We start from the raw sequence: 56,797 nt of genomic DNA on the forward strand, positions 1-56,797 counted from the left end.
CGCCGGCGGGGACGCGGCGGGCGGGGTGCCGGGCGGCGGGGGCACCAGTGGCGGAGTGGCGGGCGGCGGCGGAGCGTAACCGCCGCTGCCGTAACCGCTATTGCCATAGCCCCCGCTGCCGTAACCACCGCCATAGCCGCCGCCGTAGCCCCCGGCCCCGGAGCCGTCCCCGTAGTCCCCGGGCCCCTGGGCGTCGTAACCCCCGGGCTGGCCGTCGTAACCCCCGTCGTAGCCGCCATAGCCGCCGTACGCCGGGGCGCCCCCGAGGCCCGCGGTGCCCTCCTCCACGCCCCGCCGCGCCAGCACGAGCAGGGCGATCAGCCCCGCGATCGCCTCGAAGAAGCCGGTGAGCACGCTGAGCACGCCCACCGTCGGCAGATCGCTGAGGTGGTCCACGTAGTCCAGCTTGATGTAGAGCGATGCCTCGCTGATCCCCATGGCCGTCACCAGCGCCGCCGCCACCATCCCCAGCGGACGCGCCAGCGGGGCGCGCGCGAGCGCGGTGGCCGCTCCGGCCAGGCACAGCGCCACCGCCGCCCACGCGATCCAGGCACCGGGCGCCGAGAGCAGGGTGGGCAGCGTGTGCTTGCCCGTGAGCAGGTACTTGTAGATCTCCCAGCCGCGCTCCTGGGCCCAGTAGATCTGCCAGGCGGCGATGACGACCCCGAGCGCGCCCAGGAACAGCGCGCCGACGACCGCCGCCCCGGGCGCGGGGCGGCCCGGCGGCCGCTCGGCGGGCGAGACCGGCCGGCCGGGCGCGGCGGCGAGGTCGGCGGGGCGGCGTGCCGCGGCCACGACGGCCAGCAGCAGCCCCGCGAGCACCACCTGCGCCCAGGCGCTGGCGTTCGCCCGGGTCTTGAGGTCGCCGGGGATGCCCTGGAGCCAGTCGGAGTTCAGGTTCCACAGGCTGGGCAGGCGCACCGCGACGGTCACCACCGCGACCGCGCCGAGCGCGCCCGCGGCGGACGGTGAGCGCAGGGCGGTGATTCCGACGACCGCGTAGACCAGCAGCAGCGCGAGGTCGAGCAGGGAGGAGCCGAAGATCCCTCCGGTGGCCCGGAACGGCAGCCCGGCCCAGGTCCACCACAGATGGTTCGCCTCATCGGCCTTGTCCAGGTCGTGGATGATCCATCCCAGCGAGATCAGCCCGAGAACCGCGCAGACGAGCGCCCCGAAGACGCGCGCTCCGCTGTTGAGTATCCGTCCCTGCCCCATAGCCGTAGGTCTCCCCCGCCGCACACCCCGGGCAACCGTCGCGGCCCGAAGAAAAATACCGATCGTGGAAGAAAAATGCGGATCGTGACCGTCCGGAGACCACCGGGAGACACGTCGGCCGAGCCCCCGAAGTGGTGCGACCGGCCGGGGCTGCGTCTCGCGCCCCGGCCGGTCCACGGCACCCGCACGGCCGTACGCAGTTCAGCCTGACGCGTCCGTATATCGGTGTTGCGACAGATGAGTTGCCTGTGTGTTAACGCGTTTCCTGCCCATAGTCCATGCTTTGTCCCCCATGGGGGATCTCTGTCAAGCACGCCCGGACCTCGATCTGCCAAATCTTCGCTCAAGGTTCGAACGAGCGGCACATCCACCCTCGCCGGACCCTTGACTGAGCCGTTCCCCGATTGCGACAGTCCGCTCAACCCGACACGCATGCACCACCCTGGCGAGCGGGCGGCGACATGACGCGCATAGACAGCGCGAGTTGACGGTGTGACACCAGTGCGGGGGGACGCTACGCGATGACGAGTCCATCCCAGACCGGCGTGGTCGAGAAGACCGCACCGGGCGGCATGGAGAGCGAGGCGCCGACCGGTCTGGCGCCCCGCCAGCTGATGTGGCGGCGCTTCAGACGCGACCGCACCGGCGTGATCTCCGCGTGCGTGGTGCTCTTCTTCTTCGCCGTCGCCGTGCTGGCGCCGGTGATCTCGTGGCTGTACGGCAAGGATCCGTACACCACCTACGGCCTTGACCGGCCCGAGCTGCTGGACCCCCTCACCGGCTATCCGATGAAGCCCAACGGCGGCATCGACGGCGAGTTCTGGTTCGGCATCGAGCCCAAGCTGGGCCGCGATGTGCTGACCCAGCTCGTCTACGGCATCCGCACCTCGCTGCTGATCGGGCTGGCCGCGACCGTGCTGTCCACGCTCACCGGCATCGTGATCGGCGTGGTGGCGGGCTATACGGGCGGCCGCACCGACTACTTCCTCGGCCGTCTCATCGATCTGCTGCTGTCCTTTCCGCAGCAGCTGTTCTTCGTCGCCTTCATGCCGGTGGTCACCGCGCTGTTCGTCAGCCCGCAGAAGGAGACACCCACCTATTTCCGGGTGACGGCCCTGGTGATGGTGTTGTGGCTGCTGGGCTGGATGCAGCTGGCCCGGCTGCTGCGCGGCCAGGTGCTGTCCCTGAGGGAGCGTGAGTTCGTCGAGGCGGCCAGGGTGACCGGCGCCTCGCCGTGGCGGATCGTCCGCAAGGAGCTGCTGCCCAACCTCGTCACGCCCATCCTGGTGCAGTCCACGCTGATGCTGCCGAACTTCGTGACGACGGAGGCGGCGCTGTCCTTCCTCGGCGTCGGCGTGGTGGAGCCGACCCCCGACTGGGGCCGGATGTTCGCCAAGGGCGCGAACTTCTACGAGGGCGACATCACCTACATGTTCTTCCCCGGCATCGCCATGGTGGTCTTCGTGGTCGCCTTCAACCTGCTCGGGGACTCGGTCCGGGACGCGATGGACCCGAAGACCACGCGGTGACCGGGGGCCGGCTGGCCCAAGGCAGTGAACGGCAAGCTTCCGTCCGATGAGGCAGGTGCAGTGGCAACGTGAACACCGAAGAACCGTCCAAGAACAGTCGCAGAGCCCGTACCTACGCCGTCGCCCTGGCCGCGGGGGCCCTGGCGCTCGCGGGGTGCAGCAGCGGTGGCGGCGGCTCGAATCCCAAGGATTCGAACGAGCCCAAGATGGAGTCCCAGGACATCACCCTCGGCACCGCCGCCGACTCCACCGGACCGGCCAAGGACCTGCCGGGCGCCAAGAAGGGCGGCACCGTCACGGTGCTCCAGCGGGACGCCTTCGAGCATCTGGACCCGGGGCAGATCTATGTCAGCGATGAGCTGATCATGCAGACGCTCTACAACCGGACGCTGACGAACTACCAGTTCGACGACAAGACGGGCAAGGCCAAGCTGGTCGGCGACCTCGCCACCGACACCGGCAAGTCCTCCGACGGCGGCCGCACCTGGACGTACACCCTCAAGGACGGGCTGAAGTTCGAGGACGGCTCGCCCATCACCTCCAAGGACGTCCGCCAGGCCGTCGAGCGGCTCTACGCGCCGTACCAGACCAACGGGCCGACCTATCTCCAGCAGTGGCTCTCCGGGGAGGGCCAGAAGTACCGCAAGGCGCTTCCGGACGGCCCCTACAAGGGCAAGCACCTGCCCAAGTCGGTGCTGGACACCCCGGACGACAAGACCGTCGTCTTCCACTTCGACCAGCCGCGCGCCGAGGTGCCGTTCGCGGTCGCCATGCCCAACATCGGCGCGGTGCCCCCGGCCAAGGACACCAAGGAGAAGTACGACAAGGCCCCGCTGGCCTCCGGTCCGTACAAGATCCAGAACTTTAAGCCGGGCAAGGGCATCCAGTTCGTCAAGAACGACAAGTGGGATCCCAAGACCGACCCGATACGCCATCAGTACGTCGAGAAGTTCGACGTCTCCTTCGGCCACCAGTGGGTGGACTCCACCCGTCGGCTCCAGGCGAACAAGGGCGCCGACCGGAACGGGATGACGTGGACCAACGCGGTCGACCCGTCGCAGATCTCCACGGTCCTCAAGGACAAGGAGGCGATGTCACGGTCGCTGACCGAAACGCAGCCCTATGTGGATGTCGTTTCGATCAACACCGATCGAGTCAAGGACAAGAAGGTGCGCGAGGCGATCGCCTGGGCCTTCCCCAGCGGTCAGTACCTCCAGCAGTTCGGCGGTCCGAAGGCCGGTGAGATCGGCGGCGGGCTGGTCGGCCCCACGCTCAAGGGCTACGACCCCAAGTTCGACCCGTTCCAGAAGAAGAAGTACCCCGGCGGCAACGCCAAGAAGGCCAGGGAGCTGCTGAAGGAGGCGGGCAAGGAGAACTACGAGCTCGTCTACGCCTACGGCAACGGCGACACCCACCAGGACGCCTCGGTGGTCGTCGAGCAGGCCCTGGAGCGGGCCGGATTCAAGGTGCAGAAGAAGGAGATCGACCAGTCGACCTATTACACCCAGATCGGAAAGGTCAAGAACAAGTTCGACCTGTACCGGTCCTCGTGGGGTGCCGACTGGCCGTCCGCCTCGACCGTGGTCCCGCCGGTGTACGGCGGCGAGAACGTCTACGACGACTCCGCGAACTACTCGCACCTCAACGTCCCGTCGGTCAACGACGAGATCGGCAGGGTCACGAAGGTCAGCGACCTCAGCCGGGCCACCTCGGAGTGGATCAAGCTCAGCGAGAAGATCCTGACCGATGAGGTCCCCGCCGTCCCGACCTTCTACAACCGGCTGTTCACCCTCTGGGGCTCAGGGCTGGGCGGAGTGAAGTTCAACTCGGTCTACGGCGCCGTGGACCCGACGGCCGTCTTCATCAAGTAGCCGCCTTCTCCCCCGCAGTCGCGGCCGCACCCAGGCAGCGCAGAACCCGGCCGCGTCCGCCCCGGCGGACGCGGCCGGGACCCGCCCATAGGAAGATCACCGACGTCATGTTGAGATTTCTCGCCCGCCGGTCCCTCGGCGCGATCGTGATCCTGGTCCTGATCAGCGCGATCACGTTCTTCCTCTTCTTCGCCCTGCCCGCCGAACCGGCCCGGCTCGCCTGCGGCAAGAACTGCGATCCCACGTCGCTCGCCATGATCAACAAGAATCTGGGCCTGGATCAGCCGGTGCCGGTCCAGTACTGGAAGTTCATGGTGGGGATCGTCGCCGGGCGGGACTTCGCCGTGGGGCACTGTGCCGCGCCCTGCTTCGGCTACTCCTTCGTCAGCCAGGAGCCGGTCTGGAGCACCATCGTCGACCGCTTCCCGACCACCCTCTCGCTCGCCATCGGCGGCGCCGCCGTCTTCCTGGTCTGCGGGATCGGCATCGGCATGATCGCGGCCTGGCGGCGCGGCACCTGGATCGACAAGTTCTTCAGCTCGCTGTCGCTGCTCGGCGCCTCGATGCAGATCTACTTCGTCGGGGTGCTCGCCCTGGCCTGGTTCGTCAGCGGGCTGGGGATCATGGACCAGCCCGCCTACTACCCCTTCACGGAGAATCCGGCGAAGTGGTTCAGCGGGATGCTGCTGCCCTGGGTGGTGCTCTCGCTGATCTTCATGGCCAACTACAGCCGGATGACCCGCTCCCAGATGGTCGAGCAGCTACAGGAGGACCATGTCCGCACGGCGAGAGCCAAGGGGCTCTCCAGCCGTACGGTCTTCTTCCGCTACGCCTGGCGCGGCGCCATCGCCCCCATCGTCACCATCTTCGGCATCGACCTCGGATCGCTCCTCGGCGGGGCCATGGTCACCGAATACACCTTCACCCTGCACGGCATCGGACGGCTGGCGGTGGAGTCCGTCCAGCTGACCGATCTGCCGATGCTGATGGGCGTGATGCTGGTCAGCTCCGCGGCCATCGTGGTGTTCAACATCCTGGTCGACGCCGCCTACGCCTTCATCGACCCGCGCGTGCGCCTCGCCTGACTGACCCGGAGCTGCCGAGATGACCACACTCACCAAGCCCGACGACGGCGCGACGCCGCCACCGGCCCCCGGCGACGGCGCCTTCCTGTCCGTACGCGACCTGTACGTCCGGTTCTCCACCGAGGACGGGATCGTCAAGGCCGTGGACGGCCTCTCCTTCGACCTCGAACGCGGCCGGACGCTCGGCATCGTGGGCGAGTCCGGCTCCGGGAAGTCCGTCACCAACCTCACCGTGCTGGGCCTGCACGACCCGCGCACCACCGCCGTCAGCGGCGAGATACTGCTGGACGGGCAGGAGCTGACCGGGGCGCCCGAGCGCACCCTGGAGCGGCTGCGCGGCAACACCATGGCGATGATCTTCCAGGACCCACTGACCGCCTTGTCGCCGTACTACACGGTGGGCCGCCAGATAGCCGAGCCGTACCGCAAGCACACCGGCGCCTCCAAGAGCGAGGCCCGCTCCCGGGCGATCGAGATGCTTCAGAAGGTCGGCATCCCCAACCCGCGGCTGCGGGTGGACGACTATCCGCACCAGTTCTCCGGCGGGATGCGGCAGCGCGCGATGATCGCGATGTCGCTGGTCTGCGACCCCGATCTGCTGATCGCCGACGAGCCGACCACCGCCCTCGACGTCACCGTCCAGGCCCAGATCCTGGATCTGCTGAAGGACCTCCAGCAGGAGTTCGGCTCCGCGATCATCCTCATCACCCATGACCTGGGCGTGGTGGCCAACACCGCCGACGATCTGCTGGTGATGTACGCGGGCCGGGCCGTGGAGCGCGGTACGGTCCGCGAGGTGCTGCGGGCGCCCCAGCACCCGTACACCTGGGGGCTGCTGGGCTCCATGCCGCGGCTGACCTCCGCCGTGGACGAGCCGCTGAGCCCCATACCCGGCTCCCCGCCGAGCCTGCTCAACCCCCCGCCGGGCTGCCCGTTCCATCCGCGGTGCCGCTACACCGACCAGGTGGGGGGCGACCGCTGCGCCACCGAGCGGCCCGCGCTCCCGGACGGCCGCGGCGCCGCCTGCCATCTGAGCGCCGAGCGGAAACAGACCCTCTTCACCGAGCAGATCAAGCCCCGGCTGGGCTAGGGACCAGGGCTTAGGAGCGCTGACGCATGAGCATCGAGTCGGGGACACCCGAACCCCTCCTGGTCACCGAGCGGCTGACCAAACACTTCCCGATCATGGGCGGCTTTCCGTTCAAGCGGAAGGTCGGGGCCGTGCAGGCGGTGGACGGGGTCGATCTGACCGTGCACGCCGGGGAGAGCTTCGGGCTGGTCGGCGAGTCCGGCTGCGGCAAGTCCACCACGGGCCGGCTGCTGACCCGGCTGCTGGAACCCACCAGCGGCAGGATCACCTACCGGGGCCGGGACATCACCCACGCGGGCCGCAAGGAACTCGCCCCGATCCGCTCCGAGATCCAGATGATCTTCCAGGATCCGTACTCCTCACTGAACCCCCGGCAGACCGTCGGCACCATCATCTCCGGCCCCATGGAGATCAACGGCATCGATCCGCCGGGCGGCCGCGAGGCCCGGGTGCGCGAACTGCTGGAGATCGTGGGCCTCAACCCCGAGCACTACAACCGCTTCCCGCACGAGTTCTCGGGCGGCCAGCGCCAGCGCATCGGGGTGGCCCGCGCGCTCGCCCTGGAGCCCAAGCTGATCGTCGCCGACGAGCCGGTCTCGGCGCTGGACGTCTCCATCCAGGCGCAGGTCGTCAATCTGCTCCAGAAGCTCCAGCGGGAGTTGGGCATCGCCTTCCTGTTCATCGCCCATGACCTCGCCGTGGTACGCCACTTCTCGCAGCGCGTCGCCGTGATGTACCTGGGCAAGGTGGTCGAGGTGGGCGACCGCGAGTCCATCTACCGCCGCCCCCGCCACCCGTACACCCACGCACTGCTGTCCGCGGTGCCGGACGCGGCGGTGGTGATGGCCGAGGCCGCCTCGGACGCCTCGGACGCCTCCAATGCCGTGGAGACCACCCGCCGCGAGCGCATCCGGCTCGCCGGGGACGTCCCCTCCCCCATCAACCCGCCCTCCGGCTGCCGCTTCCGCACCCGCTGCTGGAAGGCCCAGGACATCTGCGCGCGGGAGGAACCGCCGCTCATCCGCCTGGACGGCAACCGCGAGGGCCATCTGTCCGCCTGCCACTTCCCGGAGGACCCGACGCTCGAGGCCCGCGAGGAGGACGTGGTGCTGGATCCGGCGCTGATCGCGGCGGAGTCGGAGGCCGTGCCGCGCAAGGAGCCGTAAGGACCGGCCTCGCCAAGACCTCACAGGCCCTCAGAACCGCGAGAAGGAGTGCACCCGCCCGACGGCGGTGAACCCGCGGCGGCCGTACCAGCGCAGCGGCCAGTCGTCCTGGTCGGCGACGAGGAACCGCAGCGCGCAGCCCGCGGCGGCCGCCCGGCGCAGCGCACCGGCCAGGACGGAGTCGGCGTAGCCGCGGCGCAGATAGGGCTCGGCGGTCGCCACCTCCTCGATCTGGGCGACTCCGGCGGCGGGCTCGAGATACAGATCGGCCCAGGAGGCGATCTCGCCGCTGTCGTCGTGGGCGGCGAGGAAGAGCACCTCCTCGGCCCCGGCCCGGCGGGCGGTGCGGCGCTCCACGAGGTCGTGCACGGTCTTCTCGTCCGCGTCCGGCATCCACCGCCACTGCTGCGCCGTCACCGCCCGCCGCAGCAGCCCGTGCGGTTCCGGCCCCAGTTCCCGCTCCACCACATCGGCCGTCCCGGCCTCCGGCACCGGCCCGGTGTGGACCATCAGCACCTCGGTGACATGGGTGTACCCGGCCTGTTCGAGCGCGGGCACGGAGATCAGGCCCAGGGCCTCGTCATGGACCGTGATCCGGCGGTGCGGCAGGAAGGCCATGACCTCATCGGCGAGCTCGGGCAGCCCCTCGGGGTCGGCGGGCCCGGTGATATGGAGCTGATTGTGCTCATGGGAGCGTTCGTACTCCCGGTGCAGCACCAGGAAACCGCCCGGCACCTCCCGCACTTCACCGGCTTGTCGGCGGGCGAAGGAGATCCGGAAGTCGATGATGCGCTGAAGGTCGTTCCGCGGGTCGTTCTGTGACACGTCGCGATCATAAGCGAACTCGCACAATGCCACGGATTTCGATAACTGGTAAACGCGGATAACCCATCGGGTAAAAGGAATTAAGCGATCCACTACCTTCTGATGGAAATTGTCAACTCTTGATAGTTCTGCGCCGGATATTTACTGTCTAGCGCATGCCGGAACAGTGACCCCACTGCGTCCGGCCCCCAACGAGAGGGAGGTGTTCGCCATGCGCAAGCTGATCCTCACCGGAGCGCTCTTCGCCCGGCTCACTCGTAAGGACCGTCTCACGCTGCCCTACGCGTACTACTAAACCGGCGCGGGTGAGCGCAGGCGGTGGCCGCGGCGGCGATGCCGCGGCCACCGCCGTCGGCCACGATCCGAGGGGACGTCCAAGTCCATGACCGCCGCTCCTTACCGCACCGATCTGCCGGGCCCCTCCGGGGACAAGTACCTGGGCAATCTGCACGCCTTCTCCTCCGATCCGCTGGGCTTTCTGACCGACTGTTCGCGCCGCTACGGCGACGTGGTGCGGCTCGGCGAGAACAACGTGCTGCTGACCGACCCCGGCGATGTGGAGAAGATGCTGGTCGACCGGGACTCCCTGTTCTCCAAGGCCAGCGCGGACACCCGGCGCGGCTCGCGGCGGCAGGGCTTTCCGCACTCCACCATGAACAGCGACGGCGACCGGTGGAAGGCCAAACGGCACCGGCTGCAACCGGCGTTCGGGCGGTCGCTGTCCACCAGGGCGGCCGAAATCGTCGACACCCAGGGCGAGAAGCTGCTGCGCACCTGGCGGCCCGGCCAGGCCCGTACGCTCCAGGACGACATCGCCGTGGTGACGCTGCGGCTGGTCACCCAGCTGATGTTCGGGGACGAGTTCAGCGACCGGGACACCGCCGAAGTGGCCCGGCTGGTGGCGCCCATCATGGACCTGTCCACCTCGCCGGTCCTGCTGCCCGAGTGGGTGCCGACCCCACGCAAGCTGCGCATCCGCCGCTCGATGGCCCGGATCGACCGCACCCTGCGCGCCCTGGCCGCCTCCCCCGCCGCGAACGACCCGGAGCGCGCCCCCGTGCTGCACGCCCTCGTCCACGGCACCCCCGCCCCCTCACCGGAGGAGCTCCGGGACGAGCTGGCCACCTTGATCATGGCGGGTTTCGAGACCACCAATGACGCGGTGGTCTGGACGAGCGTCCTGCTGGCCCGGCACCCCCGGATCGCCGAGCGGGTCCGGGCCGAGGCCGACGCCGCCTTCGCCACCACCCCCGCCGGGCTCTCCCGGATGGAGGCCCTGCCCTACACCCACGCCGTCGTCCGCGAGGCGCTGCGCCTCTACCCCCCGGTCTGGCTGACCAGCCGGGACGCGCGGCAGGACCTCGACTTCGGCGGCTATCTCATCCCCGCCGGGACCACCGTCACCGTCAGCCAGTGGGTGGCCCACCGCGATCCGCGCTTCTGGGAGGATGCCGGGGCGTTCCGCCCCGAGCGCTGGCTGGGCGGCGGCCCCTCCTCGGTGCCGCGCGGCTCGTACTTCCCCTTCGGGCTCGGCCCCCGCGTGTGTGTGGGAGCCGCCGTGGCCACCACCGAGACCGTCCACCTGGTCGCCGACATCTGGCGCCGCTTCCGGCTGGAGCTGACCACCCCGGACCGCGTCCACCCCCGCCCGGCCCTCGCCCTCCAGCCGGTCGGCGCAAAGGTGGTCCCGCGCCCCTGGTGACCCTCCGCAGGTCTGAAGGCCGGCTGACACGACCTCACGTACCCCACATCATGTTGGACAGGGCCACGAACAGCACAAAGGCGATCCCCACGCCCTGCGCGGCCTTGCCCCAGCCGGGGATGGGTTCGCCCCGCTTGACCGCCGAGCGCTGGGCGGAGAAGGCGAACGCCAGCGCGATGAGGGCGAGGGGGCCGAGCACGATGGACAGCCAGTCGACTTGCACGGGGGTCATGGCGGAACTCCCTTGACTTCACCTCGGCTACGGGCGGCCCATCCTCCTCGGGACCGCCCGGGACCCCTCCCGAGGAGCGATGTCCCCGCCTCCGCCGCGCGCCCGAACGGCTCGTTCCTAGGCGACCGTGAGCACGATCTTGCCCTGGATATGTCCCCGGGCGGCGCGTTCGTGCGCGGCCCGGGCATCCGCGAGCGGAAACGTGCTGTCCACCGCGACGCGAACCGTGCCCGCGTCGAGCAGGCGTCCCAGTTCGGCGAGTTGCGCGCCGTGCGAGCGGACCTGGGTGGACGTGACCGTGACGCCCAGCCTCGCGTTCTCCTCGTCGTCGAACTCGCCGAAGTAGACCGGGTAGAGGGACCCGCCGCGCTTCAGGGTGCGCAGGAAGCGCCTGCTGTCGGGGCCCCCGACGGTGTCCAGGACGAGATCGACGTCATGGGCGACCTCCTCGGGCCGCTCCTTGGTGTAGTCGATGAACTCGTCGGCGCCGAGCTCGCGCAGGAACGTCTCATGGGCGCCGGAGGCCACGGCGATGACCCGCGCCCCCTTCCACTTGGCCAGCTGGAGCGCGAGGTGCCCCACGCCACCGGCGGCGCCGTTGATGAGCACCGTGGTCCCGCTGTCGAGCGCCATCGGGCGGTGCGGGGCCTTCTGGAACGGCGAGGGATGGTCGTGTCCGAGCTCGATCAAGAACTGCCACGCCGTCAGCCCGGACATGGGCAGACCGGCCGCGTGCACATGATCGACGGCAGTCGGCTTGCGGGCGAGGTCGGACGCCGGCGCGGTGACGTACTCGGCGTACGCGCTGCCCTGGAGAGCGGTGGGAAAGCGCAGCAGGCCGATCACCTCGTCCCCGGCCGCGAAGCCGGTGACATCGGCGGCGACGGCCGCCACTTCGCCCGAGACGTCGGTCCCCGGAATCAGGGGGAGATGGAACGGGGGCTTGAGCTCGGGAGGCACATTGGGCATTCCCTCGCGCGCGTACCAGTCGGGAGGGTTGATCCCGACCGCGCGCACGCGGACGAGCACCTCACCCGGCCCCGGTTCGGGGACCGGTGCCTCCTCGTAACGCAGCACCTCGGGGCCGCCGAAGTCATGCAGCCGGATCGCCCTCATCGTATGTGTCGACATCATTTTCTCCCGCCCCTGCCAGGGGATACGCTGATCGGATCAGTGGTCCAGATATATCCGTACCACTGATCCGAATATATGGACCACCGATCCGGTAGTCAAATGGACCACCGATCCGGATAGTCAAGAGGGGCAGATGCGGGCCGACGCCAGGAAGAACCGTGACCACCTGCTCGCAGTCGCGGGCGCCGTCATCGCCGAGCAGGGCGTCGACGCGTCGCTGCGCGACATCGCACGCAAGGCCGGTGTGGGGCTCGCGACGCTGCTCCGTCACTTTCCGACGCGCGAGGCGCTGCTCGAGGCCCTGCTCCACACGAGCTTCGAGCAGCTGACGGCAAGGGCGGACGCACTCGAGACATCGGGCTCGCCCGAGGACGCGCTGGTGTCGTGGCTGCGCGACTGCGTCGCGTGGACAACCGAGTACCGGGGCGTGACCGTGCTGATGGCAGCCGCCATCGAGGACACCGAATCCGCGCTCCACGCTTCGTGCGTCACCCTCCGCGCGGCCGGTACGCGGCTGCTCACCCGCGCCCAGGACGCGGGCACGGCACGGACGGACATCGATGGCACCGATCTGTTCGCGCTGATCGCGGCGCTCGCATGGCTCGGCGACCAGCCCTCGCTCGCGCCGCGCGCCGATCATCTCTTCGACGTCGTCGCGAGCGCGATCCTGGCGAAGTGACGTTCCCCTGGGCCGGTCTCGCCACGGTCGGCGCAGGTCGACGCAGGTCGGCGCAGGTCAGCGCCGATCGGCCCAGGTCAGCGTAGGTCGGCGCAGGTCAGCGCAGGTCGCGGAAGAACGTCCGTACGTCGCCCACCAGCAGCTCCGGGACCTCCATCGCCGCGAAGTGGCCGCCCGTCCCGAACTCCGACCAGTGGGTGATCGCATGCCATGGCTCGGCGAGGCGGCGGATCGCGGTGTCGCCCGCGAAGACCGCGACGCCGGTGGGGACCCCGGAGCGCTCCGGGGGCGCGCCCCAGGCCGAGGCGGCCTCCTTGTAGAGGCGGGCGGAGGGGCCCGCCGTGTTGGTGAACCAGTACAGGGAGACGTTCGTCAGGACCGCGTCACGGTCGAGCGCCTCGGGCTTGTCGCCGTGGGCGGCGAACCAGTCCACGTTCCAGGCCAGTTGGCCGACGGGCGAGTCGGCGAGGCCGTAGGACAGGGTCTGGGGGCGGGTGCCCTGGATGGCGGCGTAGCCCGAGAGTTCGCGGTGCCAGCGTTCGAGCCCGGTGAGGCGTGAGCGCTCGGCCGGGGTCAGCTCCTCCGGACCGGCCGCGTCGGACGACCCCGCGGTCACCAGGGCGTTGACATGGACGCCGACGACCCGGGTCGGCGCCACCCGGGCCACCTCGGGGGAGATCAGCGAGCCGAAGTCGCCGCCCTGTGTGCCGTAGCGCTCGTACCCCAGGCGCCGCATCAGCTCCGTCCACGCGGTGGCGATGCGGCGGATGCCCCAGCCGGGCTCGCGGGGCGGGGCGGAGAAGGCGAAGCCGGGGAGGGACGGGATGACGACGTGGAAGGCGTCGGCCGGATCCCCGCCGTGTCCGCGCGGATCGGCCAGCGGGCCGATGACCTCGGTGAACTCCGCGACCGAACCCGGCCAGCCATGCGTGATCAGCAGCGGCAGGGCATCGGGCTCGGGAGAGCGGACCTGGAGGAAGTGCACCCGCTGCCCGTCGATCTCGGTCGTGAACTGCGGAAACGCGTTCAGCCGCGCCTCCTGCGCCCGCCAGTCGAACCCGGTGGCCCAGTACCCGGCCAGCTCACGGACATGGTCGAGCGACGCCCCGTCGGACCAGCCGCCACCCGGGAGCCGCTCCGGCCAGCGGGTGCGCTCCAGGCGTCGGCGCAGATCGTCGAGGTCGGCTTCGGGGACGGCGATGCGGAAGGGACGGATCTCCATGCGCCGCACGGTAGGCGCGGTCGCGGACGGGGAGTGTCCGCGACGCCCGGCGGGCGGCAGTTCGTCCGCCTCACGAGGACATCCACCTCACAAGGACATCCGCCTCGCAAGGACATCCGCCTCGCAAGGACAGGGGTAACGCCGTGCGGCGCCCGCGCCCTCCGAGGCAGGCGGGAAGCGATGAAATCTTCGGTAACAAGGCTTGAAGGGGAGCCTGTTGATACGGGAAAGTGTTCGAGAAAGCGCTTGCCGAGCGAGGGACGTACCGCTCGGCTCGCGCTTCACCAAACCTCCCTCGCCCCGGCCCCGCCACCCCGGACAGCGGTCATCAGCGTGCGCCGCCGCCCCAGCGGATGTCAGATGGGCCTAGGTGATGTCCGGCTGATCTTGCCGCCCGCGGCGGGCTGTTCCCCTCCCCGAAACCAGGGGTGCCGCCCCTGGCCCCCGGGGGAGGGGGAAAGATCCGCCGGATGCCCCATAAGGCCGATCTTGGACCGGATCGTCGGGAGGCGCCATGCGTCGCGGAGCCCCGTATTCCCTGCGTGCCCGTTCCCTGCGTGCCCGGCATCTCCTACCCGCCCGGCGTTTCCCACGCGCCCGGCATTCCGCGCGCGCCGTCGTCCTGATCGTGACCGCCGCGACCACCGCGACCACCATGACCGCCTGCGGCGGCGGGAGCGGCGACGCCGACGCCGGTGTCGTCCGCTCCTCCTGGGGCGATCCCCCCAATCCGCTGGAGCCCGCCAACACCAATGACGTCCAGGGCGGCAAGGTCCTCGACATGATCTTCCGGGGGCTCAAGCGCTACGACCCGAGGACCGGCGAGGCCAAGAACGCGCTTGCGGAACGGATCGAGAGCTCCGACCAGCGCAACTACACCATCACCCTCAAAAAGGGCCGACGGTTCGCCAACGGGGAGAAGGTCACCGCCGCGTCCTTCGTGAACGCGTGGAACTACGGCGCCCGGATCGACCACAAGCAGCGCAACGCCTACTTCTTCGAGTACATCGAGGGCTATGACAAGGTCCACCCCGCCTCCGGCGGCGCCCCCACCGCCAAGACCCTCTCCGGGCTGCGGGTCAGGAACGACCGGACCTTCACCGTCCGGCTCACCCAGAAGTTCTCCACCTGGCCCAAGACGCTCGGCTACAACGCCTATGTGCCGCTGCCCCGGGCGTTCTTCACGGACCACGCCGCCTGGCTGAGGAAGCCCATCGGCAACGGCCCGTACCAGGTACGGTCGTACGCCAAGGGTTCGGTGATGAAGCTGCGGGCCTGGGACGGCTACCGCGGCCCGGACAAGGCCCGTAACAAGGGCGTCGACCTACGCGTCTACACGGACAGCAACACCGCCTACACCGATCTCCAGGCGGGCAATCTCGATCTGGTCGACGATGTCCCGGCGCAGCAGCTGAAGTTCGTCCGCTCCGATCTCGGCAACCGCTACATCAACCAGCCCGCCGGGATCATCCAGACCCTCACCTTCCCGATGTACGACCGCGTCTGGAGCGGCCCGGCCAGGGCCAAGGTCCGCCGGGGCATCTCGATGGCCATCAACCGCGCGCAGATCACCGAGCGGATCTTCCAGGGCACCCGCACCCCCGCGACCGACTGGACGTCCCCGGTGCTGCGCCGCCAGGGCGGCTATCAGCCGGGGCTGTGCGGGGACGCCTGCCGCTACGACCCGGTCCGGGCGCGCAAGCTGATCAAGGCGGGCGGCGGGCTGCCCGGCGGCCGGATGACGATCACGTACAACGCCGACACCGGCTCCCACAAGGACTGGGTGGACGCGGTCTGCAACAGCGTCAACACCGTGCTGCGGAACGACCGGGCCTGTGTCGGCAAACCGGTCGGCACCTTCGCCGACTACCGCAACAAGATGGCGGGGAAGAAGATGACCGGGCCGTTCCGGGCCGGCTGGCAGATGGACTATCCACTGATCCAGAACTTCCTCCAGCCGCTGTACTACACCGGCGCCTCCTCCAACGACGGCCACTTCAGCGACACCGGCTTCGACCGGCTGGTCAACCAGGCCAACGCCGCCTCCGCCGACGGCCGGGCCATCGCCGGTTTCCGGGACGCGGAGAAGATCCTCGCCGAGCAGATGCCCGCGATCCCGCTGTGGTACCAGAACGGCAGCGCGGGCTATTCGCGACGGCTCAGCGAGGTGGCGCTCAATCAGTTCAGCGTGCCGGTCTACTCACAGATCAGGGTCGGCTGAGCCATGGGCCGCTATGCGCTGCGGCGACTGCTGCAAATGATCCCGGTCTTCATCGGCTCCACGTTCCTGATCTTCTTCATGGTCTACGCGCTCGGCGACCCGGTGGCCGCGCTCTTCGGCGACAAGGCCCCCGACCCCGCCACCGCCGCCCGGATCCGTGAGGACCTCTATCTGGATGAGCCGCTGTGGCGGCAGTACGCGCACTACATGGGGCAGATCTTCAGCGGCCACTTCGGTACGGCCTTCAACGGGCAGCCGGTGACCGAGCTGATGGCGAGCGCGTTCCCGGTCACCCTCCGGCTCACCCTCGTCGCGGTCGCCTTCGAGATGGCGCTGGGCATCACCCTGGGGGTCCTCAGCGGGCTGCGCCGGGGCCGGGGTCTCGACACCTCGGTGCTGCTGCTCACCCTGGTCGTGGTCTCGGTCCCGACCTTCGTCAGCGGCACGGTGCTCCAGTATCTGTTCGGCGTGAGCTGGGGCTGGGCCAGACCGTCGGTCTCGCCGGAGGCCCCGCTGAACGAGCTGCTGCTGCCCGGGGTGGTGCTGGGGCTGGTGTCGCTCGCGTACACCACCCGTCTCACCCGTACCTCCATCGTGGAGAACGCCCGCGCCGACTACGTACGCACCGCCGTCGCCAAGGGGCTGCCGCGCCACCGGATCGTCACCCGCCATCTGCTGCGCAACTCGCTGATCCCGGTGGTGACGTTCATCGGCACGGACATCGGCGCACTCATGGGCGGGGCGATCGTCACCGAGCGGATCTTCAACATCCATGGCGTGGGCTACCAGCTCTACCAGGGCATCCTGCGCCAGAACTCGCCGACCGTCGTCGGCTTCGTGACCATCCTGGTGATCGTCTTCCTGCTCGCCAATCTGCTCGTCGACCTCCTCTACGCCGTGCTCGACCCGAGGATCCGGTATGCCTGAGCCCTTTGACACGCGCTACGACATGACCGAGGCGATCGCACCGGCCGGCAGCGGCGGCGGTCCGATGGACCTCCCCGTGTCCGGCCCCCAGCCCCTGAAGGGCGGGCCGACCCCGTCGCGGCGCGGCCCCTGGCGACGTCTCCCGCTCCCCTGGCGCGGGGAGCCCGGCCGCCGCTCCGGCGGACCGGCCGCGCCCACCGGGCGGGGGCTGTGGACCGACGCCTGGCACGATCTGCGCCGCAATCCGATCTTCGTCGTCTCCGCGCTGATCATCCTCTTTCTCGTCGTGATCGCGATCTGGCCGCAGCTGATCGCGAGCGGAAACCCGTACCACGGCGACCTGGCCAAGGCACAGGACGGCCCGGCCCCCGGCCACCCGTTCGGCTACGACCTCCAGGGCCGCGATGTCTACACCCGCACGGTCTACGGCGCCCGCGCCTCCATCACGGTCGGCATCTGCGCCACCCTCGGCGCGGCGCTGCTGGGCAGCGTGCTGGGCGGGCTCGCCGGGTACTTCGGCGGCTGGTGGGACGCGCTGCTCTCGCGGATCGCCGATGTCTTCTTCGGCATCCCGATCCTGCTGGGCGGGCTGGTCTTCCTGTCGGTGGTCACCAGCGGCTCGGTCTGGCCGGTGGTGGGCTTCATCGTGCTGCTGGGCTGGCCGCAGATCTCCCGGATCGCGCGCGGCTCGGTGGTGACCGTCAAGGAGCACGACTACGTCCAGGCGGCGCGGGTGCTCGGCGCGAGCAGCGGCCGGACGCTGCTGCGCCATATCGCGCCCAACGCCGTGGCCCCCGTGATCGTCGTCGCGACCATCGCGCTGGGCACCTACATCTCGCTTGAGGCCACGCTGTCGTTCCTCGGCGTGGGGCTCAAACCGCCCACCGTCTCCTGGGGGATCGACATCTCCTCGGCCGCGACCCAGATCCGCAACGCCCCGCACATGCTGCTGTGGCCGGCCGGGGCGCTGTCCATCACGGTGCTCGCGTTCATCATGCTCGGCGACGCGGTGCGCGACGCCCTCGACCCCAAGCTGCGCTAGCCATGGCCGCCCGCCTGCTGGACGTACGGGACCTGCGCGTGGAATTCCGCACCCGGGACGGGGTCGCCGAGGCCGTCGGCGGTGTCTCGTACGCCGTCGACGCCGGTCGGACGCTGGCCGTGCTGGGCGAGTCGGGCTCCGGCAAGTCGGTGACCGCCCAGGCGATCATGGGCATCCTCGACTCCCCGCCCGGCCGGATCACCGGCGGCCAGGTGCTGTTCCAGGGGCGGGACCTGCTGACGATGGGCGCGGAGGAGCGCCGTCGGATCCGGGGCGCCGCGATGGCGATGATCTTCCAGGACGCGCTCTCCGCCCTCAATCCGGTGCTTCCCGTGGGCGCCCAGCTCGCCGAGATGTACGAGGTGCACCGGGGGATGTCCCGCAGGGACGCCCGGCGGCGAGCCGTTGAGCTGATGGACCGGGTGCGCATTCCGGCGGCGGTGCAGCGGGCCGGGGACTATCCGCACCAGTTCTCCGGCGGGATGCGCCAGCGCATCATGATCGCCATGGCGATGGCGCTGGAGCCGGACCTGATCATCGCCGACGAGCCGACGACCGCGCTGGACGTGACCGTCCAAACCCAGGTCATGGAGCTGCTCGCGGAGTTGCGCCGGGAGTACGCGATGGGGCTGGTCCTCATCACCCATGACCTGGGCGTGGTCGCGGACGTGGCCGACGCCATCGCGGTGATGTACGCGGGCCGGATCGTGGAGACCGCGCCGGTACGCGACCTCTACCGCCGCCCCGCCCACCCGTACACCCGCGGACTGCTGGACTCCGTGCCGCGCGTGGACCACGGGGGCGGGCAAGCCCGCCGGGGTCACGGGGATCGTGGGGGTCACGGGAGTCACGGGGGCCACGGAGGTCACCGTGGCGGGAAGCTCTACGCGATCAAGGGCGCGCCGCCCAGTCCGCTCGCCCTGCCGCCCGGCTGCCCCTTCCACCCCCGCTGCCCGCGTGCCCAGGAGGTCTGCCGCGTCGAACGGCCGCCGCTGTACGAGGTGTCGGCGGCGGGCTCGGTCCCGGCGGCCGGCACGTCCCCGGCGGCCTTCGCGGCCTCCGCGTCCGGCGGGCGGACCAGCGCCTGCCACTTCTGGAAGGACGAACTCGATGCCCTCGACGCCGTCAATGCCTGAGACCGGGGCCGCCGAGCCGGTCCTCGAGGTCCGCGAGCTCGCCAAGCACTATCCGCTGACGCGGGGGGCGCTGGTGAAGCGGCGGACCGGCGCGGTCCGGGCGGTCGACACGGTCTCCTTCGTCCTGCGGCGCGGGGAGACCCTCGGCATCGTCGGCGAGTCCGGCTGCGGCAAGTCCACCGTCGCCAAACTGCTGGTCAGCCTGGAACGGCCGACCGCCGGGACGATCCACTACCGGGGCGAGGACATCGCCCGCCTCTCGGGCCGCGCCCTCCGTGCCGTACGCCGCAACATCCAGATGGTCTTCCAGGACCCCTACACCTCGCTCAACCCCCGGATGACGGTGGGCGACATCATCGGGGAGCCCTTCGAGATCCACCCCGAGGCGGCCCCGAAGGGCGACCGGCGCCGGGCGGTCCAGGACCTCCTGGACGTGGTGGGGCTGAACCCGGAACACATCAACCGCTACCCCCACCAGTTCTCCGGCGGCCAGCGCCAGCGCATCGGCATCGCGCGGGGCCTGGCGCTACGACCGGAGATTATCGTCGCGGACGAACCGGTCTCGGCGCTGGACGTCTCCGTCCAGGCCCAGGTGGTCAACCTGATGGAGGCCCTCCAGGACGAGTTCAACCTCTCCTACATCTTCATCGCCCACGACCTGTCGGTGGTCCGCCATATCTCCGACCGGGTCGCCGTGATGTACCTGGGCCGCTTCGCCGAAACGGGCACCGGCCGGGAGATCTACGACCACCCGACGCACCCCTACACCCAGGCGCTGCTGTCGGCCGTCCCGGTCCCGGACCCGGAACCGCGCGGGGCCCGGACCCGCATCCTCCTGACGGGCGACGTCCCCTCCCCCGCCAACCCGCCCTCGGGCTGCCGCTTCCGCACCCGCTGCTGGAAGGCCCAGGACCGCTGCGCGGTGGAGGTGCCGGCGCTGACGGTCCCGCCGGGCCTGGCGGGCCCTGCCGCCCACGCCTCGGCGTGCCACTTCGCGGAGGAGCGCGCGGAGGTCAGGGCATGATGTCGAAGATGCTCCCGCCGGACCCGTACCCCGGACTGCCGCCGTACCCCGGCCCGCCGCCCTGCCCCGGGCGCAGCCGGTGCACCGGATGGGCACGCAGCTGAACGTGCGGGGCGAACGCCCGCACCGCGGCGGCGAGCCGGGTGTGGTCCACCTTCCAGAAGACGATGACCCGGTTGTTCCTGACGACCTGGTACTCGATATGCGGCGCGGCACTCACGGCGGCCTGCGGGCTGATCGTCGAGTCCGGGCCGGGAACGTCCGGCACGCCCTGCCGCAACTTCAGACCTATCCGCCGTATCGGCCTCTTCATGGGCTTTTTCGTGGCCCATACGACGACGGCTTCGATGTCCCGCCACGGCACGAGGGCCGTGAACCGGCGGTAGCGCGTCACGGGGCCGCCCAGGGTGACGCCCGACTCATCGGCCCGGAAGGCCACCAGCCGCTTCCAGCCGACGCCCGAGAAGAGCTGCCAGGGCATGCGGGTGTAGTACGCCTGATAGACCGGTGGGTGAGGGGCAGTCATGCCACGACCCTACGAGGTACGGCGCGGCGCCGTCTCGCGCCTTCGGCGCAATTGAGCATGGGTCGGGGGGTGGGGGCGAAGCGCCGTCGCCGGGCGCCGGGCTGCCGGGAGTGCGCGCCGTGGCGGCGCCCGTGCTCGGGAGCCAGGGCCGTTGCCGGACCGCCGGGGGTGGGGTACCCCTCTGGAAAACGTTTGACAAATTAGTTGCGCGAGATCAAGCACTTTCGAGAGGGGTACCGGGAGGGGTGGGCATCACCCTTCGATGCGGTCGAACTCCCCCGACTTCGCGGCCCGCAGGAACGCTTGGAGCGCGGCGGGGGTCGTGGATATGACGACCTCCGGGTCGTCGCTCTCGCGGAGGTGGGAGGTGCCGACGGAGTCAGCCGCGAGTTCGACGCAGTTGGCTGCGTCGCCGGTGCTGAAGCTGGACTTGCACCACTGAAGGGGAGACATTCGGGCCTTCTCCTAGAGCAGGGGATACAGGATGTGCTGGAGGAGTCCGAGCGAATCTTTCCCGGTCCGGGCCTCCGGCGCGGCTTCGGCGTCGATAGATGGCAGGGCCAGCTCGCTCAGCCGTTGGAAGGACTGCCGGTAGTCGGTGACCGCATCCAGGTCGTCGAGGAACTCCGATCCGCCGAACTGGTCTACGAGCACTGTACTCAACTCCGCCACGCTCGGTTCGATCACCATGAAGGGGTGGCTGAAGGCCGCGCTTCCCTCGTTGTCGATGGGCACGATCTGGATGGTGACGTTGGGCAGCCGCGACAGCTGAATGAGCCGCAGCAGCTGATCGCGCATCACGGCGCGGCCTCCATAAAGGACGCGCAACGCCGCCTCGTGGACGATGGCGTGAAAGCGGGGAGGCCGCTCGCCCGACAGAACCAGCTGGCGCCGCAGCCTGAACTCGATCGCCCGGTCCTGCACTTCGCGTACGGCTTCCGAGAAGCCGCTGCCGTGGACCGCCGTGGCGTATTCCCGTGTCTGGAGGAGCCCGGGAATGAACAGCAGCTCGTAATTGCACAGGGCCTGAGCCCCGGACTCCTGCTCGGCGAGGTCCACATGAGACGCCCCGAGCACCTTGCGGTAGTCACTCCACCAACCGCGTCCGGACTCCTGCCCCATCGCCTGCAAGGCGGCCAAGAAGGTTGCAGTTGTACCCTCCACTGCGTGCGCGAGCATGCCGAGCCGTTCGGGCGACAGACTCGTGCGCCCCGCCTCGACGTTGCTCAGATGCGGACTGTGCATCTCCATCAGGCGCGCCGCTTCCCCGACCGTCAGCCCGGCTCGCTCGCGCAGCTTGCGCACTTCCGCGCCGAACCGGCGCTGCCGGTAGGTGGGATTCGCTCTCAGCCCCATGTGAACTCCCCTCTCCGGGAGGCGAGTGTTGCGTACCGTGCCTGGACGCGTCCACTCCGCTATCACACCTCAGGCCACAGGTTGTAGTTGTAATCCCCTAGCCGCTACCTTACGTATGGCGCCAGTCACAATAGGCACTCAACCGGAGGCTGCCCCATGCGCACGCCCGAAGAGCCCTGGTCCTACGGCCTGTTCATCCCCCACGACCCACGCGCCGTGGGCGTCGCACGGGCCACTATCCGCCACGTCCTCAGGGCGGCCCGGCTCGACTGCATCATCGACAGGGCCGAACTGCTCGTGTCGGAGCTGGTCACCAACGCGTACCGGAACACCACCACCGACGCGTACGTCAGCATGGACTGGGAGCCGACGCCACCCGACTTCCGGGTCACCGTGTGGGACTCCGGCTGCGGGCTGCCGCATCCCGTGGCGGCGAACGCCGAGGACGAGAGCGGTCGCGGGCTCACGCTCGTGGAGTCGTGTTCCGACACCTGGGGCGTGCACGACTACACCGACAAGGACTCGGGCGTCACCGGCAAGGCCGTATGGTTCACGCTGAACCCGCCGCCACCCACGATGGGGCAAACTGGATGGACATCGGCCCCCAGCGATCGCCTTACGTGAACGACCTACGGCACATCGGAGGAGACAGCGCCGTGAGCACACAGCCCATAGAGGACTCCCACGACGAGCCGCTGTTCCCCATGCCGCCGCTGACCGAACAGGCGCTGCGAGTCGCCGTACGCTCCCTGGACCTCAGCGCGGCTGTCCGGTTCGAGGAGGAGTTCCACAGCGCCTGGCAGGAGGCGGTGCAGACCGACAGCACCGTCCCCATGCACACCTTCCTCCACCGCTGGGGCGTGTTCGTGGCTCTGCGGCGCTATCCCGGGCGGGCCCGACGGCTCCACGAGTTGGAGGCGGCCGTCGCCGAGGCGCCCAACATCGAGGACGCCCGGCGGGCCTCAGCCGAGATCGGACTGCTGTTGGACGCCGCGCGTCGCGAGGTCGCAGCGTGAGCGATTGGACCTGGGAATACCTACCCGATGCCGAGAACGTGGTCGGGGGCCTGAATCCGCAGATCAAGCACGACGTGGAGCGGCTCGCCCAGCGGCTGGCCGACGCCGCCGCCGTCAAGTACCTCGGCGACCCGCCGATCCATGAGTCCGGGGTGTCCCGATTACTCGACCATGCAGAGGGTCGACTGATCGTCTGGTATCAGGAGCATCGTCGCTTCACCACCGTCTTCATCGTCCGGGTACAGCATTGGCCCGAGTCAGACGGATCCTGAACGACGAGGAGGGCCGCCCGGCCGTGGTGGTCACGGTCCGGCCGGCCCTCGTCGTTCGAACTGCGGCCCGCGCGGTGGCGCTAGGCGTGGACCACGTCCTTCTCCTCCGCGAAGTGACACGCCGACTCATGCGCCGCGGGCGAGTCCGTGCCGGCGAAGCGCTCGGGGATGGCCAGGAGGGGGACCTCCTTGGCGCACTTGTCCTCGGCCTTCCAGCATCGGGTGCGGAAGCGGCAGCCGGAGGGCGGGTTGGCCGGGGAGGGGACGTCGCCGGTGAGGATGATGCGTTCGCGGCCCTCGCGCGACTCCGGGTCCGGGACCGGGACGGCCGACAGCAGCGCCTGGGTGTAGGGGTGCGTCGGGTGGTCGTAGATCTCGGTGTCGGAGCCGATCTCGGCCATCTTGCCCAGGTACATCACGCCGACCCGGTCGGAGATGTGCCGGACGATGGACAGGTCGTGGGCGATGAAGATGTAGGACAGGTTGAACTCGTTCTGGAGTCCCTCCATCAGGTTGATGACCTGTGCCTGGACGGACACGTCGAGCGCGGAGACCGGCTCGTCGCAGATGATGATCTCCGGGTTGAGGGCGAGGCCGCGCGCGATGCCGATGCGCTGGCGCTGGCCGCCGGAGAACTGGTGCGGATAGCGGTTGATGTACTCGGGGTTGAGGCCCACGACGTCCAGGAGCTCCTGGACCTTGCGGCGCCGGTCGCCCTTCGGGGCCACCTCGGGGTGGATCTCGAAGGGCTCCCCGATGATGTCGCCCACCGTCATCCGGGGGTTGAGCGAGGTGTAGGGGTCCTGGAACACCATCTGGATGTTGCGGCGTACGGCGCGCAGCGCACGGCCCGACAGCCGGGTGATGTCCTGGCCCTTGTAGAAGACCTCGCCCGCGGTGGCGGTCTCCAGGGTCATCAGCAGCTTGGCGACGGTGGACTTGCCGCAGCCGGACTCGCCGACGATGCCGAGGGTCTCGCCCTGGTAGAGGTCGAAGGAGATGCCGTCGACCGCCTTGACCGCGCCGATCTGCCGCTTGAAGAGGATGCCCTGGGTCAGCGGGAAGTGCTTGACCAGATTGCGCACCTGGAGGATCGGCTCGCCCCGGTCGACCTTGGCCTCGAGCGCGGCGACCGCCTCGTCCTCGGTGGCCGCGTCGACCGTCTCCACCTCCGTGACGTTGGGGGTGGCGTCCGCGGCCGGTTCCATAGCCTTCTCGTTCTTCTCGGCGTCAGCCATGGAGGGTCTCCTTCCAGAAGTGGCAGGCGCTGCCGCGGCCCGGCAGCTCCGTGCCGTCCTGCTCGGTGACCGGCACCAGGGCGGGGACGTCCCGGCGGCAGATGTCCTCCGCCTTGGGGCAGCGCGGGTTGAAGGCACAGCCCGTGGGGATCTTGAGCAGGTTGGGCGGCAGCCCCTTGATCGCGTAGAGCTCCTGCCCCTTGCGGTCCAGGCGCGGGATGGAGTCCAGCAGACCGCGGGTGTAGGGATGGGCCGGGCGCTTGTAGAGCTCGTGCACGGGGGCGGTCTCGACGATCCGGCCCGCGTACATCACGGCGATCTTGTCGGCGACGTCCGCGACCACGCCCAGGTCGTGGGTGATCAGGATCAGACCCATGTGGTACTCGCGCTGGAGCTCCGCGAGCAGGTCCATCACCTGGGCCTGGACGGTCACGTCGAGCGCCGTGGTCGGCTCGTCGGCGATGATCAGGTCCGGCTCCAGCGCCATCGCCATGGCAATCATGATGCGCTGGCGCATACCGCCGGAGAACTGGTGCGGATAGTCGCTCACCCGCTCCTTGGCCGCCGGGATGCGGACCCGGTCCATCAACTCGATGGCCTTGGCCTTGGCCTCCTTCTTGGACAGGCCCTGGTGGACCCGGAACATTTCGCCGAGCTGATAGCCCACGGAGAGCACCGGGTTCAGCGCCGAGAGCGCGTCCTGGAAGATCATGGCGATCTTGCGGCCACGGATCTTCCGGCGCTCCTCGCCCGCCATGGTGAGCATGTCCTCGCCCCGGAACAGGATCTGCCCCTGCGGGATCTTCCCGGGCGGCATGTCGAGGATGCCCATGATCGCCTGGGCGGTCACCGACTTGCCGGAGCCGGACTCGCCGAGGACGGCGAGCGTCTCACCGGCGCGGACGCTGTAATTGACGCCGTTGACGGCCTTGGCGACACCGTCCCGGGTGTGGAACTCCACATGCAGGTCGCGGACTTCAAGCAGCGGGGTGCCGTCGTCTCCGGCGCCCTCGCGGACGGCGTCGTCCGCGGTCTTCTCGATGGTGGTCACGTACGCCCTCCTCAGCGCAGCTTGGGGTCGAGGGCGTCGCGCACCGCGTCGCCGAGCGTGATGAATGCGAAGACCGTGAGGCTCAGCATTCCGGCCGGGAACAGCATCACATGCGGGTTGTCCCGGATGGCGTCCTTGGCGTCGGAGATGTCGATGCCCCACGAGATGGTGGGGTCGGCGAGGCCGAGGCCGAGGAAGGACAGCGTGGCCTCGGCGGAGATGTAGGCGCCGAGCGCGATGGTCGCGACCACGATGGTGGGGGCCAGCGCGTTCGGCAGGACGTGCCGGAAGAGGATCCGGCCGGTTCCGGCGCCGAGCGCCCGCGCCGCGGTGACGTAGTCCGCCTGCTTGGCGGTGATCACCGAACTGCGCATCACCCGGGCGATGGTGGTCCAGCCGAGGAACGCGAGGGCCGCGATGACCACGTACACCTTGCGCTCGGTGAACGCGTTCAGGACGACCATCGAGCCGAGCAGGAACGGCAGGCCGAAGAAGATGTCGACGATCCGGGAGATGATCGAGTCGATCCAGCCGCCGAAGTACCCGGCCGCCATGCCCAGCAGACCGCCGACGAGGGTCACCACCGCGGTCACGCCGACGCCGACCATGATCGAGGCGCGGGTGCCGTAGATGACCCGGGCGTAGATCGAGCGGCCCTGGCCGTCATAGCCGAACCAGTCGGCCTGGAAGAAGTGGGTCAGCTCGGGCTTGGTCAGGAAGTGGTTGGTCAGATCGCCGTTGCGCGGGTCGGCGCCGGTGAACATCCCGGGGAACGCCGCGATGGCCAGCAGCAGCACCAGCAGCACCGCCGAGACCCAGAACAGCGGCCGGTGGCGCAGCTCGTACCAGGCGTCGCCCCACAGCGAGCGGGGCTTGCCCTGGGAGACGCCGCCGGGGGCCAGGACGGCGTCCGCGGCGGCCTGCAAGGGCCCGTCCTCGGCCGCCGTGTCGACCGCCGTGCCGCCGGACTGGGATTTGGTCATGTCAGGCATACCGGATCCTCGGGTCCAGGACCGCGTACAGCAGGTCGACGAGCAGGTTGATCAGCAGAATGACGAGGACGAAGACGGTCACGACCCCGACGATGGTGGAGCCCTCACGCTGCCCGAGCGCCTTGAAGAGCAGGTTGCCGACACCCTGGACGTTGAAGATGCCCTCGGTGACCACCGCGCCGCCGACCAGTGCGCCGACGTCGGTGCCGAGGAAGGTGACCACCGGGATCAGCGAGTTGCGCAGCAGGTGGACGCCGACGATCCGGCGTCGCGGCAGCCCCTTGGCGAGCGCGGTGCGCATGTAGTCGGCGCGCAGGTTCTCCGCGAAGGTGGTTCGGGTCAGCCGGGCCACATACGCCATGGAGAGCATCGCGAGGACGAACCCCGGCAGCAGGAGCTGCTGGAGGTCCATCGAGTCCTGGACGTTCGGTGGCAGCCAGCCGAGCTCGTCGGCGAAGATGAACCGGGCGAGGTAGCCGAGCACGAAGACCGGCATCGAGATGACGATCAGCGTGAAGATCAGCACGCCGGTGTCGGCGGCGCGGCCCGCCTTGAGACCTGCCCAGGCGCCGAGCCCGATGCCGACGATGATTTCGATGGTGAGGGCCACCGCCGCGAGGCGGAGGGTCACCGGGAAGGCCATCCCCATTTCCTCGGAGACCGGACGGCCGCCGAAGGTCTTGCCGAAGTCTCCCTGGAAGAGGTCGGCCATGTAGTCGATGTACTGCTTCCACAGGGGCTGGTCCAGCCCGAACTCATGGCGCAGGGACGCGACCTGCGCGGGGTCCGCGGCCTTCTCCCCCCACATCGCTCTGATGGGGTCGCCGGGAAGGACGTGGACCATGAGGAAAATCAACAGTGTGGTCCCGATGAAGACCGGGATCATCTGGAGCAGTCGCCTGGCGACGTAGCGCCCCATTATGCCTCCATGCCGTTGGGGGGCGGCGGAGGCCACGTCTCGTCTGCGCCACGCGGGTGGGGGGATGAGCTGCGGGCCTCACGCCTGCGGGCCGGTGCCACCGCTACCCGGTTGGGAGAAGCGGCGGCACCGGCCGGCGGTCCCTGTGATTACTTCTTCTTCACCTGGACGTCGGTGAAGATGGGGTCGCCGTCCTGGCCGTAGGGGATCTTCCCGAGGACCTTGTTGGACTGGCCGCTGTTGACCTTGTAGAACCACAGCGGGATCGCCGGCATGTCCTTCGCGAGGACCTGCTCCGCCTGCTGGTAGAGCTTCACGGTCTCGTCGAGGGTCGCGGCCTTGTCGGCCTTGTTGGCGAGCTCGTCGAACTCCTTGTTGGCGTAACCGCTGGTGTTACCGGCCGCCTTGGAGCCGTAGAGGTCCCTCATGAAGTTCGAGTTGACCGGGTAGTCGAGCACCCAGCCACCCCGGTACATGGACTTGACCTGGTGCTTGTCACGCGCGTTCAGGTCGGCCTGGAAGTCGGGCTTGGAGTCGCCGACGCAGTCGACACCGGTGGCCTTGCGGATGCTGTTGCAGACCGCGTCCACCCAGGGCTTGTGGTCCTGGTCGGCGTTGTACTGGATCGAGATCTTGTTGCCCGGGACCCCGCCGCCCTCCTTGATGAGGGCCTTGGCCTTGGCCGGGTCGTAGGTGACCTGCTCCTTGAGCGCGCCGGCCTTGTAGCCGATCACGCCGCGGGCGACATAGCTGTCGGCCGGGGTGCGGGAGCCGTGGAGCACGGTCTTGGTGATCGTGTCACGGTCGATCGCCATGGACAGACCCTGGATGACCTTGGGGTCGATGTTCTTGAACTGCTTGGTGTAGAAGGCCGGGACGACCGACTGGACCGCCGAGTACTCCTCGTCGATCGCGCGCTTGCCCAGGTCGGACTTGTAGTTGGTCAGCGCGGTGGTCGGAACCTGCTCGATCCAGTCGAGGTTGTTGGAGCGCAGGTCCGAGTAGGCGGCGTCGGCGGTGGTGTAGTTCTTGAAGTCGATGCCGCCGTTCTTGGCCTTGTTCGGTCCCTTGTAGCCGTCGAACTTACGGACCTTGATCATCTTCTTGTGGTCCCAGGAGACGAACTTGTAGGGACCGTTGCCGACCGGCTTCTCGCCGTAGCCCTTGGGGTCCTTGAAGAAGCCGCTGGGCAGCGGGGCCCAGACGTCGTAGCCCAGCTTGTAGGCGAAGTACGAGACCGAGCTGTTGAGCTCGATCTTGAACTCGTTGTCGTTGACGACCTTCAGCCCGGACATCTTGTCGGCCTTGGGCTTGCCCTTCTCCGGGTGGACGTCCTCGTAGCCCTTGATGTCCTGGAACCAGCTGGAGTTGGTCTGGTTGTTCGCGACGTTGGCGGACCAGTTCCAGGAGTCCACGTAGGACTTGGCGGTCACGGCCTCGCCGTTGTGGAACTTCCAGCCCGGCTTGAGCTTGACGGTCCAGACGGAGGAGTCCTTGTTGGGGGTGACGGACTCGGCGTTGACGTACACCAGCTTGCCGGTGCCGGGCTCGTAGTCCACCAGGCCCGCGAAGATCGTGCGGAGCACCCGGCTACCCTGGCTCTCCTTGGCGTTCGCCGGTTGCAGCGGGTTCTGCGGCTCGCTCAGCTGGGCGGTGAGTATCCCGTTCGGGTCCGCCGAGCCCTTGTTCATGTCATTGCTGCCGCTGTCGCTGTCGTTACCACCGCAGGCGGTCGCGGCCAGCGCCACGACCGCTGCCAACGCGACCCACTTGGCGCTCTTGGCACCGCGCATGGGTTTGCCTCCTCAGGAGTCCACTGTCACTACGAGAGGGGGCGCCCGGAGACACGCTGACACCCCTGACAGCGAAAGGGACCGGAACCCCCCAGATGCGCTCGTAGGTCCGCGCTCCCCACAGCGTGTGACCCATTGACCCGAGCTCAATGGACCCCATGATTGAGCACGCCCGGCCCTTAAACCACACCTTATGGGTCTCGCTTTGGTCACAGCATCTACGCGCGGAGCTTCGAAATCCGGACAAAACTGCCCCAGACAGACACACGCGAAACGGACTGTTAACACATCATGCGGAGCTCGGACGCCGATATTCGGACACAGAGATCCGGATAACCGCTTGACTGGCACATTGCTGACATGGGAACAGCCCGGACCCACGCCGTGGAGGCGAGGGGTCCGGGCCGTGAGCGGCTCACCGAGGCACGGTGGGGCGCCTACGCTCCGTGATCGGCGCCGTAGTGCGCACGGCGCCAGGGCGTGAGCCCCGGCGCCCCCGCGCCCGGGCGCGCGCGTCAGCGCTTGGCGCGGGCGGGTGTGCTTGGCGCGGGCGGGTGTGCGTCAGCGCTTGGCGCGGGCGGCGGTGCGGGCGCGCTCCTTCTGGTCCAGCACCACCTTGCGGATCCGCACCGTCTCCGGCGTCACCTCGACGCACTCGTCGTCACGGCAGAACTCCAGGGACTGCTCGAGCGAGAGCAGCCGCGGCGGGACCAGGGACTCGGTCACATCCGCGGTGGAGGACCGCATGTTGGTGAGCTTCTTCTCCTTGGTGATGTTGACGTCCATGTCGTCGGAGCGGGAGTTCTCGCCGACGATCATGCCCTCGTACACCTCGGTGCCCGGCGAGACGAACAGCACCCCGCGCTCCTGGAGGTTGGTCATCGCGAAGGCGGTCACCGCGCCCGAGCGGTCGGCCACCAGCGAGCCGTTGTTACGGGTCTTCAGCTCGCCGAACCACGGCTCGTGGCCCTCGTGGATGGAGTGGGCGATACCGGTGCCGCGGGTCGCGGTCAGGAACTCGGTGCGGAAGCCGATCAGACCGCGGGAGGGGACGATGAACTCCATGCGGACCCAGCCGGAGCCGTGGTTGGACATGTTGTCCATCCGGCCCTTGCGGGTGCCCATGAGCTGGGTGACCGCGCCCATGTGCTCCTCCGGCACATCGATGGTGATGCGCTCGATCGGCTCGTGGACCTTGCCGTCGACCTCCCGGGTGACCACCTGCGGCTTGCCGACGGTGAGCTCGAAGCCCTCCCGGCGCATGGTCTCCACCAGGATCGCCAGCGCCAGCTCGCCGCGGCCCTGCACCTCCCAGGCGTCCGGGCGGTCGGTGGGCAGCACGCGCAGCGAGACGTTACCGATCAGCTCGCGCTCGAGCCGGTCCTTGACCAGCCGCGCGGTGACCTTGCGGTCCTTCACGGCGGACTTGTCTGCGCCCTTGCCGCCGGGGCCGCGGCCGACCAGCGGGGAGGTGTTGGTGCCGATGGTCATCGAGATCGCGGGCTCGTCCACGGTGATGAGCGGCAGCGCGATCGGGTTCTCCGGGTCGGCCAGGGTCTCGCCGATCATGATGTCCGGGATGCCCGCGACCGCGCAGATGTCACCGGGGCCCGCCACCTCGGCGGGCTTGCGGGTGAGCGCCTCGGTCATCAGCAGCTCGGTGATCCGGACGTTGGAGATGGTGCCGTCGCGCTTGATCCACGCGACCGTCTGCCCCTTCTTCAGCTCGCCCTGCTCGACCCGGAGCAGCGCGATACGGCCGAGGAAGTTGTCCGCGTCCAGGTTGGTGACATGGGCCTGGAGCGGCGCGGCCGCGTCGTACTCCGGCGCCGGGACGGTCTCCAGCAGGGCGGAGAAGAACGGCTGGAGGTTGTCGCTGTCGGCCGGGACGGTGCCGTCCTCCGGCTTGGTCAGCGAGGCCACACCGTCACGGGCGCACGCGTAGACGATCGGGAACTCGATCTGCTCCTCGGTCGCGTCCAGGTCCAGGAAGAGGTCGTACGCCTCGTTGACGACCTCGTCGATCCGGGAGTCCGGGCGGTCCGTCTTGTTGATGCACAGGATCACCGGCAGCTTGGCCTGGAGCGCCTTGCGCAGCACGAAGCGGGTCTGCGGCAGTGGCCCCTCGGAGGCGTCCACCAGCAGGACCACCGCGTCGACCATGGACAGGCCGCGCTCGACCTCACCGCCGAAGTCGGCGTGGCCGGGGGTGTCGATGATGTTGATGGTGACGGGGTCGCCGCCGTCCGCCGGGTGGTACTTCACGGCGGTGTTCTTCGCGAGAATGGTGATGCCCTTCTCGCGCTCCAGGTCGTTGGAGTCCATGACCCGGTCGTCCACCTGCTGGTGGGCGGCGAACGCGCCCGCCTGCTTGAGCATGGCGTCGACGAGGGTCGTCTTGCCGTGGTCGACGTGGGCGACGATGGCGACGTTACGAATGTCGTGGCGCGTGGGCATGAAAGCGCGCTTCTCCCGGTTGTTGGGTGGCGGCGCGCTCCTTAAGCGGCGCGCCTTCCGCCGGGCTGATCACGCCTCGGCCTCACCCCCATGGTACGGGGACCGCACGCGGACGAATGCCGCAGCCCATCCCGCGCCCCATCTCGCAGCCATGGGGAGGGTGCCCGGCGGGTCTTTCCCTCCCTTCCCACTACCAGGGCGGGGCCCTGGTAGTGGGAAGGGGCGGGGAGGGGACAGCCTGCCGCAGGCGTTGCGGCTCGGCGGGCACCCCTTAGCGGCGGAAGCCGATGTCCTGGTAGCGAGGGGTGGCGAAGCCGAAGGCGCCCGCGTTGACCAGACCCTTGCGCATCGCGACCAACTGCGGCCGCTGATAGAGCGGAATCGATCCGGCAGCCGCCCAGATCCGCGCGTCCGCCCGGCTGACCAGCGAGCGCGAGGCGCCGCCGTCCAGTTCGGAGAGCGCCTGGTCGAAGAGCTGGTCGATCTGGTCGGTGCCCACCCGGGTGTAGTTCTGCTCGACGACCAGGGAGCCGTCGGCCGCGGGCTGCGGCTTGGCGTAGATGGGGCGGGCGTCGGTGGCCGGGTACGCGGAGGCGGGCCAGGAGTAGAGGGCCAGATCGTAGTCGCCGGTGGCGATGTGGTCCCGGAAGTAGCTCTCGCCGGAGACCTTGGTGATCTCGGTCCGTACGCCGATCTTCTCCAGCATCCGCGCGATGCGCTCGCCGACCGTGCCCAGCTTGGCGCCGGTCCGGTCGTCGGGGAGGACGAAGCGCAGCACCAGCGGCCGTCCCTTCTTCCGTACGACCGCCGTCTCCCGGAGCCGTCCGGACCGCCCGGCGTCACCGGCCGCGGGCGGGGCGCCGGAGGCGCTCTCCGTGGCGGTCGGCGCGCCCTGCCGGCTGCCCCGGTCGTCCGTCTTGCCGTCCAGCGCCTTCTGACGGCCGGTGCCGCCCGCCCGCCAGCCCGCGTCGGCGAGCAGCGACTGCGCGGCGTTGGTGTCCGGGTCGCCGAGGGCGCCGCTGTGGTCCTTGTAGCCCGGCTGGCCCGCCATCAGCAGATGGTTGCCGAGCGGCTCGGACGGCAGCCCCATCGGCTTGAGCACCAGCTTCGCCAGGGCCTTCCGGTCGATCGCGCGGGCCACCGCGCGGCGCACCCGCTCATCGGCGAGCGGACCCTTGGTGCCGTTGAGGGCGAGTTGGGTGTAGCCCGGGTCCAGGGCCTTGCGCAGGGTGAACCTGCTCAGCGCCCGGGTCCGCGACCGGTTCTTGTCGGTGTCGTCGGTGGCCGCTCCGTGGGCTCCCGCCTCTCCCCGCGCCGCCCCGCTGGACCCCGCCTCCCGCCCGCCCGTGGACGCCTCCGGCGCACCCGCCTTGCCCGGGGCGGACGAGGAGCCGCGCCTGGCGCCCGCGGCCTGCTTGTCCGGGGCGGTGGCCTGGATGCGCCGGGCGGTGGTCCGGTCCACCTCGGCCAGGTCCAGCCGCCCGCCGATCAGCGCCTCGGCCCGCTTCTCCGCCGGTACCGCCTGGAAGACCATCCGGCTCAGCCGCGCCCGGTCGCCCCACCAGCGGGGATTGCGGACGAGGGTGACCTCGGAGTCCGTGACCCGGTGGACCATGAAGGGCCCGGCGCCGACCGCGAGCCCCTTGCTCGCCGCCGCCGTGAAGACCGCCGGGTTGCCCATCACGCTCTTCGGGTACAGCGGCGTGAACAGCGAGCGCCAGTCGGTGTACGGCTTGGCGAAGGTGACCTTGACCTCGTGTTCCTTGTCCCCCGGTTCGACCTTGGCGATCCGGTCGTATCCGGCGTTGCGCGCCGTCCCGTACTTCTCGTCGGTGCCGCGCAGCGCCTTCCACTGGGCCTGGAAGTCCTCCGCGCCGATCGGGCGCCCGTCGCTCCACACCGCCTTGGGGTTGAGCTTGAAGACCACGACCTGCTTCGGATCGGTCGAGGTGACGTCGGCGGAGGCCAGATAGTCGCCGTTGCGCTGGGGGCGGCCGCGGGCGTCGAGGGTGTAGAGGGAGGGCAGCACGGCGCCCGCGATCCGCTGGGTGCCCGTGTCCGCGGTCTTCTGGAAAGCGTTGAGCGTGGTGGGCGCCGCATCCAGGGCCCAGCGCAGGGTGCCGGTGCCGGCGGTCCCGGAGCGGGGCGCGGAGGCGATGTCCCAGGCGGCGCGCGGCGGCGGGCCGTCGTCTTCGGAACTGCACCCGGTCAGTACGGGCAGCGGCAGCATCACTCCCGCGGCGAGCAGCATGGCGCGGCGGCTCCTGGTGATGGGCATGGCTCGTACCTCCGCAGGGTGACGGATATATGCGCATTTGGCATAGTGTGACGCTGATCGCATATACTCCTCACTCAAAGCGACGGTTCATGGGACAGCACGCCGAGAGGGCCATGGAGACGGCCATGAGGGGAAAGGATCACCCGCTCGGATCAACGCGGCGGGCGCGCACTCCGGCGCGCGGCGGCGGAATCCCGCCGGTGACGGCGCCAATCCCGACAGATCCCTTCACAACCAGGACCGTGGCGCGTAACACTCGCTGTCGCATGAGCGTCGCCAACCGCAACCGCGGAAGTGAGGGCAAGTCATGTCCTTGAACGACGACTTGACGGCCGTCCAGCGCTGTCTCGATGACCTGGTCCGTTCCGTCTCCCGGCTCGAGCAGCGGGTGGGCGCCGGCGGGCTGGAGATACGCCGGGTCCGCACCGACGCGGACCACCTGCGCGAGAGCCTCGCCCTGCTGCGCGAGACGGCTCCCGTGGAGCGATCACGCCCCGAAATGGTTCCGGTCCCCGACGCCCCGTACGACAGCGCGCTGTGGTCGGACGTCGACGACGAGGGCCTCGGCGCACGAGATCGCCACGCGCCCTAGGGACGGGCCGGAGCGCCTCCCGTCACGGGGCGCATCCCCACCGTCCCCCCATACCACTCCACCGCGGAGTTCCCCTTGGCCACAGGCACCGACCCCCAAGCCACCCCGCCCGCGCCCGCAGGCTCCGGAACGGCCCCGCACGGCGTGCACAGCGCCTCGCGCGCCGCCATCCCCGGCCGCCATCTGCGCAGCGACCGCTGGTGGCTCTCCCCCGCCATCACCGCCGCCGGACTGTTCGCGTTCATCGTCTACTCGACCTGGCGGGCCTTCGCGGGGGACGACTACTACGCCGAGCCGTATGTCTCCCCCTTCTACTCACCCTGCGTCGCCCAGAACTGCGTACCCATGAAGGGCGGCGCCAACTGGGAGATCTTCGGCGCGTGGTGGGGCCTGTCCCCGGCGCTGCTGATCCTGATCTTCCCGCTGGGGTTCCGGCTCACCTGCTACTACTACCGCAAGGCGTATTACCGGGGCTTCTGGGCCTCGCCGCCCGCCTGCGCGGTCGCCGAGCCGCGCGCCAAGTACACCGGCGAGACCCGCTTCCCGCTGATCCTTCAGAACATCCACCGCTACTTCTTCTACTTCGCGGTGATCGTCGCGGGGATCCTCACCTATGACACGGTGCTCGGCTTCCGGGACGAGCACGGCCGCTGGGGCCATATGGGCCTGGGCACCCTGGTGCTGCTCGCCAACATCGCGCTGATCTGGGCGTACACCCTCTCCTGCCACTCCTGCCGCCATATCGTCGGCGGCCGGCTGAAGCACTTCTCCCGGCATCCGGTGCGCTATCGGCTCTGGGGCTGGGTGAGCGGGCTCAACGCACGCCATATGCAGCTGGCCTGGGCCTCTCTCATCAGCGTCGCCGTCGCGGACTTCTACGTCTATCTGGTGGCGAGCGGCGCCTTCGACGATCCCCGCTTTTTCTAGGAGAGGTGCTCATCCGATGACGCAAGTCGAGCGGCAGGCGTGGGACGTGGTCGTGATCGGCGCGGGCGGCGCCGGGCTGCGTGCCGCGATCGAGGCCCGCGAGCAGGGCATGCGCTGCGCCGTCATCTGCAAGTCGCTGTTCGGCAAGGCCCATACGGTGATGGCCGAGGGCGGCATCGCCGCCAGCATGGGCAACGTCAACGAGCGCGACAACTGGCAGGTGCACTTCCGCGACACCATGCGCGGGGGCAAGTTCCTCAACCACTGGCGGATGGCCGAGCTGCACGCCCAGGAGGCCCCGGACCGGGTCTGGGAGCTGGAGACCTGGGGCGCGCTCTTCGACCGCACCCCGGAGGGCAAGATCTCCCAGCGGAACTTCGGCGGCCATGAGTACCCCCGCCTCGCCCATGTCGGGGACCGCACCGGCCTGGAGCTGATCCGCACCCTCCAGCAGAAGATCGTCTCCCTCCAGCAGGAGGACAAGGCCGCCACCGGCGACTACGAGTCCCGGCTGAAGATCTTCCAGGAGTGCACGGTCACCCGGATCGTCAAGGACGGCGACCGGGTCGCCGGGGTCTTCGGCTACGAGCGCGAATCGGGCCGTTTCTTCGCCCTGGAGGCCCCGGCCGTGGTGCTGGCCACCGGCGGTATCGGCAAGTCCTTCAAGGTGACCTCCAACTCCTGGGAGTACACCGGCGACGGCCACTCGCTGGCGCTGCTCGCGGGCGCCCCGCTGATCAACATGGAGTTCGTGCAGTTCCACCCGACCGGTATGGTCTGGCCGCCCTCGGTGAAGGGGATCCTGGTCACCGAGTCGGTGCGCGGCGACGGCGGGGTGCTGCGCAACAGCGAGGGCAAGCGGTTCATGTTCGACTACATCCCGGACGTCTTCAAGGAGAAGTACGCCCAGTCCGAGGACGAGGCCGACCGCTGGTACGAGGACCCGGACCACAACCGCCGCCCGCCCGAGCTGCTCCCCCGCGACGAGGTGGCCCGCGCCATCAACGCCGAGGTGAAGGCGGGCCGGGGCTCCCCGCACGGCGGGGTCTTCCTCGACGTCTCCACCCGGATGCCCGCCGAGGTCATCAAGCGGCGGCTGCCCTCCATGCACCACCAGTTCAAGGAGCTCGCGGACGTCGACATCACCGCCGAGCCCATGGAGGTGGGCCCCACCTGCCACTACGTGATGGGCGGTGTGGACGTCGACCCGGACACCGCGGCCGCCACCGGCGTGCCCGGTCTCTTCGCCGCGGGCGAGGTCGCGGGCGGGATGCACGGCTCCAACCGGCTCGGCGGCAACTCCCTCTCCGACCTGCTGGTCTTCGGGCGCCGCGCCGGGCTGTACGCGGCCCGCTATGCCCAGGAGATCGCGGACTCGGGCACCCGTCCGGTGCCGGACGAGGCGCAGCTGGACCTGGCGGCGGCCGAGGCGCTGCGCCCGTTCAGCGCGGAGGCCGGTGAGCCGGACGAGACCGCGGGCCCGGCCGGGCCGCCGGAGAACCCGTACACCCTCCACCAGGAGCTCCAGCAGTCGATGAACGACCTGGTGGGGATCATCCGCAAGGCCGAGGAGATGGAGGAGGCGCTGCACCGGCTGGCCAGTCTGCGGGTCCGGGCGCGCCGCGCCGGGGTCGAGGGCCACCGGCAGTTCAACCCCGGCTGGCACCTGGCGATCGATCTGCGGAACATGCTGCTGGTCAGCGAGTGCGTGGCGCGCGCCGCGCTGGAGCGGACCGAGAGCCGCGGCGGGCACACCCGCGACGACTGCCCGGAGATGGACCGCGAATGGCGGCGGCTCAATCTGGTCTGCCGGCTCTCCGACCCCTCGGGCGGTCTCGCGGCCCCCGACACCGGGCACGGCCAGATCCGGCTCGAGCGGCGTGAGATGCCGCCCATCCGGCCCGACCTGCTGAACCTGTTCGAGAAGGACGAGCTGGTGAAGTACCTGACGGACGAGGAGCTGACCCAGTGAGTGCGTACGAGGCCCACTTCCGGGTGTGGCGGGGCGACCAGGACGGCGGCGGTCTGAAGGACTTCCACGTCGAGGTCAACGACGGCGAGGTCGTGCTCGACATCGTCCACCGGCTCCAGGCCACCCAGGCCCCCGACCTGGCGGTCCGCTGGAACTGCAAGGCGGGCAAATGCGGTTCGTGCAGCGCCGAGGTCAACGGCCGGCCCCGGCTGCTGTGCATGACCCGGATGTCGGTGTTCGAACGGAACGAGACGATCACCATCACCCCGCTGCGGGCCTTCCCGGTGGTGCGGGACCTGGTGACGGATGTGTCGTTCAACTACACCAAGGCCCGTGAGGTGCCGTCCTTCGTGCCCCCGGAGGGGCTGGGTCCGGGCGAGTACCGGATGTGGCAGGAGGACGTTGGGCGTTCGCAAGAGTTCCGCAAGTGCATCGAGTGCTTCCTGTGCCAGGACACCTGCCATGTGGTGCGGGACTTCGAGGAGAACAAGGAGGCGTTCGCCGGGCCGCGGTTCCTGATGCGGGTCGCGGAGCTGGACATGCATCCGCTGGACGCGGCGGCCGAGACCGGTCTTGACCGCAAGAGCACCGCGCAGGAGGAGCACGGGCTGGGCTACTGCAACATCACCAAGTGCTGCACGGAGGTCTGCCCCGAGCAGATCAAGATCACCGACAATGCGCTGATCCCGCTCAAGGAGCGGGCGGCGGACCGTAAGTACGATCCGCTGGTCTGGCTCGGCAACAAGATCCGCCGCCGGGGGGAGTGACGCCTGCGGCGGGCTGTTCCCCTCCCCGCCCCTTCCCACAACTGGGGCTCCGCCCCAGACCCCGAAGCCCAGCGGCAAAGCCCCGGCCACGCGGCGGAGCCGCACATCGATACTGCGGTAAGGGGCGAAGCCCCGGCCCGGGGTCTGGGGCGAAGCCCCGGGGTCTGGGGCGAAGCCCCGGGGTCTGGGGCGAAGCCCCGGGGTCTGGGGCGAAGCCCCGGGGTCTGGGGCGAAGCCCCGGCGGGGTCTGGGGCGAAGCCCCGGCGGGGTCTGGGGCGAAGCCCCGGCGGGGTCTGGGGCGAAGCCCCGGGGTCTGGGGCGAAGCCCCGGTTCGGGAAGGGGCGGGGTGGGGAAAGAGCCGCCGGGAGCAGTAGCGCTCCCCCCGCTGCGTGTCGCGGGCCCGCCACCACCGCGGGCCCACTGCCGTAACGACCCGCTGCCGCAACCGGCCGTCACCACAGGCTGAGCAGCGCCTCCACCGAGTCCGGACCCGAGGGCTGGCCGTCCGGAAGGGCCAGCTCGAACCAGACGGTCTTGCCGAGCGGGGTCCTGCGGCTGCCCCAGCCCGCGCTGAGCAGCCCGACCAGCTGGAGCCCGCGCCCGCCCTCGTCGGTGTCCCGGGCGCGCCGCCGTCGGGGCTGCACCAGACCCCCGTCCCAGACCTCGCACACCAGCGTGCGGTCCAGCAGCAGCCGCAGCCTGATCTCGCCCTCGCCGTACCGCAGGGCGTTGGTCACCAACTCGCTGACCAGCAGCTCGGTGGTGTCCACCAGATCGTCCATGCCCCAGGACTCCAGCTGCTCCCGGGCCAGTTCGCGGGCCCGGCCCACGGACTGCGGGGCGCTGGGGAGGTGCCAGTCGCCGACCGACTCGGCCGACAGGCCCTGCACCCGGGCCATCAGCAGGGCGATGTCGTCCTCGCCGTGGTGGGTGTCGAGAGTGCTCAGAACGTGGTCGCAGACGTCCTCGAGGGATCCGGCCGCGGCGTTCCCGCCCTCGGCGCCGTCCGGGGTGTTGAGGGCCGCACGCAGGGCGTGGAGCCCCTCGTCGAGGGTGTGGTCGCGGGACTCGACCAGACCGTCGGTGTAGAGGGCCAGCAACGCGCCGTCGGGGAGCTCGACCTCGATCTCCTCGAACGGCTCACCGCCCACGCCGAGCGGCAATCCGGGCGGGACCTCCATCAGCAGGGCGTCCTCACCCGGCTCCACGAGGACGGGGGGCGGATGCCCGGCGTTGGCGAACGTACAGCGCCGGGTGACCGGGTCGTAGACGGCGTAGACGCAGGTGGCGAGGTAGACCTCGGTCAGATCGGAGGAGTCCTCGGCGGCCTTGCCGTCGCGTACGAGGGCGCGCGAGCCGGGCCGCCCGCCGGCGTGCGAGCCGCCCGGTGTGCCGAGGCCCCTGGCGATCTCGTCCAGCGCGGAGAGCACCTCGGCCGGCTCCAGGTCGAGCAGGGCGAGGGTGCGTACGGCGGTGCGCAGCTCGCCCATGGCCACGGCGGCGCGCAGCCCCCGCCCCATGACATCGCCGACCACCAGCGCGGTGCGGTGCCCGGGCAGCTCGATCACGTCGAACCAGTCGCCGCCCACCTCGGTCGCGGCGTTCCCCGGCAGATAGCGGCAGGCGATATCGAGCCCGGCGGCCTCCGGGTCGCCGGGCGGGAGCAGGCTGCGCTGGAGTATCAGCGCGCGTTCATGCTCTCTGCGGTACAGCCGGGCGTTGTCGATGCTCACGGCGGCGCGGGCGGCCAGCTCGACCGCGAGCGCGCGGTCCCGTTCGCCGAACGGCTCGCTGCCCTTGGTGCGGGAGAACTGGGCCAGGCCGACGACGGTGTCCCGCGCGACCATCGGCACCACGAGGGTGGACTGGAGCATGGCCCCGAGCTCCAGGGCCTCACTGCCGTCCCGCCCGGGGACGACGCGGACCTGGGCGGTGCGCAGGGCGTGGGCGCACAGCGAGTTGAAGGGGTAGCGGTGCACCTCGCCGACTTGGATGGGCTTGGGGTCCTCCACGGTGTTGACGCGGCAGATGTCGCCGAAGGCGACCGGGCCGTCCGAGACCGCGCTGGCGAAGGCGACGCGGCGCAGCTCGGCGCTGCCGTCGGCGAGCCCGGGCGGGGTCTCGTCGCCGGAGAGCAGCCCCTGGTAGAGGTCGACCGAGGCCAGGTCGCAGAACTGCGGTACGGCCACGTCCAGCAGCTCGCGGGCGGTGGTCTCCAGGTCGAGCGAGGTGCCTATTCGGGCCCCGGCCTCGTTCAGCAGCGCCAGATTGCGCCGTACGCCCGCGGCCTCCTGTTCGGCGCGGCGGCGGCCGGTGACATCCGTGGCGAGCCCGGCGACGCCGATGGGGCGGCCGGAGCCGCTGTGCAGCCGGTAGAGCGAGACCGACCAGCGGCGGCGGTCGGGGCTGCCCGGCGCCTGGCCCATGATGGGCATATCGGTCAGCGACTGCCCGGAGTCCAGGACCTGGCGCAGCGCGGCGGCCAGCCGGTCGGCCTCGCCACGCGGCAGCAGATCGTGCGGGGTCGTACCGCGGTACTCCTCGGTGGGGCGGCCGAAAACCTTGGCGAAGCGCTCATTGACGCGCAGGATCCGCAGATCGGTCCCGAAGAGGAAGAAGCCGAGCGGAGATTGACCGAAAACGGCCTGTGAAGAAGCAAGATCGGTTTCCAGCCCGCGCAACGCGCTGACGTCCACCGCGATACAGAGCGCGGCCCGCTTCCCGTGCTCGTCCTGAGCGGGCATCACATAGACCTCGGCGATGCCATGCCCGCTCGGCGTCCGGGGGTTACGGTAGGGAACCAGCCCGGTCCACTCCCGGCCGTCGAGGATGTCGGCCACCGCGCGCTGGCCCGTCTCCTGGTACTCCGGCGGTACGAACGCCTCCACCGGGTCCTTGCCGATGGCCTGGCTCGCCGTCAGCCCCAGCAATTCCGCGGCCCGTTCGCTCCACTGCGCGATCCGGCCGTCGGGTCCGAGCGCGAAGGAGGCGACCCGGATGTAGTCATAGATCGAGCCGGGAGGACTGCTCTGCCACACCGCCGACATCGAGGACATGGACGACATGTCCGACATCGAGGACCCCTGTGACATCGGCGACACCTGCGAACCCACCATCTCCTCGGGCATATCAGCTCCCGCTGGCTTCTCGCTCATGCGCCCGTCCCCTCCGGCTCAGGTGCTCCGACCGGCTTCAGATAGCCGAGTATCCAGCACTTCGGCCATCCCGAGTACGGTCTTCACGATCACAGCACTATCTCAGCCCGCCATCAGAGTCCGTCCCGGCTTTTGGTGAAGCGCTCATGATCAGCGCTCCCCCTCACTCCTAACCAGACGGAGGCGGCTCGAACCCCATGGATTTTCCCGCGCGGGACGTTCTCAAGAACTGCGTGGACGGATCCCCTCGGTGGGCTCGGCCGACCCGGCGTCGGACACCCCGGCATCAGCCACCCCGGCAGCGGACGCGGCATCAGCCGCCCCGGCAGCGGACGCGCGCAGGCGGCGGACGGCCTCCGCCACCGCGGGGCGGTCCTCGTCCAGCCAGTCGACCTCGTCCACCCGGTCCGGGGGAAGCCAGCGCAGCTCGTCGTGGTCCTGGAGCGGGCGCGGCTCACCGGAGCGCAGGGCCGCGGTCCATACCCGCAGCACATAGCCGGGCTTGAGGGGCCACTCCCCCGGCAGCGGTTCGAGCGGCTCGACCTCGACCCCGAGCTCCTCGCGCAGTTCGCGGACGAGCGCCGCCCGCGGGGTCTCCCCGGGCTCGGTCTTGCCGCCGGGCAGCTCCCAGCGGCCCGCGAGCTCGGGCGGGGCGCTGCGCCGTGCGGCCAGCAGCCGTCCCCGGTCGAACACCGCTCCGCCCACCACCACACGCACGCTCATGATCCGCACCCTAGCCTGCGCGGAAGCACACCGGAGCCCCGGGGCGGGAGCGCCCCGGGGCTCAGAAAGCCGACCGGACTCGGGCTAACCGGACTGACGGGACGCGGCGGTCCGCTCGACCACGTACAGCTGCTCCTGGCCCTCGCCCTCCAGCCGGTCGGCCACCTCCTGGGCCTCCGTCCTGGTGGCGTAGCGCCCGACGCGGTAGCGGTTGCCGTTGTTGTCCTGGCGGATCACGAGCCAGGGCAGCACAGCGTTCCCGTCACTCATCTCCCCGCCCCCTCCGCTGTGGCGCGCCCGGGCGCACGACCCCGCGACACCGTTAAGGAAATCCCGATCCGCATATGCCCGAGCCTACGCCCTACCTTCACGCAGCGGATACGTGTTCTTACCAGGAGGCACTCATCCGGCCATGTCTCAGACGCCGACTCCGGCCTTCACCCGGTCGCCGTCGCCGCCCTCGCCCGCCTCGTCGGCCCGGGTGGCGCCCAGCTCGCGCTCGGCCTCCAGCAGCGTCGGATTGCGCCATGCGCTGCGTACGCCCCAGAAGTAGAAGGCCAGCCCGATCAGCGCGACGATCACGATGTCCCAGCCGCCCGGCAGATAGCCGCGGCCGCCGAACTCCTTGCCGCCGGCCCACGACACCGCCGCCATGACGAGCAGATACGTGACCATCCAGGCGCCGGCGGCCAGATGCGGCCGCAGCTCCGCCCACGGCTTGCGCAGCTCGTACCAGGCCCAGATCGGCAGCCCGATCGCCATGATGAAGATGACCTTGCCGGTGAGCGGCCAGCGGGCCCAGTACAGCACCAGCGAGCCGAAGACCATCGCGATGGGCGCGATCACCGGCATCGCACGCAGCTGCACCGGGCGCGGCAGCTCCGGCGAGAGGCGGCGCAGCGACATCACGGCCACCGGACCGGTGATGTACGAGATCACGGTCGCGACGGAGACGATCTCGGCGAGCGAGCCCCAGCCGCGGAAGACCGCGAGGAAGATGAAGGCGATCCCCAGGTTGAGCAGCAGCGCCGGGCGCGGAATGCCGGTCTTGGGGTCGACCTTGCCGAAGATCCCCGGCAGATGGCCGTTCTCCTGGACGCCCTGGATCATGCGGGAGGTGGTGGCCGCGTAGATCATGCCGGTGCCGGACGGGGAGATGAAGGCGTCCGCGTACAGCAGCATCGCCAGCCAGTTCAGGCCCCAGGCCAGGGAGAGATCGGCGAGCGGGGAGTTGAAGGAGAGCCCGGACCAGCCGCCGTGGGTCAGATCGGCGGCGGGCACGGCGGTCAGGAAGGCGATCTGGAGCGCGACGTAGATCACCAGCGCGATGAGGATCGAGCTGATGACGGCCTTGGGCAGCGACTTCCCCGGATCACGGGCCTCGCCCGCCATGTTGAGCGGCGACTGGAAGCCGTTGTAGGCCCAGACGATGCCGGAGACGGCGACCGCGGTGAACACGGAGCTCCAGCCGTTGGGGGTGAAGCCGCCGTTGCCGGTGACATTGCCGGTGTCGAAGTGCGACAGCAGCAGAGCCCCGGCGGTCAGGGTCGGCACGACCACCTTGAAGACGGTGATCGCGGTGTTGGTCTTGGCGAAGAGGGTGATCGCGAACCAGTTGAGGAAGAAGTAGAAGAGCAGCAGCACGGACGCGAGCGCGACACCGCTGCCGGTCAGCTCCTTCCCGTCGTACAGCGCCTTCGCCCAGCCGAAGTCCCAGGAGGACATGTACTGCACGGAGGCGGTGGCCTCACCGGGGATCACCGAGACGATGGCGATCCAATTGGCCCAGGCGGCCAGATATCCGGCCAGCGAGCCGTGGGAGTACTGGCCGTACCGGACCATGCCCCCGGCCTTGGGGAACATCGAACCCAGCTCGGAGTAGGTCAGGGCGATGGTCAGGGCGACGGCGGCGCCGATCACCCAGGCCAGAATGGCGGCGGGCCCGGCCAGCGCGGCGGCGCGCTCGGCGCCGAACAGCCAGCCGGAGCCGATGATCGACCCGAGGCCCACGGCGGTGAGGGCCACCGGTCCGAGTGACCTTCGATAATGCGAGTGGGAACCCTGCTCCGTGCTCAAGTTCCTGGCACTCCCTTCGCCCCCCAACGACCGGACACAAACCGATCCATCGTAAGAGCGAAATGGATGATCCCCTTCCAGTAACCCCTTTCACCTGGGCTGATGTGAGTTTTGCAACAGAGGGCGAGGGAACCGCGGCCAGGAGCCGCGCGATCACTTCACCGGCAGCCGGTACGCGATCCGATAGCGCTCGGCCAGCACCACCACATCGGCGGTCTCCACCGGGCGGCCGCCCGCGAAGTACGTACGCGAGGTGACCATCACCCAGTGGCCCGGCACCCCGCCCAGCGCCAGCACCTCCTCGGCCCGGCCGGGGCGCGCGCCGACCTCCTCCGCCATGTTGTCCACCACCAGGTCGAGGGCGGCCATCCGGTCGACGACCCCGCGCCCGGCCAGCGGGCCCTCCTCGGGCAGCATCACGGGCGTACGGCCGGTGAGCTCGAGCGGCTCCCAGGAGGTGGAGAGCATCACCACCTCCCCCTGCGACCGGAACACATAGCGGGTGCGCATCACCCGCTCCCCCACCGCGACCCCCAGCCGCCCGGCGATCTCGCCCCCGGCCTCCTCCTGCTCGCTCTCGGCCTCCCAGGTGCCGGTGATCCGTTCGTCGGCCTGCTCCTGCCGGAACGGCGTGGTCTCCCCGGCGGTGTGGAACCCGGCCCGGACCACCCGCCGCGGCACCGGCTGTGCCCGCACATACGTCCCCGACCCGGAACGCCCCTCGACCAGCCCCTCGGCCATCAGCACCTTGCGCGCCTCGAGCGCGACGGTGTCCGAAACCCCGTACTCCTCGCGGATCCTGGCCTGGGAGGGGAGACGCGCATGCGGCGGCAGCTCACCCGCGGCGATCTTCTTCCGCAGATCGTCGGCGACGCGGAGGTATGCGGGCTGGTCACCAAAGGCCACGTGCACTCCCTGGGTTGACAGTCAGCAACAGCTTGGCAACTCAGGGTTGTCGATGGCAACTGAAGGCCATAGCTTCACTAGAAGTGGTGAATGCCAGCTCAGAGACGTTTAAGTCGTCCAAAGTCGGTGAGCGGCCCGACGCCGGACACCGCACCGCCCTTTGCGACCGTGACGCGGTGTGGTGCCGTCGGCGGTCCCGCACGTCTCGGCCCCCCGGGCGCATTACGCTCCTGAGGTTCAGCCGCCCAAGCGTAGGGACGTGAGATGGACGACGAACCGCTGCCGGAGTGGGCCGAACCCCCGGCGCCCCGGCCGGAGCGGGGATGACCAGGTCACGCGCGGCGGCCATGGCGACCGGCCGCTTCTCGCGGGTGCTGCCCGGGCTGCTGCTCATCGCCCTGTGCGCGGGGTGCACCGGTGGTGCCGGGGCGCAGGGTGCGGGCGGGGCGTCCCGCGCCACGGCGGGTGGCGCGGGGGTCGGCGACGCGCTCTTCCCTCGGCTCGGCAACGGCGGCTACGACGTGCGGCGCTACCGCCTCGCCCTCGACTACACCCCCGGCTCCCGCCACCTCGAGGGCACCGCCCGGATCACCGCCCGCGCGGACCGCGCCCTGAGCTCCTTCCACCTCGACCTCACCGGGCTGCGGGTGCGGAGGGCCACGGTGAACGGCCGCCCCGCCAAGGCCGCCCGCAGCGGCACCGAGCTGGTGCTGACCCCCGCCGCGGCCCTCCCCAAGGGCCGCACCTTCACGGCCACCGTCGTCTACGACGGCAGGCCGAAGACCCTCACCGGCGAGGACACCGGGAAGGAGGGCTGGATCAGCACCCACGACGGCGCGGCGGCCCTCGGCGAGCCGACCGGCTCGATGACCTGGTTCCCCGGCAACCACCACCCCTCCGACAAGGCCGCCTACGACATCGCCGTCACCGTTCCCCAGGGCTACACCGCGGTCTCCAACGGCGAGCTGAAGGGCCAGGAGACCCGGGACCGCCGCACCACCTTCCGGTGGCACACCGGCGAGCCCATGGCGAGCTATCTGGCCACGGTCGCCATCGGCCGCTTCGGCGTCCGTACGGCGACCACCGGCAAGGGCCTGCCCGCGTACCTGGCCGTCGACCCCACCGAGGCCGCCGGCGCCACGGACATCGCCGAGCAGGTCGACGACGTCATCACCTGGGAGAGCCGCACCTTCGGCCCGTACCCCTTCTCCTCCACCGGGGCCGTCGTCGGCCACCTCCCCGGCCTCGGCTACGCCCTGGAGACCCAGACCAAGCCGTTCTTCGACGCGGCCCCGGACCAGGCCCTCGTCGTCCACGAACTCGCCCACCAGTGGTTCGGCAATTCGGTCACGCCCCGGGTCTGGAAGGACATGTGGCTCAACGAGGGCTTCGCGACCTACGCCGAGTGGCTGTGGGAGGAGGACCACGACGGCCGTAGCGCCCAGCAGATCTTCGACGACTTCTACGACGGCACCGACGACGAGAGCGAGGGCATCTGGGACTTCCCACCCGCCGACCCCCCGAGCGTCGCCAGCGTCTCCGACCCGCCCGTCTACGGCCGCGGCGCGATGGTCCTCCACCAGCTCCGCCGGGCCGTCGGCGACAAGACCTTCTTCACCATCCTCCGCACCTGGCTCAGGGACCACCGCCACGGCAACGCCGACACCAAGCAGTTCATCGAGCTGTGCGAGCGGAAGTCCGGCAAGGACCTGACCCGTCTCTTCGACGTGTGGCTCTACGGCGAGGGCAAGCCGAAGAAGCCCTGACGGCGGGGAAGGCGGCGCCCTCCCACCGCCCGAAACCGCTACCGTTGAGCCATGACCGCACTGCCCGACTGGATGCGCCCGCCGCGCGCGGAAGGCTGGTTCGCGGAGGACCTGGACCGCCTCCCCGAGGCACCGCGCCACACCGAGCTCATCGACGGAGCACTCGTTTTCATGATGTCGCCCCAGCGGTCATGGCATGGCCGTCTCGTCACCGCCCTGACCACCACGCTGATGGAGCAGGCATCGGACGGCTTCGACATCGAACGAGAGATGACCGTACGGCTCGACGCCCGCAATCGCCCGGAGCCCGATCTCCTGGTGACCACGAAACCGTTCGATCCCGATCGCACCTGGTACGCCCCGGAGGACGTACAGCTGGTGGTGGAGGTTGTCTCGCCCGAGTCCGCGCACCGCGACCGTACGGTCAAGCTGCGCAAGTACGCGGAGGCCGGGATCCAGCACTACTGGTGTGTGGAGGAACAGGACGGCGCGCCAGTCGTGCATGCGTACGAACTCGACGAGCCGACGGGTGCCTACGCTCCGGCAGGCATTTTCCGGCAGGTCCTGGAGCGCCCCGTCCCGTTCAAAATCAAGATCGACCTGAGCAGGCTCGTACCGAACCGGAAGAGCTGACGAGGTGCGCCCATGGGCGTCAGCGCTGGGCTCAGGCGACGCTCAGGAGGGCGCTGGTTTCGGCGGAGGACAGCTCGGTGGCGTAGACGCGGCTGCCCGGCTGGTGCTTGCGGCCGCCCTCGCCCAGGTGGCCGGCGTCCACGGGGGCGAAGCCGATGTCGCGGATCAGTCCGGCCACGGCGGCCTTGGCCTCCTCGTCGTCGCCGGACAGCGGGATGGCCACGCGGTCGGTGGCGCCGTGGGGGCGGGCGTGGTCGCGGAGGTTCTCCCAGTAGATCGCGTTGAACGCCTTGACCAGGTTGGCGCCGGTGTGGGCCTGGATCTTCTCGCTCGAGGTGGTGGCGTCGGAGTCGAGCTCCGGGTCGTGTCCGTCCCGCCCCGGGTAGTAGTTGCAGGTGTCGATGACGACCTTGCCGCGCAGCGGCTCGGTCGGCAGCTCCCGGTAGCGGCCGTAGGGGATGGACACGACCACCGCCTCGCCGGTCCGGGCCGCCTCCTCGGCGGTCACGGCGCGGATCGGGCCGCCGATGTCGGCGACCAGGTCGGCCAGGGTGTCCGGGCCGCGGGAGTTGGCGATCACCACCTCGTAGCCGATCGAGGCGAAGTGGCGGGCCAGCGTCGAGCCGATGTGGCCCGCTCCGATGATTCCGATGCGCACGGCGTTGCTCCCCTCCTCGTCTGTGGTGGACCCCCGGCGGGTTACCGGCACCCGGCGGATCATGCATGCGCGGTGAGGTCGGGGGATCCACCAGTGATCAAGTCCGGGCTAGACGGACTGGACGTCGTCGCGTAGCACCGGTCGCAGCGCCTCGATCACCGCGGGATCGTCGATCGTGGAGGGCAGCTCGGTGTCCCGGCCGTCGGCGATGTCGCGCATGGTGCGGCGCAGGATCTTTCCCGAGCGGGTCTTGGGCAGGGCGGCGACCACGTCGACCCGGCGCAGCGCCGCCACGGGGCCGATCGTCTCCCGGACGGCGGCGACGAGTTCCGTGGCGATGTCCCGCGGATCGCGGTCGAGACCCGCCTTGAGCACGACGAGGCCGCGCGGCACCTGCCCCTTGAGCGGGTCGGTGACGCCGACGACGGCGCACTCGGCGACATCCGGGTGAGCGGCGAGCACCTCCTCCATCGCGCCGGTGGACAGCCGGTGCCCGGCCACGTTGATCACGTCGTCGATGCGGCCCATGACGTAGACGTAGCCGTCGTCGTCCTTACGGCCGCCGTCGCCGGTGAGGTAGTAGCCGCTGTAGGCGGAGAGATACGAGCGCACATACCGGGCGTCGTCCTGCCACACGGTGAGCAGCGTGCCGGGCGGCAGCGGCAGCCGGATCGCCACCGCGCCGTCGGCGCCCGGTGGCGCGTCGCGGCCCGTCGCGTCGAGGATGCGCACGTCGTAGCCGGGCATGGGCACGGTGGGTGAACCGGCCTTGAGCGGGTGCGGCTCCAGGCCCATCGGGTTGGCGACGATCGGCCAGCCGGTCTCGGTCTGCCACCAGTTGTCGACCACCGGAACGCCGAGCAGATCGGTGGCCCAGCGGTAGGTCTCCGGGTCCAGGCGCTCGCCGGCCAGGAACAGATGGCGCAGCGATCCGATGTCGTGGGCGTCCAGCAGCGCTCCGCGCGGGTCCTCCTTCTTCACCGCGCGGATCGCCGTCGGCGCGGTGAACAGTGCCGTCACACGGTGTTCGGCGATCACCCGCCACAGCGCACCGGCGTCCGGAGTGCCGACGGGCTTGCCCTCGTAGAGCACGGTGGTGCAGCCGGTGAGCAGCGGCGCGTAGACGATGTAGGAGTGGCCGACGACCCAGCCGACGTCCGAGGCCGCCCAGAAGACCTCACCGGGGTGGGTGTCGTACACGTTCTCCAGGGACCAGCGCAGCGCGACCGCGTGGCCGCCGTTGTCGCGCACCACGCCCTTGGGCCGACCGGTGGTGCCGGAGGTGTAGAGGATGTACAGCGGGTCGGTGGCGGCCACCGGGACGCAGCCGACCGGCTCGGCGGTCTCCATGGCCTGGTCCCAGTCGAGGTCACGGTCGGTCATCTCCGCCGTGCACTGCGGCCGCTGGCGGATGACACAGTGCTCCGGCTGGTGTTCGGCCAGCGCGAGGGCATCGTCCAGCAGCGGCTTGTACGGCACGACACGGGCCGGTTCGATGCCGCACGAGGCGGCGATGACGAGCTTGGGCCGGGCGTCGTCGATGCGCACGGCGAGCTCACGCGCGGCGAATCCGCCGAAGACGACGGAGTGGACGGCGCCGATGCGGGCGCAGGCCAGCATGGCGACGACCGCCTCGGGGATCATCGGCATATAGATCACGACGCGGTCGCCCTGGGCCGCCCCGAGCCCGGTCAGCACTCCGGCGAACCGCGCGACCTCATCACGCAGCTCCCGGTAGGTGAACGCCGCCTTGCGGCCGGTGACCGGGCTGTCGTAGACCAGCGCGAGTTGCTCGCCGCGCCCATCGTCGACATGGCGGTCCAGAGCGTTGTGGCAGGTGTTCAACCGCCCGTCCGGGAACCACCGGTACAGCGGGGCCTCCGACGTGTCGAGGGCCCGGGTCGGGGCGACGGTCCAGTCGATGGCACGGGCGGCGTCCAGCCAGAAGCCTTCCGGATCCTCCAGACTGCGCCGGTACTCAGCCGCATAGCCGTCCTGCTTCGGCGCCTGCGTCATGTCGATGCCCTTCCCTCGTTCCGCTTTCCTCGTTCTTCCGCGTTCCTCGTTCTTCCGCGTTCCTCGTTCCGCCCGCGCCGTGCCAGCGGGTCCCCCGCTCGCGCACGTCCCGTACATACGGGCCTGCGGGCGTGCGCACGGGAGGCACCGGGGTCAGCCCAGCGGATCTACCCGCCGGACGCCAGGGTCATTTCATCAGCCATTCGGCGATGGCTTCCGCACATGCGTCCAAAATGGCTTCGCCCTTCTCGGCGGACGCCCTGCGCGCGTCACCCGCCACACCCGACGACGTGACCGCGTGGAACGGCCGCGGTACGTGGATCGCCTCGCTCGGATCCGACTGGAGCGCGATCTCCGGACCGACCGCCTCGGCGAGCCGCCCCTGGTCGACGAGGTCCGGCGCGATCGCCATCGCCATGGATGTCTCGCCCTCGCAGGCGTGCATCAGGGTGTCCTGGTCCTCCAGGATCTCCGCGATCCGCGCCTGCCCGGCCATGAAGTAGCTGGTGACGGCGATGGGCGCGGACAGTTCCCGGGAGAGCTCACCGCTGATGGCGTTCAAGGCCGTGATATTGCCGCCGTGGCCGTTGACGATCAGGATCTTGCCGAACCCGGCCAAGAGGATGGAGCGGCACACATCGCGCAACAGCGCGTGGTACGTCGCCAGCGTGAGGGTGAAGGTGCCGCCGAACTCGACATGATGGTCCGCCAGCCCGCACCAGAGGGACGGGGCGACGGCCACGGGCCTGCCCTGAGCGACCAGGATCCTGGCTGCCCGGCGGCATGCCTCCGCGCTGAGGAAATCGTCAACGCCGGTGGGCAGGTGCGGGCCGTGCTGCTCGGTGGAGCCCACGGGGAGCAGCACCGGTGCGTCCTGGGCGGCCAGCTCCTTGAGGGCGCGAGCGGTCATGCGGTTCCAGAGGATCTCCGGCATGGGGGTGTTTCCCTTTCCTGTTCGTGTTCGTGTTCGTGTTCCTGGCGGGCGTGGTGCGTCCCTGGCGGGTGTGGCGGCTTGACGGCTTGACGGCCTGACGGCTTGGCGGCCTGGCGGAGGTCAGTGCGTGTTCTCGGCGATGACGGGGGATGCGGGCCCGACGGGAGACGGCATCCCTCCCGGGTCGCCCGGCCGGGCGATGGCGGCACGGGCCGGGGCCGACGAGATGGCTTCCAGCCCGAGCCCGGTGGTCCGTACGCCGAAGAGGATCGCGACCGCGGCCAGCAGCATCGCCACGGCGACAACGGTGAAGGCGACCGCCGCTCCGTAGGCGTCCAGGAGGGGGACCAGGTAGAAGGGGGCGGCCGCCGTCGAGAGCCGGCTCAGTGAGTACAGCCAGCCGGTGGCGGTGGTACGCACACTCGTGGGGAACTGTTCCAACTGGTAGATATGGCCGGAATTCGACATGACATTGGCCACCACGGTGAAGCAGAAACCCGAAGCGATGATCATGGCCGCCGAGCGGGCGCTTCCGTACATGAGCCCGAAGACCGCCATGCCCATCAGCGACGCGGACAGGATCCATTTCCGTTCCGCCCTCTCCATGATCAGCATGGACAGATAGGAGCCGAGCGGATAGCCGATGAACGAGAAGGTCAGATAGGCGAGGGAGGTGTCGAGGTCGAATCCCTTGTCGGCGAGGACGAGCGTGGCGAGGTTGCCGAAGCCGTAGAAGCCGATGGGCGCGAGGATCCACAGGATCGCCATGATCACCGTGCGACGGGCCAGGGGCCGGCGGAAGATGGCCCGGACCGGCACCGGCCCGACCGGAGACCCGGCGTCCGGTGACTGCCCGGCCTCGCCGGAGCCCGCGGGCGGCGTCCAGCCCTCGGCCTCGGCGGCCTTCTCGAAGCGGCTGGTGACGGCGTCGGCCTCCACCGTGCGTCCGACCGACTCCAGCCAGCGAGGTGACTCGGGCAGACCTCTGCGCACCAGGAACGTCAGCAGGGCCCCGAGCGACCCGATGGCGAACATCCAGCGCCATCCCGCGACATCGAGCGGAGCGCCGTCCACCAGCACCAGGCCCAGGAAGCCGACGGCGGGTACGGCGAGATAGGCGCCCGTGAAGGCCCACGCCACGTAGTAGCCGCGCCGGGCCGGCGGGAGGATGTCGCCCAGGAACGAGTCCGTCACCGGCAGCTCCCCACCCAGGCCGACACCGGCCACGAAGCGGAAGACCACGAGCGTCCACAGGTCCGGGGACAGGGCGCAGCCGAGCGTGGCCGCGGAGTACAGGGTCAGCGTGACCATGTACGCGGTCCGCCGACCGATCCGGTCCGCGAGCCGCCCGATCACCACGGCCCCGACGAAGGCCCCGACGAACGCGGAGGCCAGGACGAGCGACAGCTCGAAGCCGGCCAGGTCGAAGGTCGTCTTCAGCGTGGTCGCCAGGACCCCGGCGAGGAAGAGCTCGTAGATCTCGAAGAAGTTGCCCAGCGCCATGACACCGGCGAAGCGCTTGTGGAGCTTGGTGATCGGCAGCCGGTCGAGCCGTGCCGCCACGGAGGGGTCAGTCGCCCTCGAGAAAGTTCGCATTCTTCTCCTTCCGGGCCGAACCGCTTATCCACCCCCCAGAATTTGACTGGACAGTACAGTCCAACTTTGAGGTTGACAAGGGTCCCGGCCAGAGCCCGGGTCCGCATATCCCGCCGCACTAGACTGGTGCGTCCAGTACAGAAAGAGGTGCCTGACGGTGATCCCCGCGCCCTCCCAGCCCGCCCGGCAAGGCAAGGGCCGCTCCCGCAACCGAGTGAAGATCCTCGCGGCGGCGAAGGCGCTCTTCCTGCGGGACGGCTACGACGGCGTGAACCTCGAACGGGTCGCCACCCAAGCCGAGGTCGCCCGGCAGACGGTCTACAACCAGTTCGGCAGCAAGGAGGCCGTCTTCCGCGCGGTGATGGAGCACCACTGGTCCAGCCTGCCGCTCGGAGACCTCTCCACACGCCTCGAACAGAGCCTGGGGGGCGACGGCGACCCGGCAGGATTCCTGCGCCAGTTCTCCGAGCTCCTGCTGACCTTCATCGACGACACGGACCAGGTCGCCTTCACCCGGCTGGTGATCGCCGAGTCCCGCCGGAGCCCCTGGATCGCCGAGGAGTTCTACCGGGTCGGCAAGGAGCCGCTGACCAAGGCGCTCACCGAGTGCCTACAGCGGCTGCACGAGACGGGGAAGCTCAACTGCCCGTCCCCGGGACTGGCGGCCCATCAGTTCCTGGGACTCATCCAGGAATTCATCATCTGGCCGCAGGTCATGGCGATCGGGCCGGACGTCATGAACATCCCGCCGTTCGACGTGGTCGTCGAAGAGGGAATCGCGATGTTCCTCGATCGCTACGGTATCCGCGCCTAGACGCGGGCGGGCCCGAGGCCCGATCGCGGCCTTCCGCGGCACACTTTCGACAAAAGGCCCGCATAGAGGTCGTTGGATGCGAAAGCAACAGGGGAACGTCTCAGCTCGGCAGGCGAAAGCCGAGACCAGGACAGCGTTGAGGGCTCGACCGGCGCGCGCCGGTCGAGCCCTCAACGCGTTCTAGTGTCCGGTCGGCAAGACAGCGCCTCCAGGGCCGACCAGGGGTCCGTGACTCATGAGTCGGAGTAGCTGAAGTCGCCAACGGTCCAACCGCTGACGTCCTTGATCGCGACGCGGTACATCCCGCCCGTTTCGGGGATCCCCATGCTGCCTTGCAGGATCCGTGCGACGTGAAAGTGCAGATGCGTGGGCCGCTTGCCGCGGTCGGGCCGGTCCCGCGTCTCGTCGGCGGTGAAGACGCCGGCGAAGGGGCCGAGGCGGTCCGAGTCCCTCAGGATCTCCGACACACGCTGCCTCCACACGGCTTCGGGAGCCAACCGTCCGGTGATGACAGCGCCGCCGGTGACCACGGTCAAGGACATCTGGTTGCTCTGCTCGGACTCCACTACGGCGGCCACGTCAACGAGCAGTTCGTCAGCGTTCGACATGAGAGCCGATTTTATTCATCGGTCCGGCCGGCTGTACCCCACTGGACGCAGCGGCGAACGGACCGACGTCTCCCGCCGGGGTGCGACCCCTGAGCCGGGCGGGCGCCCAGCCGCACGCCCGCCGTTACGGGCCGCAGACTATCCAGGCCCGATGCACGACAAAATCTATGCTTGCCAGAGTAGACATTGGGGGGTGGCACGGTTAAGGTTCTTCTCGTAGACAAGGTCAACGAGACCCGGCAGACACGAACTGGCGGGTAGAAGTACACGAAGTTCCCAGATCGGTGCGGCTGTGGAGTCGCGAAGCCAGGTTGTTCGCAGGAAGGCGACGGGACCGGCAGCCGCACCGGGCAGCCCGGAGTGGATGACTGAGCAAGGAACGGAGGAAGCGGACGCCATCAGGATCGCCCGGGTAGGGAGAACCGGCCCGGGTACCGCAAGACCCCGGAATGGAAGGTGGTCCCCGGTCACGCATCCGCGATCCCCGCGATCCCGCCCTCCTCGGGCGGCGTAGCGGAAGACAGAAGGTCGGCACAGCGGTAGGGCCGACAGATGGTGTTGAATTTCCTTCGGGGCCCTGGTGCGTACGGCACCAGGGCCCCTCGACGCGTTCCTCAACGAGGTGAGAATGACAGCAGACAATTCGCTCGGTGGTCGTCTGGACGACGACGACTACCCCGCCTACACCATGGGACGGGCAGCAGAGATGCTCGGCACCACCCCCGGCTTTCTCCGCGCCATCGGTGAGGCCCGCCTCATCACCCCGCTCCGCTCGGAGGGCGGGCACCGCCGGTACTCCCGCTACCAACTGCGGATCGCCGCCCGCGCCCGCGAGCTCGTCGACCAGGGCATGCCGGTCGAGGCCGCCTGCCGCATCGTCATCCTCGAGGACCAGCTCGAGGAAGCTCAGCGCATCAACGCGGAGTTCCGCCGCGCCGCGGCCGAACGGCACGACGACTCCCCATGAGCCCTTCCGGGCACAGTCGGCGCCGCGGCACGGAAGGGGCGCTGTCCCGCGTCCGACACCGGCATGTCCGGCCCCGCCGTTCGCAAGCGCCGTCGAGGCGAAGAAGAGCGACTGTGAACGGTCGGCGCCGGGCCAAACCGACCGACCCGGCGTCGCCAGCCGCACTTACCGCGGAAATCTCCCCAGGTCAGCGACGTGGTGGAGGTCAGACGTTGAAGCGGAACTCCACCACGTCCCCGTCTCGCATCACATAGTCCTTGCCCTCCATGCGCGCCTTACCGGCCGCGCGGGCCTCGGCGACGGAGCCCGTCTCGACCAGGTCCTCGTAGGAGATGACCTCGGCCTTGATGAAGCCCTTCTGGAAGTCGGTGTGGATGACACCGGCCGCCTCCGGGGCCGTGGCGCCCTTCTTGATGGTCCAGGCGCGGGACTCCTTGGGACCGGCGGTGAGGTAGGTCTGGAGGCCCAGGGTGTTGAAGCCGACGTGGGCGAGGGTGGCGAGGCCGGGCTCGTCCTGGCCCACGGACTGGAGGAGTTCCAGGGCCTCGTCCTCGTCGAGTTCGGCGAGGTCGGCCTCCAGCTTGGCGTTGAGGAAGATCGCCTCGGCGGGGGCGACGAGGGCGCGCTGCTCGGCCTTGAAGGCGTCGTCGGTGAGCTCGTCCTCGTCGACGTTGAAGACGTAGAGGAAGGGCTTGGTGGTGAGCAGGTGCAGCTCGTGGAGGAGGGCGGCGCGCTCGCTGCCCTGGACGATGCCGGCGGAGAAGAGGGTGCGGCCCTCGTCGAGGATGGCCTTGGCCTCCTCGACGGCCTTGACCTGGGGCTGCTTGTCCTTCTTGATCCGGGACTCCTTGACCAGGCGCGGCAGCACCTTCTCGATGGTCTGGAGGTCGGCGAGGATCAGCTCGGTGTTGATCGTCTCGATGTCGCTCTTCGGCGAGATCTTGCCGTCGACGTGGACGACGTTCTCGTCCTTGAAGGCGCGGATGACCTGGCAGATGGCGTCCGACTCACGGATGTTCGCCAGGAACTTGTTGCCCAGGCCCTCGCCCTCCGAGGCGCCCTTGACGATGCCCGCGATGTCGACGAAGTCGACGGTGGCGGGCAGCTTGCGGGCCGAGCCGAAGATCTCGGCGAGCCTGTCCAGGCGGGGGTCGGGGACGCCGACCACGCCGACGTTGGGCTCGATGGTGGCGAACGGGTAGTTGGCCGCCAGCACGTCGTTCTTGGTGAGGGCGTTGAACAGGGTCGACTTGCCGACATTCGGCAGACCGACGATTCCGATCGTGAGCGACACGTTGACGACTTCCCGTAGCTTCCCGTGGCGGGGATGTGAGTACCGATGACGGGCCCCGGTGGAGCCGGGGCCGGTCCACCAGTCTACGGGCCCGCCCTCGATCACCCGGCCGGGCTGACAATCGGTCGAACACACTGCCAAGGTCCTGCGAAGGGCGTGTCCAAGACCGGATTCTCGCCCTCCGGCGACCTACGTTGGTCAGGTGGAGCATTACAGCACGCGTACGCCCCGCCGCGCGGCGGCACCGTCGCCCCGTCCGGCCGCGGACGACACATATCCGGGACGGGGCAGAGGCACGGGTCAGGGCCGGGGGCGGTCCGGCGGCGCGGCCCGGGCGCCGCGGCCCGCCGCACGCCGTACGGGGCCGTCCGGAGCGGCCGCGGCGCTGCCCGCCG

Annotated in this window: 51 protein-coding genes (1 of these 51 cut by a window edge); 25 read left to right on the forward strand and 26 right to left on the reverse strand. The window is 69.8% G+C overall.

The features are described from left to right. A partial coding sequence (locus tag ABD329_RS35470) for a hypothetical protein (RefSeq protein WP_344317431.1) occupies nt 1-1,215 on the reverse strand: 1,215 nt, incomplete at its 3' end. 521 nt (nt 1,216-1,736) lie between these two features. Between ABD329_RS35470 and ABD329_RS35475 the strand changes: the two genes are divergently transcribed. The 5 genes from ABD329_RS35475 to ABD329_RS35495 all read left to right on the forward strand — a co-directional run bounded on the left by ABD329_RS35475 (nt 1,737) and on the right by ABD329_RS35495 (nt 7,956). Beyond that, nucleotides 1,737-2,744 (forward strand): ABC transporter permease, encoded by a 1,008-nt coding sequence (locus ABD329_RS35475; protein ID WP_198279765.1) that lies wholly within the window; start codon nt 1,737-1,739, stop codon nt 2,742-2,744. A 68-nt stretch (nt 2,745-2,812) separates the two neighbouring features. Then, nucleotides 2,813-4,615 carry an ABC transporter substrate-binding protein gene (locus ABD329_RS35480; RefSeq protein ID WP_198279766.1) on the forward strand — a complete coding sequence of 601 codons (1,803 nt, stop codon included), beginning with the start codon at nt 2,813-2,815 and terminating at the stop codon, nt 4,613-4,615. Nucleotides 4,616-4,722: 107 nt separating this feature from the next. Beyond that, on the forward strand, nt 4,723-5,700 hold the full coding sequence (locus tag ABD329_RS35485) for an ABC transporter permease (RefSeq protein WP_198279767.1): 978 nt from the start codon (nt 4,723-4,725) through the stop codon (nt 5,698-5,700). A gap of 19 nt (nt 5,701-5,719) precedes the next feature. Beyond that, nucleotides 5,720-6,790 carry an ABC transporter ATP-binding protein gene (locus ABD329_RS35490; RefSeq protein WP_198279768.1) on the forward strand — a complete coding sequence of 357 codons (1,071 nt, stop codon included), beginning with the start codon at nt 5,720-5,722 and terminating at the stop codon, nt 6,788-6,790. A 26-nt stretch (nt 6,791-6,816) separates the two neighbouring features. Beyond that, entirely contained in the window at nt 6,817-7,956 is a 1,140-nt protein-coding gene (locus tag ABD329_RS35495) for an ABC transporter ATP-binding protein (protein WP_198279769.1), read from the forward strand. A gap of 30 nt (nt 7,957-7,986) precedes the next feature. Here ABD329_RS35495 and ABD329_RS35500 read toward each other — a convergent pair whose 3' ends face one another. Continuing rightward, nucleotides 7,987-8,781, reverse strand: coding sequence for a GNAT family N-acetyltransferase (locus ABD329_RS35500; RefSeq protein ID WP_198279770.1), 795 nt, complete (start codon nt 8,779-8,781; stop codon nt 7,987-7,989). Nucleotides 8,782-8,947: 166 nt separating this feature from the next. Between ABD329_RS35500 and ABD329_RS35505 the strand changes: the two genes are divergently transcribed. Together ABD329_RS35505 and ABD329_RS35510 are read left to right on the forward strand one after the other, a co-directional pair. After that, nucleotides 8,948-9,076 carry a cittilin family RiPP precursor gene (locus ABD329_RS35505; protein WP_214665340.1) on the forward strand — a complete coding sequence of 43 codons (129 nt, stop codon included), beginning with the start codon at nt 8,948-8,950 and terminating at the stop codon, nt 9,074-9,076. Nucleotides 9,077-9,163: 87 nt separating this feature from the next. Next, nucleotides 9,164-10,483 carry a cytochrome P450 gene (locus ABD329_RS35510; protein WP_344317434.1) on the forward strand — a complete coding sequence of 440 codons (1,320 nt, stop codon included), beginning with the start codon at nt 9,164-9,166 and terminating at the stop codon, nt 10,481-10,483. Nucleotides 10,484-10,517: 34 nt separating this feature from the next. On the opposite strand, the gene ABD329_RS35515 is transcribed toward ABD329_RS35510, so the two are convergent. Both ABD329_RS35515 and ABD329_RS35520 read right to left on the reverse strand, forming a co-directional pair. Then, nucleotides 10,518-10,715 (reverse strand): hypothetical protein, encoded by a 198-nt coding sequence (locus ABD329_RS35515; RefSeq protein WP_198279314.1) that lies wholly within the window; start codon nt 10,713-10,715, stop codon nt 10,518-10,520. A gap of 117 nt (nt 10,716-10,832) precedes the next feature. Next, nucleotides 10,833-11,846 carry an NADP-dependent oxidoreductase gene (locus ABD329_RS35520; protein ID WP_198279317.1) on the reverse strand — a complete coding sequence of 338 codons (1,014 nt, stop codon included), beginning with the start codon at nt 11,844-11,846 and terminating at the stop codon, nt 10,833-10,835. Between the two features lie 136 nt (nt 11,847-11,982). Between ABD329_RS35520 and ABD329_RS35525 the strand changes: the two genes are divergently transcribed. Continuing rightward, nucleotides 11,983-12,528: a TetR/AcrR family transcriptional regulator gene (locus ABD329_RS35525; protein WP_198279313.1), complete on the forward strand. Its 546-nt coding sequence runs from the start codon at nt 11,983-11,985 to the stop codon at nt 12,526-12,528. A 97-nt stretch (nt 12,529-12,625) separates the two neighbouring features. On the opposite strand, the gene ABD329_RS35530 is transcribed toward ABD329_RS35525, so the two are convergent. Next, nucleotides 12,626-13,750 carry an epoxide hydrolase family protein gene (locus ABD329_RS35530; RefSeq protein WP_198279312.1) on the reverse strand — a complete coding sequence of 375 codons (1,125 nt, stop codon included), beginning with the start codon at nt 13,748-13,750 and terminating at the stop codon, nt 12,626-12,628. Nucleotides 13,751-14,405: 655 nt separating this feature from the next. Between ABD329_RS35530 and ABD329_RS35535 the strand changes: the two genes are divergently transcribed. Genes ABD329_RS35535 through ABD329_RS35555 form a run of 5 tightly spaced genes read left to right on the forward strand, consistent with a single transcriptional unit; the run spans nt 14,406 to nt 20,100 of the window. Then, nucleotides 14,406-15,971, forward strand: coding sequence for a peptide ABC transporter substrate-binding protein (locus ABD329_RS35535; protein WP_198279316.1), 1,566 nt, complete (start codon nt 14,406-14,408; stop codon nt 15,969-15,971). A gap of 3 nt (nt 15,972-15,974) precedes the next feature. After that, nucleotides 15,975-16,898, forward strand: a complete 924-nt coding sequence (locus tag ABD329_RS35540) for an ABC transporter permease (protein WP_198279311.1) — start codon at nt 15,975-15,977, stop codon at nt 16,896-16,898. Then, complete coding sequence (locus ABD329_RS35545; protein ID WP_198279310.1) at nt 16,891-17,940, forward strand: ABC transporter permease; 1,050 nt, start codon at nt 16,891-16,893, stop codon at nt 17,938-17,940. Before ABD329_RS35540 ends, ABD329_RS35545 begins: the two co-directional genes overlap by 8 nt. A gap of 2 nt (nt 17,941-17,942) precedes the next feature. Next, on the forward strand, nt 17,943-19,076 hold the full coding sequence (locus tag ABD329_RS35550; protein ID WP_198279309.1) for an ABC transporter ATP-binding protein: 1,134 nt from the start codon (nt 17,943-17,945) through the stop codon (nt 19,074-19,076). Further along, on the forward strand, nt 19,051-20,100 hold the full coding sequence (locus tag ABD329_RS35555; RefSeq protein ID WP_246618752.1) for an ABC transporter ATP-binding protein: 1,050 nt from the start codon (nt 19,051-19,053) through the stop codon (nt 20,098-20,100). Before ABD329_RS35550 ends, ABD329_RS35555 begins: the two co-directional genes overlap by 26 nt. On the opposite strand, the gene ABD329_RS35560 is transcribed toward ABD329_RS35555, so the two are convergent. From ABD329_RS35560 to ABD329_RS35570, 3 genes are all read right to left on the reverse strand, one after another. Next, on the reverse strand, nt 20,090-20,626 hold the full coding sequence (locus ABD329_RS35560; RefSeq protein ID WP_198279307.1) for a hypothetical protein: 537 nt from the start codon (nt 20,624-20,626) through the stop codon (nt 20,090-20,092). The two genes, ABD329_RS35555 and ABD329_RS35560, sit on opposite strands and share 11 nt — an antisense overlap. Nucleotides 20,627-20,878: 252 nt before the next feature. Next, nucleotides 20,879-21,079 carry a DUF397 domain-containing protein gene (locus ABD329_RS35565; protein WP_198278928.1) on the reverse strand — a complete coding sequence of 67 codons (201 nt, stop codon included), beginning with the start codon at nt 21,077-21,079 and terminating at the stop codon, nt 20,879-20,881. Between the two features lie 12 nt (nt 21,080-21,091). Continuing rightward, the gene (locus tag ABD329_RS35570; RefSeq protein ID WP_198278927.1) at nt 21,092-21,982 is read right to left on the reverse strand and encodes a helix-turn-helix domain-containing protein; all 891 of its coding nucleotides are present in this window, start codon (nt 21,980-21,982) and stop codon (nt 21,092-21,094) included. Nucleotides 21,983-22,138: 156 nt separating this feature from the next. Here ABD329_RS35570 and ABD329_RS35575 point away from each other — a divergent pair, with 156 nt between their 5' ends. From ABD329_RS35575 to ABD329_RS35585, 3 genes are read left to right on the forward strand one after another with little or no spacing between them, the layout of a single operon-like run. Continuing rightward, a complete protein-coding gene (locus tag ABD329_RS35575) occupies nt 22,139-22,606 on the forward strand; it encodes an ATP-binding protein (RefSeq protein ID WP_198278926.1) in 468 nt (155 codons plus the stop codon). A 32-nt stretch (nt 22,607-22,638) separates the two neighbouring features. Then, nucleotides 22,639-22,998, forward strand: a complete 360-nt coding sequence (locus tag ABD329_RS35580; RefSeq protein WP_086879982.1) for a hypothetical protein — start codon at nt 22,639-22,641, stop codon at nt 22,996-22,998. Further along, a complete protein-coding gene (locus tag ABD329_RS35585) occupies nt 22,995-23,270 on the forward strand; it encodes a hypothetical protein (RefSeq protein ID WP_086879983.1) in 276 nt (91 codons plus the stop codon). The genes ABD329_RS35580 and ABD329_RS35585 overlap by 4 nt, the downstream gene beginning before the upstream one ends. 80 nt (nt 23,271-23,350) lie before the next feature. Here ABD329_RS35585 and ABD329_RS35590 read toward each other — a convergent pair whose 3' ends face one another. The 7 genes from ABD329_RS35590 to ABD329_RS35620 form a co-directional block, all read right to left on the reverse strand. After that, complete coding sequence (locus ABD329_RS35590; protein ID WP_198278925.1) at nt 23,351-24,508, reverse strand: ABC transporter ATP-binding protein; 1,158 nt, start codon at nt 24,506-24,508, stop codon at nt 23,351-23,353. Next, nucleotides 24,501-25,559, reverse strand: a complete 1,059-nt coding sequence (locus tag ABD329_RS35595; RefSeq protein WP_182473365.1) for an ABC transporter ATP-binding protein — start codon at nt 25,557-25,559, stop codon at nt 24,501-24,503. Before ABD329_RS35595 ends, ABD329_RS35590 begins: the two co-directional genes overlap by 8 nt. 11 nt (nt 25,560-25,570) lie before the next feature. Further along, entirely contained in the window at nt 25,571-26,551 is a 981-nt protein-coding gene (locus ABD329_RS35600; protein WP_198278924.1) for an ABC transporter permease, read from the reverse strand. Beyond that, a complete protein-coding gene (locus ABD329_RS35605) occupies nt 26,544-27,470 on the reverse strand; it encodes an ABC transporter permease (RefSeq protein ID WP_198278923.1) in 927 nt (308 codons plus the stop codon). The genes ABD329_RS35600 and ABD329_RS35605 overlap by 8 nt, the downstream gene beginning before the upstream one ends. Nucleotides 27,471-27,619: 149 nt before the next feature. Continuing rightward, entirely contained in the window at nt 27,620-29,263 is a 1,644-nt protein-coding gene (locus tag ABD329_RS35610; protein WP_198278922.1) for a peptide ABC transporter substrate-binding protein, read from the reverse strand. A gap of 561 nt (nt 29,264-29,824) precedes the next feature. After that, complete coding sequence (typA, locus tag ABD329_RS35615; RefSeq protein ID WP_198278921.1) at nt 29,825-31,720, reverse strand: translational GTPase TypA; 1,896 nt, start codon at nt 31,718-31,720, stop codon at nt 29,825-29,827. Between the two features lie 271 nt (nt 31,721-31,991). Beyond that, on the reverse strand, nt 31,992-33,998 hold the full coding sequence (locus ABD329_RS35620; protein WP_344317438.1) for an ABC transporter family substrate-binding protein: 2,007 nt from the start codon (nt 33,996-33,998) through the stop codon (nt 31,992-31,994). Nucleotides 33,999-34,305: 307 nt separating this feature from the next. Here ABD329_RS35620 and ABD329_RS35625 point away from each other — a divergent pair, with 307 nt between their 5' ends. The 4 genes from ABD329_RS35625 to ABD329_RS35640 all read left to right on the forward strand — a co-directional run bounded on the left by ABD329_RS35625 (nt 34,306) and on the right by ABD329_RS35640 (nt 38,256). Then, nucleotides 34,306-34,590 (forward strand): hypothetical protein, encoded by a 285-nt coding sequence (locus ABD329_RS35625; RefSeq protein ID WP_020868672.1) that lies wholly within the window; start codon nt 34,306-34,308, stop codon nt 34,588-34,590. Between the two features lie 75 nt (nt 34,591-34,665). Beyond that, nucleotides 34,666-35,517 (forward strand): hypothetical protein, encoded by an 852-nt coding sequence (locus tag ABD329_RS35630; protein WP_344317439.1) that lies wholly within the window; start codon nt 34,666-34,668, stop codon nt 35,515-35,517. A gap of 16 nt (nt 35,518-35,533) precedes the next feature. Continuing rightward, entirely contained in the window at nt 35,534-37,489 is a 1,956-nt protein-coding gene (locus tag ABD329_RS35635; protein ID WP_344317440.1) for a fumarate reductase/succinate dehydrogenase flavoprotein subunit, read from the forward strand. Further along, nucleotides 37,486-38,256 (forward strand): succinate dehydrogenase/fumarate reductase iron-sulfur subunit, encoded by a 771-nt coding sequence (locus tag ABD329_RS35640; RefSeq protein ID WP_046084009.1) that lies wholly within the window; start codon nt 37,486-37,488, stop codon nt 38,254-38,256. Before ABD329_RS35635 ends, ABD329_RS35640 begins: the two co-directional genes overlap by 4 nt. Nucleotides 38,257-38,708: 452 nt before the next feature. Here ABD329_RS35640 and ABD329_RS35645 read toward each other — a convergent pair whose 3' ends face one another. The 5 genes from ABD329_RS35645 to ABD329_RS35665 form a co-directional block, all read right to left on the reverse strand. Next, nucleotides 38,709-41,411: a SpoIIE family protein phosphatase gene (locus tag ABD329_RS35645; RefSeq protein ID WP_198280926.1), complete on the reverse strand. Its 2,703-nt coding sequence runs from the start codon at nt 41,409-41,411 to the stop codon at nt 38,709-38,711. A 222-nt stretch (nt 41,412-41,633) separates the two neighbouring features. Continuing rightward, a complete protein-coding gene (locus ABD329_RS35650) occupies nt 41,634-42,134 on the reverse strand; it encodes a (deoxy)nucleoside triphosphate pyrophosphohydrolase (RefSeq protein WP_246619016.1) in 501 nt (166 codons plus the stop codon). 84 nt (nt 42,135-42,218) lie between these two features. After that, nucleotides 42,219-42,404: an SPOR domain-containing protein gene (locus ABD329_RS35655; RefSeq protein ID WP_037960218.1), complete on the reverse strand. Its 186-nt coding sequence runs from the start codon at nt 42,402-42,404 to the stop codon at nt 42,219-42,221. A 147-nt stretch (nt 42,405-42,551) separates the two neighbouring features. After that, nucleotides 42,552-44,210 (reverse strand): APC family permease, encoded by a 1,659-nt coding sequence (locus tag ABD329_RS35660; protein ID WP_198280927.1) that lies wholly within the window; start codon nt 44,208-44,210, stop codon nt 42,552-42,554. 153 nt (nt 44,211-44,363) lie between these two features. Next, the gene (locus tag ABD329_RS35665; protein WP_344317442.1) at nt 44,364-45,116 is read right to left on the reverse strand and encodes a GntR family transcriptional regulator; all 753 of its coding nucleotides are present in this window, start codon (nt 45,114-45,116) and stop codon (nt 44,364-44,366) included. 323 nt (nt 45,117-45,439) lie between these two features. On the opposite strand from ABD329_RS35665, the gene ABD329_RS35670 reads away from it, so the two are divergent. Together ABD329_RS35670 and ABD329_RS35675 are read left to right on the forward strand one after the other, a co-directional pair. Then, complete coding sequence (locus tag ABD329_RS35670) at nt 45,440-46,882, forward strand: M1 family metallopeptidase (protein WP_344317443.1); 1,443 nt, start codon at nt 45,440-45,442, stop codon at nt 46,880-46,882. Nucleotides 46,883-46,933: 51 nt separating this feature from the next. Next, nucleotides 46,934-47,515, forward strand: a complete 582-nt coding sequence (locus ABD329_RS35675) for a Uma2 family endonuclease (protein WP_198280908.1) — start codon at nt 46,934-46,936, stop codon at nt 47,513-47,515. 31 nt (nt 47,516-47,546) lie between these two features. On the opposite strand, the gene ABD329_RS35680 is transcribed toward ABD329_RS35675, so the two are convergent. The 4 genes from ABD329_RS35680 to ABD329_RS35695 all read right to left on the reverse strand — a co-directional run bounded on the left by ABD329_RS35680 (nt 47,547) and on the right by ABD329_RS35695 (nt 52,719). Next, nucleotides 47,547-48,173: an NADPH-dependent F420 reductase gene (locus ABD329_RS35680; RefSeq protein ID WP_198280907.1), complete on the reverse strand. Its 627-nt coding sequence runs from the start codon at nt 48,171-48,173 to the stop codon at nt 47,547-47,549. A gap of 108 nt (nt 48,174-48,281) precedes the next feature. After that, nucleotides 48,282-50,189 (reverse strand): propionyl-CoA synthetase, encoded by a 1,908-nt coding sequence (locus ABD329_RS35685; RefSeq protein ID WP_198280906.1) that lies wholly within the window; start codon nt 50,187-50,189, stop codon nt 48,282-48,284. Nucleotides 50,190-50,376: 187 nt separating this feature from the next. Beyond that, nucleotides 50,377-51,123, reverse strand: a complete 747-nt coding sequence (locus ABD329_RS35690) for a creatininase family protein (protein ID WP_198280905.1) — start codon at nt 51,121-51,123, stop codon at nt 50,377-50,379. Nucleotides 51,124-51,243: 120 nt separating this feature from the next. Then, on the reverse strand, nt 51,244-52,719 hold the full coding sequence (locus tag ABD329_RS35695) for an MFS transporter (RefSeq protein ID WP_246619010.1): 1,476 nt from the start codon (nt 52,717-52,719) through the stop codon (nt 51,244-51,246). Nucleotides 52,720-52,876: 157 nt separating this feature from the next. Here ABD329_RS35695 and ABD329_RS35700 point away from each other — a divergent pair, with 157 nt between their 5' ends. Beyond that, on the forward strand, nt 52,877-53,533 hold the full coding sequence (locus tag ABD329_RS35700; protein WP_344317444.1) for a TetR/AcrR family transcriptional regulator: 657 nt from the start codon (nt 52,877-52,879) through the stop codon (nt 53,531-53,533). Between the two features lie 233 nt (nt 53,534-53,766). Here ABD329_RS35700 and ABD329_RS35705 read toward each other — a convergent pair whose 3' ends face one another. Continuing rightward, the gene (locus ABD329_RS35705; protein WP_198277712.1) at nt 53,767-54,141 is read right to left on the reverse strand and encodes a hypothetical protein; all 375 of its coding nucleotides are present in this window, start codon (nt 54,139-54,141) and stop codon (nt 53,767-53,769) included. A 628-nt stretch (nt 54,142-54,769) separates the two neighbouring features. Between ABD329_RS35705 and ABD329_RS35710 the strand changes: the two genes are divergently transcribed. Then, the gene (locus ABD329_RS35710; protein WP_198277711.1) at nt 54,770-55,108 is read left to right on the forward strand and encodes a helix-turn-helix domain-containing protein; all 339 of its coding nucleotides are present in this window, start codon (nt 54,770-54,772) and stop codon (nt 55,106-55,108) included. Between the two features lie 205 nt (nt 55,109-55,313). Here ABD329_RS35710 and ychF read toward each other — a convergent pair whose 3' ends face one another. Further along, nucleotides 55,314-56,402, reverse strand: a complete 1,089-nt coding sequence (ychF, locus tag ABD329_RS35715; protein WP_198277710.1) for a redox-regulated ATPase YchF — start codon at nt 56,400-56,402, stop codon at nt 55,314-55,316. A gap of 202 nt (nt 56,403-56,604) precedes the next feature. On the opposite strand from ychF, the gene ABD329_RS35720 reads away from it, so the two are divergent. Beyond that, on the forward strand, nt 56,605-56,797 hold the 5' end (the start) of the coding sequence (locus ABD329_RS35720) for a DUF6542 domain-containing protein (protein WP_198277709.1). Its footprint extends 476 nt past the window's final position; 193 of the gene's 669 nt are visible here — the first part of the coding sequence; it begins with the start codon at nt 56,605-56,607; its stop codon lies off the right edge, out of view.

It is taken from the genome of Streptomyces javensis, from assembly GCF_039525925.1.
In the GTDB taxonomy this organism is placed as follows: domain Bacteria; phylum Actinomycetota; class Actinomycetes; order Streptomycetales; family Streptomycetaceae; genus Streptomyces; species Streptomyces asiaticus.

What these genes read in the sequence shown, in the direction of transcription:
- ABD329_RS35590 (WP_198278925.1), bottom strand. Translation starts at nt 24,508, where the DNA reads ATGGCTGACGCCGAGAAGAACGAGAAGGCTATGGAACCGGCCGCGGAC.
- ABD329_RS35545 (WP_198279310.1), top strand. Translation starts at nt 16,891, where the DNA reads ATGCCTGAGCCCTTTGACACGCGCTACGACATGACCGAGGCGATCGCA.
- ABD329_RS35575 (WP_198278926.1), top strand. Translation starts at nt 22,139, where the DNA reads ATGCGCACGCCCGAAGAGCCCTGGTCCTACGGCCTGTTCATCCCCCAC.
- ABD329_RS35540 (WP_198279311.1), top strand. Translation starts at nt 15,975, where the DNA reads ATGGGCCGCTATGCGCTGCGGCGACTGCTGCAAATGATCCCGGTCTTC.
- ABD329_RS35690 (WP_198280905.1), bottom strand. Translation starts at nt 51,123, where the DNA reads ATGCCGGAGATCCTCTGGAACCGCATGACCGCTCGCGCCCTCAAGGAG.
- ABD329_RS35555 (WP_246618752.1), top strand. Translation starts at nt 19,051, where the DNA reads ATGCCCTCGACGCCGTCAATGCCTGAGACCGGGGCCGCCGAGCCGGTC.
- ABD329_RS35490 (WP_198279768.1), top strand. Translation starts at nt 5,720, where the DNA reads ATGACCACACTCACCAAGCCCGACGACGGCGCGACGCCGCCACCGGCC.
- ABD329_RS35705 (WP_198277712.1), bottom strand. Translation starts at nt 54,141, where the DNA reads ATGTCGAACGCTGACGAACTGCTCGTTGACGTGGCCGCCGTAGTGGAG.
- ABD329_RS35530 (WP_198279312.1), bottom strand. Translation starts at nt 13,750, where the DNA reads ATGGAGATCCGTCCCTTCCGCATCGCCGTCCCCGAAGCCGACCTCGAC.
- ABD329_RS35610 (WP_198278922.1), bottom strand. Translation starts at nt 29,263, where the DNA reads ATGCGCGGTGCCAAGAGCGCCAAGTGGGTCGCGTTGGCAGCGGTCGTG.
- ABD329_RS35600 (WP_198278924.1), bottom strand. Translation starts at nt 26,551, where the DNA reads ATGCCTGACATGACCAAATCCCAGTCCGGCGGCACGGCGGTCGACACG.
- ABD329_RS35710 (WP_198277711.1), top strand. Translation starts at nt 54,770, where the DNA reads ATGACAGCAGACAATTCGCTCGGTGGTCGTCTGGACGACGACGACTAC.
- ABD329_RS35565 (WP_198278928.1), bottom strand. Translation starts at nt 21,079, where the DNA reads ATGTCTCCCCTTCAGTGGTGCAAGTCCAGCTTCAGCACCGGCGACGCA.
- ABD329_RS35560 (WP_198279307.1), bottom strand. Translation starts at nt 20,626, where the DNA reads ATGACTGCCCCTCACCCACCGGTCTATCAGGCGTACTACACCCGCATG.
- ABD329_RS35675 (WP_198280908.1), top strand. Translation starts at nt 46,934, where the DNA reads ATGACCGCACTGCCCGACTGGATGCGCCCGCCGCGCGCGGAAGGCTGG.
- ABD329_RS35605 (WP_198278923.1), bottom strand. Translation starts at nt 27,470, where the DNA reads ATGGGGCGCTACGTCGCCAGGCGACTGCTCCAGATGATCCCGGTCTTC.
- ABD329_RS35655 (WP_037960218.1), bottom strand. Translation starts at nt 42,404, where the DNA reads ATGAGTGACGGGAACGCTGTGCTGCCCTGGCTCGTGATCCGCCAGGAC.
- ABD329_RS35520 (WP_198279317.1), bottom strand. Translation starts at nt 11,846, where the DNA reads ATGTCGACACATACGATGAGGGCGATCCGGCTGCATGACTTCGGCGGC.
- ABD329_RS35645 (WP_198280926.1), bottom strand. Translation starts at nt 41,411, where the DNA reads ATGAGCGAGAAGCCAGCGGGAGCTGATATGCCCGAGGAGATGGTGGGT.
- ABD329_RS35635 (WP_344317440.1), top strand. Translation starts at nt 35,534, where the DNA reads ATGACGCAAGTCGAGCGGCAGGCGTGGGACGTGGTCGTGATCGGCGCG.
- ABD329_RS35570 (WP_198278927.1), bottom strand. Translation starts at nt 21,982, where the DNA reads ATGGGGCTGAGAGCGAATCCCACCTACCGGCAGCGCCGGTTCGGCGCG.
- ABD329_RS35550 (WP_198279309.1), top strand. Translation starts at nt 17,943, where the DNA reads ATGGCCGCCCGCCTGCTGGACGTACGGGACCTGCGCGTGGAATTCCGC.
- ABD329_RS35475 (WP_198279765.1), top strand. Translation starts at nt 1,737, where the DNA reads ATGACGAGTCCATCCCAGACCGGCGTGGTCGAGAAGACCGCACCGGGC.
- ABD329_RS35535 (WP_198279316.1), top strand. Translation starts at nt 14,406, where the DNA reads ATGACCGCCTGCGGCGGCGGGAGCGGCGACGCCGACGCCGGTGTCGTC.
- ABD329_RS35515 (WP_198279314.1), bottom strand. Translation starts at nt 10,715, where the DNA reads ATGACCCCCGTGCAAGTCGACTGGCTGTCCATCGTGCTCGGCCCCCTC.
- ABD329_RS35685 (WP_198280906.1), bottom strand. Translation starts at nt 50,189, where the DNA reads ATGACGCAGGCGCCGAAGCAGGACGGCTATGCGGCTGAGTACCGGCGC.
- ABD329_RS35625 (WP_020868672.1), top strand. Translation starts at nt 34,306, where the DNA reads ATGTCCTTGAACGACGACTTGACGGCCGTCCAGCGCTGTCTCGATGAC.
- ABD329_RS35495 (WP_198279769.1), top strand. Translation starts at nt 6,817, where the DNA reads ATGAGCATCGAGTCGGGGACACCCGAACCCCTCCTGGTCACCGAGCGG.
- ABD329_RS35695 (WP_246619010.1), bottom strand. Translation starts at nt 52,719, where the DNA reads ATGCGAACTTTCTCGAGGGCGACTGACCCCTCCGTGGCGGCACGGCTC.
- ABD329_RS35620 (WP_344317438.1), bottom strand. Translation starts at nt 33,998, where the DNA reads ATGCCCATCACCAGGAGCCGCCGCGCCATGCTGCTCGCCGCGGGAGTG.
- ABD329_RS35525 (WP_198279313.1), top strand. Translation starts at nt 11,983, where the DNA reads ATGCGGGCCGACGCCAGGAAGAACCGTGACCACCTGCTCGCAGTCGCG.
- ABD329_RS35670 (WP_344317443.1), top strand. Translation starts at nt 45,440, where the DNA reads ATGACCAGGTCACGCGCGGCGGCCATGGCGACCGGCCGCTTCTCGCGG.
- ABD329_RS35650 (WP_246619016.1), bottom strand. Translation starts at nt 42,134, where the DNA reads ATGAGCGTGCGTGTGGTGGTGGGCGGAGCGGTGTTCGACCGGGGACGG.
- ABD329_RS35485 (WP_198279767.1), top strand. Translation starts at nt 4,723, where the DNA reads ATGTTGAGATTTCTCGCCCGCCGGTCCCTCGGCGCGATCGTGATCCTG.
- typA (WP_198278921.1), bottom strand. Translation starts at nt 31,720, where the DNA reads ATGCCCACGCGCCACGACATTCGTAACGTCGCCATCGTCGCCCACGTC.
- ABD329_RS35510 (WP_344317434.1), top strand. Translation starts at nt 9,164, where the DNA reads ATGACCGCCGCTCCTTACCGCACCGATCTGCCGGGCCCCTCCGGGGAC.